The following is a 57671-nucleotide window of genomic DNA, read 5'->3' on the forward strand; positions in this document are numbered from 1 at the left end:
ATTTGGAGGGAATAAAAGCAGATAAGCATCACTGAGAATGAATAGCTTATATTCTTAAGAAAGAATATCAAAATCGCTCAAATAAGTCATATTTGAGCGATTTTGTAAGTGCAGTGCTTTTTTCATTCATTATTTATTCGCCAAAATCACCGCTCTTTTTGGGGCAGGATAGCCTTCAATCGTTTTGCTGTGATCTTGTGGATCAAGGAAATCAATCAGGCTTTCGTTTTCTAGCCATTCGGTTTTACGTTGTTCTTCAAGGCGGGTTACAGCCACATCAACACAACGCACATTGTGAAATCCACTCTTTTCTAGCCATAAAATCAAAGCATTGACAGAAGGAATAAAATAGACGTTTTTCATTTTTGCGTAACGATCTTGCGGTACAAGTACGGTGTTTTCATCACCATCAATGACTAACGTTTCAAGTACTAATTCCCCACCTGCCCTTAGCTGATTTTTCAATTGAGCGAAATGCTCAAAAGGGGATTTGCGATGATACAACACCCCCATTGAAAACACGGTATCAAATACCCCTAAAGGTTGCATTTGTTCAATACCAAGGGGAATTAAATTGGCTCGGCGATCATTATTTAACAATTTACGCACCGCCTCAAATTGGCATAAAAAGAGTTCTGTTGGATCAATGCCTACCACCATTTTGGCACCTTCGCCTAGCATTCGCCACATATGATAGCCACTGCCACAGCCCACATCTAAAATTAAGCGATCTTTTAATGGTGTAAGATGAGGTAGTACGCGATCCCATTTGAAATCAGAACGCCATTCGCAATCAATATGAATACCAAAAAGGTGATAAGGCCCTTTGCGCCAAGGCATTAATTGCTTAAGATGATACACAATGCGCTGACGTTCACCTGCATTTAGTTCAATCTCACTTTCAGATTGCACCGCATTTTTTAAATTAATTTGGTTGGCGTGTAAATTAGGTAGAAAGTCCACAATTTTTGCCCACTTGGTGTAATCGCCGTGGGTTTGTTTTTCCCATTGTTTAAGTTGAGCGGGGAGCGTTTCAAGCCAAGCTGAAAGTGGGCTTGTGGCAATTTGTTGATAAAAAGGACGAAAATCGATCATAATTTATAAACGGAACATTCCAAAAGAAAAGGTTAAAATTTGAGAAAGGTCATATTTTACCTGATTTGGTACTGTTATTCTATTTCCCTTTTCGTTAGACTAGCCAACAGAAAAACAAGCAAACAAGATTAATATGGAAACCGTAGAATTATTAGTTAATGTAACGCCGAGTGAAACGCGTATTGCCCTTGTAGATACAGGAATTTTGAAAGAAGTGCATATAGAACGGCAAGCTAAACGTGGCATTGTTGGCAATATTTATAAAGGTCGTGTAACCCGAGTATTGCCGGGAATGCAATCGGCTTTTGTGGATATTGGTTTGGAAAAGGCAGCCTTTTTGCACGCCTCTGACATTGTTTCACACACAGAATGTGTGGATGAAAACGAGAAAAAACAGTTTATCGTGAAAGATATTGCAGAGCTAGTGCGTGAAGGGCAAGATATTGTGGTGCAGGTGGTGAAAGATCCTCTTGGCACAAAAGGAGCAAGACTGACTACAGATATTACTCTGCCTTCTCGCTACCTCGTGTTTATGCCAGAAAACAGCCACGTTGGCGTGTCGCAACGTATTGAAAGTGAAGAGGAACGTGCGCGATTAAAAGATTTAGTATTGCCTTTTTGTGATGAATTAGGTGGTTTTATTATCCGTACCGCGGCGGAAGGCGCAAAGGAAGAAGAACTCTTACAAGATGCAGAATTTTTAAAACGCTTATGGCGTAAAGTAATGGAACGCCGTGCAAAATATCCAACACGTTCAATGCTTTATGGCGAACTTGCGCTTCCGCAACGTATTTTGCGCGATTTTATCGGCGTCGATCTAGAAAAAATCCGCATTGATTCTAATCTTTGTTTCAATGAAGTGAAAGAATTTACCGAAGAATTTATCCCGAGTTTAACAGAAAAATTAGTACTTCATTCTGGCAATCAACCACTATTTGATGTGTATGGAGTAGAAAATGCCATTCATACCGCATTAGATAAGCGCGTTAATTTGAAATCGGGCGGTTATCTTATCATTGAGCAAACGGAAGCAATGACCACCATTGATATTAATACGGGGGCATTCGTAGGGCATCGTAACCTTGAAGAAACGATTTTTAATACCAATATTGAAGCAACCAAAGCGATCGCCCAACAGCTTCAACTGCGCAATCTGGGGGGCATTATCATCATTGATTTTATTGATATGCAGTCAGAAGAGCATCAAACTCGTGTATTGGAATCGTTGCAAGAAGCCTTAGCGAAAGATCGCGTCAAAACCAGTGTAAATGGTTTTACTCAGCTCGGTTTAGTGGAAATGACACGCAAACGAACTCGTGAGAGCCTAGAACACGTTTTATGTGATGAATGTCCCGAATGTAGCGGACGTGGACGAGTGAAAACCGTAGAAACCATTTGTTACGAAATTATGCGTGAAATTATCCGCGTGCATCATCTTTTTGATAGCGAAAAATTTGTCGTATATGCCTCAAGAGCGGTTGCAGATTATTTAATCAATGAAGAAAGCCACGGATTAATTGCAGAATTAGAAGTCTTTTTGGGTAAACAAATTCAAATTAAGACCGAGGTTTTTTACCATCAGGAACAATTTGATGTTGTGGTAATGTAAAACTTCACTAAAAAGCACCGCACTTTGCTTATGAAGTGGGTCTGAATATTAGAATTTTTTTCAACACAATGGCGCTCAGTTTTGTCCGCCCTATCTTTATAAGAGAAAACAATGCTAAACAAAGTAACCCAATCCCTACTTACGCCAAGCCAGTTGGCGACGCAAGATTTAATAAATGTCTTTAACCTTATGGATCACCGCAATATTGATTATGCCGATTTATATTTCCAACTTAGCCAAGATGAAAGCTGGGTGTTAGAAGACGGTATTATTAAAGAAGGCGGTTTTCATATTGATCGCGGGGTAGGCGTGCGTGCAGTAAGTGGCGAGAAAACAGGTTTTGCCTATGCCGATCAAATTAACTTAGCAAGTTTACAACAATGTGCCAACGCAGTGAAAGGCATCGCTCAGCCTATGCAGCAAAGTTTTATTTTGCCACAGCCGTTTATGCCAGTTTCTGCAGTGCAGCGTTATGCAGCGATTAATCCACTGGAAAGCCTAAGCAAAGAAAAGAAAATTGAATTATTGCATCTGGTGGATCGCACTGCGCGTTCGGCTGATCAGCGCGTCACCAAAGTTTCCGCTAGTTTAAGTGCCATTTATGAAGAAGTGCTTATTGCCGCAACAGATAGCACATTAGCAGCGGATATTCGCCCTTTAGTGCGTTTGTCTATTTCTGTATTAGTTGAAGAAAATGGCAAGCGTGAACGTGGTAGTGCAGGTTGTGGGGGGCGTTTTGGGTTAGATTGGTTTTTTGAGATAGATAACGGCGAAATGCGTGCAGTGGCCTTTGCAAAAGAGGCAGTCCGTCAAGCCTTAGTCAATCTTAACGCCATTCCAGCCCCCGCTGGATTGATGCCCGTTGTGCTTGGCGCTGGTTGGCCCGGTGTGCTATTGCACGAAGCGGTCGGACACGGTTTAGAAGGCGATTTCAATCGAAAAGAAAGCTCTTTGTTTACTGGAAAAATTGGTGAATTAGTCACTTCCCCACTTTGCACCATTGTTGATGATGGTACATTGCCCAATCGCCGAGGTTCGCTGACCATTGATGATGAGGGGGTGCCGAGCAAATGTAACGTATTGATTAAAGAGGGAATTTTGCAAGGCTATATGCAAGATAAAATGAATGCGCGTTTAATGGGCGTTGCCCCTACGGGCAATGGTCGCCGTGAAAGTTATGCCCATTTACCTATGCCAAGAATGACCAACACTTATATGCTAGCTGGTAAAAGTAAATTTGATGATCTTATAGCTTCCGTAGATCGTGGGATTTTTGCACCGCACTTTGGTGGAGGGCAAGTGGATATCACTTCAGGAAAATTTGTGTTCTCAACTTCAGAAGCTTATTTGATCGAAAATGGCAAAATTACGAAACCCGTAAAAGGGGCAACCCTAATTGGTAGTGGTATTGATGTGATGCAAAATATTTCAATGGTCGCCGACAGCGTAGAAATTGACCACGGCATTGGCGTATGTGGAAAAGAGGGGCAAAGTGTTCCTGTTGGGGTTGGTCAGCCCGCATTAAAAATCGAACAAATTACGGTGGGGGGAACGAACTAACGCCTTTGTGGTAAAAAACCTAGCAATAATGCTAGGTTTTTTTATTGACTATTTATTAACGTTAAATGCTTCTAAGGCTCTTAATGAATAAGTATAAGCTGCACCCGCGTTAAGGGCGATGGCGGTGGCTAATGCTGCAGCAACTTCTTCTTCCGTCGCACCTGCTTTGACTGCTTCATCTGCGTGTACTGCAATGCAACTTTCGCAACGTGTGGTAACAGCAACAGCAAGGGCGATGAGTTCACGTGTTTTAGCATCTAATGCTGAGGCTTCCATTGCACTTGATAATGCACCGTATGCCTGTAACATTTTCGGATATTTTTTACCAAGTTCGCCGAAAGATTGCTTAACGTGGGTCTTTTCTTGTTTCCAGTCTTTAAACATTGTTTACTCCTATTTAATCAAATCATCTCTGTTTAGTTTGTATTATTATGAGATGATTTATTCGGTCTATCTTGTAAAATCATCTCAATTTGTGGTTAAAAAGTCTAACAAAATACTTTATGATGATTGCTTAATAATAGTGAGGTAAAAATATTGGATATTTTAGATCATTTAATTGAGTTGGCGCAGATTAAAGGGGAAATTCATACCCATTGTTTATTTCAAGGTGAGTGGCAATCAGTTCAGCCAAGTGCGGCACAAAATATGGGCGTTTTCCATATTATCGTGCAGGGCGAATGTGAAGTGATTGTAAATAAAGAAAAAATTTTCCTAAAAGCCGGGGATATTTTCTTTTTACCGGAGGGTGATTTGCACTATATTCAAAGCCGACAATTTGCAGAAAAGACACCAGCGTCAATTGAAAAGCGTGAAAATGGCTTATTTCAAAGGGCAAGTAATGGCTTAGATAAAAGTGATTTTGAAATGTTCTGTGGGGCGTTTTATTATGATAAACAGTCTATTTTATTCAAAATTCTGCCGCATATTTTGCATTTTTCGATATATCAAACACCAATTGAACAACTTATGGCATTATTCCGTTTTGAGGCAGAAGGGGAAACACAATTTGCTGGCAGATCGATTATTAATGCCCTTTCATCCGTGCTGTTTTCTTACATTTTACGCGATTATGTTGAAAAACACGAAAGCAAAATGGGGCTACTTGCGGTATTGCAAGATAAACGTTTATCCGTCGCGGTGCGTGCAATTTTGCAGCAGCCTGAGCAGAATTGGAATATGGGAAATCTTGCGAAAATTGCGAATATGTCGCGCGCCAATTTTATTCGCGTTTTTCAAAAGAAAATGGCGATTACGCCGGGAAAATTTCTGGCTCAAGTTCGTATGCAACAGGCATCAATGTTACTCAAAACGACGCAGAAAAACATTCTGACTATTGCTTTAGAGATAGGCTATCAGTCAGAGGCTTATTTTAGTCGCGTCTTCAAGCAATATTATGGCATTTCGCCAAATCAATATCGTAAACAAGGAGAAACGAATGGCTGATCCACATATTCAATCATCGATGGATTGGTGTGATTATTTTACGGTCATCATTTATCGTTGCGGTTTTGTCTTAGCAGCAATAATGACGGCACTGTTACCTTATTTTCCAGAAATTGCCTATTTAGGCTTACTCTGTGCGGCGTTATGTTGTGCCTCATCATTGCATATCTATCTGAAAAATATCCGTTTTCTATTGCAATTTGCCACTTGGACAGCATTGTTATGCCATTTAGTTGGAATGCCACAATTAGCAATAGGCGGCGCGTTGCTGACACTGGGTGGGTTGTCATTTAAAGAGTATTTTTGTTTTCGTATTTTTGGATTAAATTTGCAACCTCTCTTTCTCGCTTTATTGTGGCTTGCGGAAGTCTTAAATTATTCCTTACTTCTCAATGGGTTATCAGTGATTTCTGCATTACTTTTTGCACTGCTTGCCATTCAAAAATGGCGAATGCCATTACATTTTGATATTGGGGATAAGACTAAATATCAAATTTAATCGTCGGCAACATCAAAGCAGCGAGAAATTTTATTTGCCAAGAGATGATTGTCTTGTCTGATTTCGCATTATAGAATTGAGAAACCTCATTCTTGCTTTTATAAAAGCAGGATTTTATTGATATTTTTATGAATAGGATAAAACCGTGATTTCACCTGAAAGCCAAGTGCTAGAACGCCATCTTTCTTTATTTGAAAATCGAAATGTATTATTTACTGGGGCGTTGAATGATGATTTTCCACAACAATTATGCAACAGCGCAAAATCGGTACATTGTTGGACGTGGTATTTTGATTATGCAAAAGACAAAAGTGCGGTGGATTTTTCCGTCGATTTTATACCGACTGCGGATCTTATTGTTTATTACTGGACAAAAAACAAACAAGAAAATCAGTTGCAATTAATGCAGCTTTTATCACAATGCTCACCTGAGCAAGAAGTATTGATTATTGGTGAAAACCGTAGCGGTGTGCGTTCAGCGGAAAAAATGCTTTCTCCGTTTGGTGAAATTGGCAAGATTGATAGTGCAAGACGTTGTGGGCTTTATCATTTTTGTTTGAAAAAACCACCGCACTTTGATTTAGCGAAATATTGGAAATCCTACCAGCACGCTCAATTGGGCGATCTGACCATTTTCAGTTTACCCGGGGTGTTTAGTGCAACGGAGTTAGATGTGGGAACGGCGTTATTGATTTCTACATTAGATCACCCAATTAAAGGTCGTGTGCTAGATATGGGCTGTGGAGCAGGGGTAATCGGGAGCTATATTAAGCAGCATAATCCAACGGTTGCACTGACAATGACGGACATTCACGCTTTAGCGGTTGCTTCAGCCCAGCGGACTTTCTTAGAAAATAATTTGCAGGCAGAGATTTTTGCAAGTGATGTCTTTTCTCAAATTGAAGGAAAATTTGATTTGATCATTTCTAATCCGCCTTTCCACGATGGGGTGGATACCGCATTTCGTGCCGTGTCAGAACTTATTTCACAAGCTAAATGGCATTTAAACGAAGGGGGAGAGCTGCGTATTGTGGCAAATGCTTTCTTACCTTATGCGGATTTATTGGATCAGCATTTTGGTTCGCATCAAGTGTTAGCCAAAACGAATAAATTTAAAGTTTATTCTGTTTATTATTAAGATAAAGTGCGGTAGAAAAATTTTAAATTTTCTACCGCACTTTGGTTTTGTGAGTGATTCCTTGCGCTACGTTTCTTTTTTCAGTAAGAACACGCCATAGTCAGCAAAATGAACATAGGCTTGGCTGATGGTGGGATCAAAACTATCTGGCTGGCAATTAATGAGTAACGGTTTCTCGCCCCATTGTGCGACAATTTCCCAGTGATTGCCCATATACACCGCACTTTGAATTTCACAGCGTTGTGTTGCCTCTCCTTGTTGCGAAAGACGTACCGCTTCAGGGCGAATACCGACTAAGCATTCCCCGTCTGCTAAACCGAAAGATTGCACATTGGGTAAGGAAAATGCATATTGATTGACGGTGATTGTGCCGTTTTCAAGTTTTCCGTCAAAAATGCTACTTTCCCCCATAAAATTCGCTAAAAATAATGAGTTAGGGTGTTGATAAAGTTCTTTCGCAGACGCTTTTTGCATAATTTTCCCCTTGTGCATTACGATCACTTCATCAGACACCGCAAAAGCTTCGCTTTGATCGTGAGTCACATAAAGGGAGGTAATGCCAAGGCGTTGTTGTAGTTCGCGGATTTTTTCACGCATACTACGGCGTAAATTCGCATCAAGATTGCTCAGTGGTTCATCAAATAATAGCACTTTCGGCTTTAATACGAGGGCGCGAGCTAAGGCAACGCGTTGCTGCTGACCGCCCGAGATTTGATCCACATAACGATCTTCAAAGCCGGCTAAATCGACCAATTCCAACGCTTCTTTAACACGTTGTTTGCGCTCAGCCGATCCAACGCCTTGCATACGCAAACCGTAGCCCACATTATCGCCAATAGACATATGCGGGAACAGCGCATAGGATTGAAACACGATACAAATATCACGATTTTGAATGGAAGATTTGGTTACATCTTCGCCATCAATAAAAATCTGCCCTGAGGTTGGGCTTTCCAACCCCGCGACAAGGCGCAGCACAGTGGTTTTGCCGCAGCCAGAAGGCCCAAGTAAGGTAACCATTGAGCCTTGTTTTATGGAAAGATTAAGATCATCGATCACCACCGCGTTACCAAAGGATTTGGTGACATTTTTTAATACTAAAAAATCATTATTCTTCATTTTGACAACCTAATTAATTCATTTTTTTCGCTTTAGAACGTGCAATGCGTGTATCGCCCACTAACCAATCAAATAACAAGATAATCGCCATCATTACTACGATTAAAATTGAGCCATAAGCAATGGCCACACCGTATTCACCATCTTCTACACGGTTCAAAATATAAGAGGTCGCCACTCTTGTATCTGCGGTCACTAAAAATACGATCGCACTGACTGTGGTCATTGCTCGTACGAAACTCGTTACTAATGCAGATAATAAGGCGGGTTTAAGTAACGGAAAGACAATATACCAAATGGTTTTTAATGAGCTTCCTTTTAAGGAAAGTGATGCTTCATCAAGGGATTTATCAAGCTGTCCTAAACCTGCCACAGCGGCGCGCATACCTACAGGCATATTACGCATAACCATTGATAGTACAATGATAATGCTCGTTCCTGTAAGGTAAATTGGGGCATTGTTAAAGGCAAGAATATAGGAAACCCCTGCCACGGTTCCGGGAACGGCAAAACAAAGTAAGGTTAAAAACTCAAGGGTTTTCTTACCTTTAAAATCACGGCGTACCGTAATGTAGGCAATCAGCAAACCAAAAATTGCGGTGATTGGGGCTGCGGTGGCGGCAAAAATCACTGTATGAATAAGTGATGGCCAAGCACCGTCACTAAAGCCTTGTCCAAACAAGGTGAGATAGTGTTTAAAGGTGAAGGTGTAATCCACTCCCCAGTTCATTGTGAAACTGCCGTAGAAAATACTGCCGTATAACACTGCATTAAACAGTACCCAGAAAGCAAGGGTAAAAATAATGAAAAATTTCATCGCACTCGGTAAATCTTGCACATCGCCACGATAAGATTTACCCGAAACCGTAACGTATGAACGATTACCTATCCACAAATATTGGATAATAAAAATACCTAAGGAAAAAATTAATAAGAGACTTCCTAAAGTACTCGCTGAAGCATAATCTAACTGTGAACCTGCAATATAGAAATAAATTTGTGAAGAAATCACATCAAAACTACCGCCTAATACAAGTGGGGTACTAAAATCAGCCAAGGATTGGATCGCGACCACTAAAAACGCATTGGCGAGTGCAGGTTTGAGTAGAGGAAAAATAATATTAAAAAAGGCTTGGTAGCGATTCGAGCGTAGCGTGTAAGCTGCCTCTTCAATAGAGGGATGAATAGATTTTAGCGCGCCTTCTAAAATCATAAATGCCATAGGTGTCAGCGCGAGGGTGTGAGCAATGATAATCCCGGTAAACCCATATAACCAGTTGCTACTAAAGCCAAAATATTCTACCAAAAATTCAGTCACATAACCTGAACGCCCAAGCATTAAGGTTACGCCTAACCCTACCACGAAAGGCGGGGTAACAATAGGTAAAATGGAGAAAATTTTTCCGATGACTGCGGTGCGTTTCGCAATACGTGTCGTATAAAGAGCGAAAATTAAACCAAATAATGTCGCTAAAATCCCCACCGTGATTGCCACACTGAGCGAGTTACCGATAATCCGAATAATATAAGGTTTTTCGATAATGCTGATCACTTGACTTGGCACAAAGTCCCCATTGTCATAAAACATTGAGACAAAAATTGCCAAAGTTGGATAAACAATAAAAAAGAAAATCAGCAAGACAATGCTAATTAGCGAGGCGATGATAAATTTATCCCCTTGCATCACCTTCATTTTTGCTAAACCCTGCGTTGCAAGAGCAATCAGGCTTAGAATTAGAATAAAAATAGCATAGCCGAGATTGAATTTTTCTATGGTGGCAGAAATAAATACGAACAGGAAAATCACTAAAACTGCTATAAATTCGGCAATGCCCTGTTGCCGTTCGCCTTTTCCTTTGAAAACAGCTGAAAAGATGGGTACGAATGCTAATGATGCAAACCAAAACCAACTTAAATTAAAGCTTGCCCAGCCCATTGCTTCATAAATTTCATCCGCAGTAGATTCTGCTAAGCCATAATACAACGCCATCGAAGGCAAGCAGATAAAACCCAACAGCGCTAGCAAAATCCAAAATAGGCTACAATTAAACATCTGTGACAGCTTTTTCATAACATCTCCGTGAAACACCTATTACTTCGCCAATTTTACTTCATTTACCCATCTGTCAATGAGATGACGACGTGTTTCGTTTGAACCAAATTTATCAAAATTATAATCGATCAAATTCAAATCAGCAGGTTTAAGTGCATAAGGTGAAGGTTCTGCATTAATGTTTGTCGCAACGTGATGAGATTGGGCTTCTTTCCAAGATAATTCTTGCGCCTCTTTTGACATTACCCAATCAGCAAATCGTTGTGCATTTTTTAGGTTACGTGCATTTTTGATAATACTTACACCCCCTAACTCATAGCCCGTTCCTTCGCAAGGTACGATCAGTTCAATTGGCGCACCTTGTTGTTTTTCAAAAGAATAATTTTGTAAAAAACCAATACCAATCGCGGTTTCACCTCTTGCCGTATTGCGTGAAGGGGCTGTCCCTGCTTTTGGATATTGTGAAATATTTTGATGGATTTGTTTGAGGTAATCAAAGGCTTTATCTTCTCCCCAAAGCTGTGTAAAAGTCGCTATTGCCGTATAAGCCGTGCCAGAGCTTTGTGGATCAGCAATTTGCACTTCATTTTTTAGGCGAGGATCTAATAGGTCTTTCCAACACTTTGGTATTTCTGTGATGCCTAGTTTTTTCAAACGTTCTGTATTAACGCCAAAACCTAAAACCCCCATATAAATAATAGAACTTTTTCCATTCCCAAGTTTTTGGAATTGTGTCATTACTTCATTGCGTTTTGGAAAATCATAAGACGCAATTAAGCCCAACTCTCCCGCTTGGAGGTGTGTATCAAAAGGGCCACCAACCCAAACATCGGCTTGAGGATTATTTTTTTCAGCCTCCATTTTGGCAAGCGTGCTACCAGAGCTATTGCGAATAAAAGAAGTTTTTACCTTATATTTCTGCGCAAATCCTTGCACCGCTTTTTCGCATACAATATTTTGTGCGCTACAATAAACCACTAAGCGCCCCTCAGCAAAAGCCCGATTAGAAAGACTTAATCCTGCTAGTAATAGACTAGACAAAATTAGATTGGACGTTACTTTTTTCATTACCCACCTCACTATGCTAAGGCTAAATTACTGCGCTAATTTCACTTCATTCACCCATTTGTTAATTAGGCGTTTGCGTTCTTCGGAGGCACCGTATTTTTCAAAATCATAATTGATTAAATTAAGTTTAGTTGGATCAAACGCCGTAGGGGATTGTTCTGCGGTGATATTCGTGAGGGTTTGGAAAGCACGCCCTTTTTTCCAGGCTAATTCTTGACCTTCTTTCGACAAGGCCCAATCCACAAATAATTTGGCGTTATCCAAGTTGCGCGCACCTTTTAAGATACTCACACCGCCTAGTTCGTAACCTGTTCCTTCGCAAGGGACAACTAATTCAATTGGCGCACCTTGTTGTTTTTCAAGGGCATAGTCGTGTAAGAATCCTATCCCTACGGTGGTTTCGCCTCTTGCCGTATTGCGTGAAGGTGTGATGCCCGATTTGGTATATTGGGAGATGTTCGGATGAAGTTGTTTAAAGAAATTGAAAGTTTGATCTTCTCCCCATAATTGTACAAAGGTCGCAATTGCTGTGTAAGCTGTACCTGAGCTTTGTGGGTCAGCTACTTGAATTTCACCTTTTAAGCGAGGATCGGTCAAGTCTTTCCAGCATTTAGGGACATCTTTGATGCCTAATTTTTTCAAGCGTTCAGTATTCACACCAAAACCTAAAATACCCATATAAATCGCAGAGGTATAATTGCCTTTGACTTTCGCTGGATCTTGGAATTTTGGCATAATTTGTTCAACATTAGGTGAACGATAGGCTTCCAATAAACCAAGTTCTCCTGCTTGAGATTGCGGATCAAGGGTACCACCGTACCATACGTCAGCTTGAGGATTTTTCTTCTCGGCTTCAATTTTGGCAAAGGTGCTGCCTGAACCATTACGGATAAAAGAGGTTTTAACATCATATTTTTGACCGAAGGCTTGGGTTTCAGCCTCACACATTTCATTCGTTGCGCTACAATATACCACTAATCGTCCCTTGGCTTGTGCTTGCACACTGAATATTAAGGCTGACGTGGCAAGTGCGGTGGAAATTGCGAGAGAAATTGCTTTACCTTTCATTGTCGTACTCCTTATGGTTTGTCGAGAAAATCAGCTATCTTATTGATTAATCTTAATTAAATGCGGTTAATCCTATCTGAATGGGATAAAAAATGCTGTGAGCAATATCACAAAATAGAAGATTTCTTTCGTTTTATTTTATTAAAAGGGGGAAACTATTATCAAAAAGTGAATTTTTTCTTTATAATTCGCAAATTACTCATTCGTTTAATTGAATCCTATTATGTCAGATCAAGATTGCATTATTATTGCTATTGCAGGGGCTTCCGCATCAGGAAAAAGCCTTATTGCTTCGACCATTCATAAAGAGCTTCGTGATGAACTCAGTTGCGAAGACATCGGCATCATTTCCGAAGATAGCTACTACAAAGATCAAACCCACCTTGCTTTTGAAGAGCGCATTAAAACCAATTACGACCACCCAAATTCAATGGATCGTGATTTATTATTGCAACATTTGCGCGCATTAAAAGCAGGCAAGGCGGTAGATATTCCCGTTTATAGCTATGTGGAACACACGCGTACTGGTGAGACCACCCATTTCAAACCAAAGAAAGTGATTATTTTAGAAGGGATTTTGTTGCTCACAGATGAACGCATTCGCCAAGAGGCGAGCATTTCTGTGTTTGTCGATGCACCATTGGATATTTGCTTTATCCGCCGTTTAAAACGCGATATGGAAGAACGTGGTCGTTCTTTACAATCGGTAGTGGATCAATACCGAGCAACGGTTCGTCCAATGTTCTTGCAATTTATCGAACCGTCGAAACAATATGCGGATATTGTTGTTCCTCGTGGTGGGAAAAACCGTATTGCAATCAATATGTTAAAAGCACAGATTTTGCATCTACTGAAAGGCAAATAGGGGATAACAATGAGATTATGTGATACTGACATTGAACGTTATTTAGATCAAGGTATTATCAGCTTAACGCCACGCCCAGATAATGACAAAATCAATGGTGCAACCGTTGATGTACGCTTAGGTAATTCTTTCCGTGTATTTCGTGAGCATACAGCGCCTTATATTGATTTAAGTGGCAAAAAAGAAGAGGTTTCTGCCCAGCTTGAAGCGGTGATGAGTGATGAAATTCTCATTGATGACGGTGAGGCATTCTTTCTTCACCCGGGGGAACTTGCCCTTGCTACCACTTTTGAAGCCGTATCTTTGCCCGCAAATATTATCGGTTGGCTAGATGGACGCTCTTCCCTTGCTCGCCTAGGGTTGATGGTTCACGTTACAGCACATCGCATTGATCCGGGTTGGAATGGGCGAATCGTGTTGGAATTTTATAATTCAGGTAAATTACCTTTAGCACTGCGTCCAAAAATGGTGATTGGCGCATTAAGTTTTGAAGTGCTAAGTGGTGAGGCAGCCCGTCCTTATAATCGCCGTCAAGATGCGAAATATAAGGATCAGCAAAATGCGGTAGCCAGCCGTATTGATAAGGATAAATAAGCAATGAAAAAGAAAATAATATGGCTAATCGCACTGTTGTGTGTTGGGCTATGTTTTCTTTTTTGGCAGAAATCACGTTTAACCGCACAACTTTCTGCACAGCTTGCGCAACATCATATCCAAGTGACGAAAGTAGAAAGTCAGCTTTTCCCTACTCAATTATCCTTACATCAAGTTAAGTTTCAACAAAAAGCGCGGTGGTTTTTTTTCGAAAAAATTGTGCTTGAATTCAATCCTATCACCTTGCTTAGTGGTCAGCTTACGCTGAATGAGCTTCAGTTGCATAATGGCAAAATGGCAGGTTCTCAATGGCAAGGGCTAAATGTTAGTCTAACCCCCAGCGCACTTGCTTGGCAGGATATTTCCCATTTATTCAATGCGTTATCACAAAATGCCTCATTGAATTTAACCTCTCCTTTGCAAATGGCGTTTAGCGCACAGGCAACACGAAATGAAAGTCAACTCCATTTACAAGGAAACTTGCAACTTTCCAATAATGGCTTAACTTTTCAGCAAATTGCCGGGCTGTGGCAGTTTGAACAGCCACTTTATGGCGATGTGAATACAGTGGTATTGCAATTATCACAAGGGAATTTACACAGTGAAACCCAAAACCAAACTCAGCATTACCAACTTGATTTTACGGATCTTAGCATTAATCAAATACCATTTTCGCAGGGAAAAATTCTGCTGGAATTTCAACCGCACTTTATAAATGGCAACCTTGCCTTGTTATCACAAGGGAATATGAACTTCCAATTTAATCAAGAATCACAACGTTTGCAGTTTTCCGCACAGAATATCGCCATAGAACAATGGCTAGCATTGTTGAAATTACCCGTATTGGCAACAGGGCAAGCTCAATTAAAAGGAGAAATGGAACTGGTTGCACAGAAAATCAAAAAAGGGCAGGCGAGTTTACAGATTACCAATGGCAAAGCGAAAAATGTCAATCTGTTAGCCATCGTGGCACAACGTTTGCCGATTAATTATGATACAGAACGCTTGCAAAATATGGATTCGCCTTTTGAACTGTTGAGTACCCAATTAATCTGGGATCAGCAAACAATGCAATGGCAAAATTTACAATTACACGATGCTTATTTTCAACTGGCAGGCGAAGGGACAGTGGATCAAGTCAGCCAGCAATGCGATTTTCGCGTTAATCTCAATTTGCGTGAGAAAAAATATCAACAGATCCAACTGCCGTTACATTTCTTTGGTGATTGCTATTCGCCACAATATCACATTGAGTCCACGCAAGGATTAAAAAAACAACTTAAAGCGCTATTGAAACAACATTTTTCCCATTGAGAAAAAACCAAACTTCTATGCTAAAATAGCCCCCTTTTTTGCTAACCCCAATTAACAATGTTATCTCCCAAAATTGTTCGCCGTGTAAAATTATGGCGCGTTATTTGTATGGCGTTTTCCGCGTTTATTTTCAACACCACCGAGTTTATCCCAGTGGCACTATTATCGGATATCGCGAAAAGTTTCCAAATGCCCGTCAGCCAAACTGGGCTGATGATCACCATTTATGCGTGGATTGTTTCCCTGCTTTCCTTGCCCTTTATGTTACTAACCGCAAAGCTAGAACGGCGTAGCTTGCTGATTAAACTATTTATTCTGTTTATCTTGAGCCACATACTGTCCTGTGTGGCGTGGAATTTTCACGTATTGCTGATTTCTCGCATTGGCATTGCAATCTCTCATTCTGTGTTCTGGGCAATTACCGCCTCGCTTACAGTACGCCTTGCACCGAAAGATAAAAAAGCACAAGCGCTCGGTTTGTTAGCAATGGGCAGTGCATTAGCAATGGTGTTAGGTTTACCTTTAGGGCGTATTATTGGACAATGGCTGGGTTGGCGAACCACCTTTGGCGTGATTGGTGTGGTGGCATTTATCGTATTGATTTTTCTCTATAAATTATTACCGCACTTAGTGAGTAAAAATGCCGGTTCATTGAAAAGTGTTCCGATTTTATTTAAACGTCCACTCTTAGTCGGATTATTTGTTCTTACCGCCATTGTGATTTCAGCTCATTTCACCGCATATAGCTATGTTGAACCTTTTATGATCCAAGAAGTGACTATTGCGCCAACAGAAACGACCCTGATTTTATTGCTGTTTGGTTGTGCTGGAATGATCGCAAGTTTTTTATTTGGTCGCTTTCATCGCTTTGGACCGGCAAAATTTTTACTTATTGCAATGATAAGTCTAAGCCTTTCCTTGTTTTTATTGCTATTATTAAAACAGCATTCTGCGTTTACCTATCCATTAATTTTATTATGGGGAACAGGTATTGCAGGGATTGGATTAAGTTTACAGATCCGTATTTTACAACTTGCTCCCGATGCAACAGATGTCGCAATGGCAATATTTTCAGGGATTTATAATATCGGCATTGGTGGCGGCGCATTATTAGGGAATCAAGTGATGCAACATTTGGGATTATCTTATATCGGTGTGGTTGGCGGAATACTGGCATTATTTAGTATGCTGTTATTTTTATTTATTCATTTACGTTATCGTTATTTGCCAATCCAGATAACGCAATAATTAAGTGCGGTGGAAAAATAGCTCATTTTTCTGTAGGTAATAAAAAAGGCGATGGTTGATCGCCTTTTATTTTAACTATTTCTTTGATTTCTTTATAAATTTCATCAAACGTTTACGCTTACGCAACTGATTTGGAGTCAATTTATTGCGTTTCCCTGCAAATGGGTTACTGCCTTCTTGGAATAGTAAGCGAATTGGTGAGCCAATGATTTTTAGACTGCGACGATAATAGTTTGATAAATAACGTTTATAGCTATCTGGCAGGCGATCAATTTGGTTACCGTGTACCACAATAATTGGCGGATTATAGCCACCCGGATGAGCGTATTTTAATTTGATTCGGCGACCACTCATCATCGGCGGTTGATGTTCATCAGTTGCCATTTGTAGGATACGAGTGAGCATTGAGGTGGTCATTTTTTGCGTGGCACAAGCATAAGCCTCTTTAATGGAATCAAAGAGATTGCCCACACCGCTACCGTGTAATGCGGAAATAAAGTGAACTCTTGCAAAATCAATAAAATCTAGGCGACGATCTAATTCTGACTTTACACGATCTTTAACCTCTTGATCTAAACCGTCCCACTTGTTTACCACGATGACTAAAGAACGCCCCGCATTTAAGATGAAGCCGAGCAAGGAAAGATCTTGGTCGGAAATCCCTTCACGCGCATCAATGGTGAGTAGTACCACATTGGCTTCTTGAATTGCTTGTAAGGTTTTGATTACAGAGAATTTTTCTACCGTTAAATGCACCTTGCCCCGTTTACGTACCCCAGCGGTGTCGATGATCGTGTAATGCTGACCATCACGTTCCATCGGAATAGAAATGCTATCTCGTGTTGTACCGGGGAGATCGTAAACCACGACGCGATCTTCACCTAAAATACGGTTCGTGAGGGTGGATTTACCCACGTTAGGACGCCCTACAATAGCAATTTTGATATTTTGCTCTTGTTCGCTTTCTTCTTCCTCAAGGGCTTCATCTAAAAGCTGGCTATCTTCTTCGTTGTTGAAATCAAACTCGTGATCCCATTCATCATCTTGGTTTTCTTGGTTATTTTTCACCGCACTTTGGTTTTGCGCTGCTTCTTTTTCCGCATTCTGTTCAGCAAGGGGGGCAAGCACTTGTTCCATTAACGCGTTTACGCCACGCCCTTGTGAAGCGGCGATTTGTACAATTTCGCCTAACCCAAGCTGATAAAATTCAGCACAATGTGAATCGGCATCAATACCGTCAGTTTTATTGGCAACCAGCACGGTGGTTTTATTTTGACGTTGGCGTAAATATTGGGCGATGCCAATATCGGCAGAAGTTAGTCCAGCACGTGCATCAACAAGAAACAATACAATGTCAGCTTCTTCAATGGCAAGTAAGGATTGCTCAGCCATTTTTTCTTCAACACCTTCTTCAGTACCGTCAATACCGCCCGTATCGATCACGATAAAATCATAACCAGCAATATTGGCTTGACCATATTTACGATCGCGTGTTAACCCCGGGAAGTCGGCAACAAGGGCATCACGAGTACGTGTTAGGCGATTAAATAAGGTGGATTTCCCCACATTTGGGCGACCCACAAGGGCAACAACAGGAGTTGTCATAAAAACCTCTATCTTCGTTAGGGCAAATTTTCACGGCAAAAACAAAGTGCGGTGAAAAAATAACAAGTTTTTCGCAAAATTGGCTAATTATAGCGGATTTTACCCTGAATGAGAAATGGCTTATTGGATAGGTTAAAGGCTAACTAGAAGGAAGTATTTTTAGCAAAATGTTAAAATTTTTTGTGATCGCTGTCATAATTTCTTAACAAATATTTTACTAAATCGATTAAATCAGCATAGAATGACGACCCAGTTAAGTCATAAAATTAATTATTGATGGAGTAGTTTGTATGGCTCTTTTTTTGAGTATTTTTCCTATTGTTTTATTAATTTATTTAATGGTAAAACGTAATGCGTTGCCATCTTATGTTGCTTTGCCGTGGATTGCAGTAGTGGTATTAATTATTCAATTTATTTTCTTCGGTACAGATATTGCCATTGTGAGTGCCAATGTTACCGCGGCATTGGTGGCGGTTCAAACGCCAATTACGGTGATTTTCGGGGCGATTTTATTTAATCGTTTTTCTGAAACCTCAGGGGTAACGAATACATTACGCAAATGGTTGGGAAACATTAATCCAAATCCTGTTGCACAAATTATGATTATCGGTTGGGCATTTGCGTTTATGATTGAAGGAGCGAGTGGCTTCGGAACACCCGCTGCAATTGCCGCACCGATTTTAGTGGGATTAGGTTTTCCGCCATTAAAAGTGGCGATGTTAGCCTTAATTATGAACTCGGTTCCCGTTTCTTTTGGGGCGGTAGGTACGCCAACTTGGTTTGGATTTGGGCCTTTACACCTTAATGAAGGACAAATTTTAGAAATTGGTTCAATGTCAGCATTAATTCATTCGTTTGCGGCATTAATTATTCCATTAATGGCATTACGTTTAATTGTCGGCTGGAGTGAAATTCGTAAAAATCTTGTCTTTATTTATATCAGTATTTTTGCTTGTGTGGTGCCTTATTTCTTATTAGCACAAGTAAATTATGAATTTCCATCATTAGTGGGTGGGGCAATTGGCTTGTTGGTGTCTGTATTCGTGGCGAATAAAGGCATCGGTTTAGCAAAAGTGGAAAATAACCTTGACGACAATGCAGTAAGTATGGGGCAAGTGGTAAAAGCCTTATTGCCAACCGGGTTACTCATTGCGATTTTGATTGTAACACGTTTGCAACAATTACCATTCAAAGCAATGATGAACGATGCGACAACTTGGCTTAGCGTGCAATTAGGCTCATTAGGTTTATTTGAAATTAGCCACGGCTTGATTTTCAGCTTAAAACACATTTTTGGCACATCAGTTAATGCAAGCTATAAATTGCTTTATGTGCCAGCATTAATTCCATTTGTGGTAACCGTATTAATTTCTATCCCATTATTTTCATTGTCGGCAAGTAAAACCAAAGAGATTTTTATGGGAAGCTTAAGACAAACTCGCAATCCATTTTTAGCACTCGTTGGGGCATTAATTATGGTGAATTTAATGCTTGTGGGTGGCGATAATTCAATGGTGAAAATTATCGGTCGAAGTTTCGCTGAAGCCACAGGGGAATACTGGACATTATTTGCTTCTTACTTAGGCGCGGTAGGGGCATTCTTCTCTGGCTCAAATACGGTTTCTAACCTGACCTTTGGTAGTGTTCAACTTTCCACAGCAGAAATTACGGGCTTGTCAGCCACCCTTGTGCTTGCCTTACAATCTGTGGGCGGCGCAATGGGGAATATGGTATGTATCAATAATATCGTTGCGGTAAGCTCAGTATTAAATATTGATAAACAAGAAGGCACGATCATTAAGAAAACCATTATACCAATGATTGTTTATGGTATCATTGCCGCACTTGTTGCATTATTTATTATTCCACTTTTCTTTAACGTTTAGTGCGAATTATTACAAATCAGGCAGAGGCAACTTTGCCTGATTTCTTCATTTCTATTTGATTATGTTGGAGTAATTTATGAACGTAAATTTTTACGTTACTTGTATCGCTGATGTTGTGAAAGCCGGCGTTGCAAAAAATACAGTATTATTACTAGAAAAATTGGGCTGTCATATTGTTTTCCTTGAAAAACAAGGTTGCTGTGGACAGCCTGCGATTAACAGTGGTTATACCAAACAAGCCTTAGCAGGAATGAAAAACTTGGTAGAGACCTTTGAAGTGAATGATTACCCTATCGTTGCCCCAGCTGGATCTTGTGTTTACGCAATTAAAAATTATCCTGAATATTTTAACCGTTTTGGTGAGGTTGAGTGGGCTGAACGCGCGCAGAAAGTGTCTGATCGTTTTTATGATTTAACGGATTTTATCGTTAATAAATTAGGCGTAACCAATGTGGGTGCAAGATTAACAGGAAAAGCAGTTTATCACCCCTCTTGTAGTTTAAGCCGTAAATTAGGCATTGTGGACGAACCTTTAACCTTATTACAAAATGTGAAAGGGCTAGAATTATTGCCAATTCATAATCAAAGCACTTGTTGTGGTTTTGGTGGAACGTTTTCCGTCAAAATGGCAGAAATTTCTGGTGAAATGGTTACAGAAAAAGTGGCGCATATTACTGAGGTTGAGCCAGACTATTTAATCGGTGCAGATGTGAGTTGTTTGCTCAATATAGGCGGACGTTTAAGTCGTGAAGGCAAAAAGGTGAAAGTGATGCACATTGCTGAAGTATTAATGCAGGAGGAAAAATAAGATGTCATTAAAAACCAGTAATCTTGCATTTAAAAAACGTGTGGATAATGAAATTCACAACGACATTATGCGAAAAGCCATTGTTATGGCGCAAGAACGTATTGGCACAAATCGCCAAAAAATGGTGGACGAACTGGGTCATTGGGAAGAATGGCGTGATGAAGCAAAACATATTCGTAACCACGTTTTAGCTAATCTTGATGCTTATTTATATCAATTAAGCGAAAAAGTGAGCGAAAATGGTGGAAAAGTGTATTTTGCTGAAACGGCAGAAGACGCGACCAATTATATCCGTCAAGTTGCCCTTGAGAAAAATGCCAAGAAAATTGTCAAATCCAAATCAATGGTTACCGAAGAAATCGGTATGAATGAAGTGCTTGAAGCCGAAGGCATTAAAGTGGTGGAAACAGATTTAGGCGAATATATCCTACAAATCGCTGGAGATCGTCCTTCTCATATTGTGGTGCCAGCCATTCACAAAGATCGCCACCAAATCCGTAAAGATTTACACGAAAAATTAGGCTATGACGGGCCAGAAACGCCAGAAGCAATGACCTTATTTATTCGTGAAAAAATCCGCCAAGATTTCTTAGAGGCGGACATCGGTGTGAGTGGGTGTAACTTTGCCGTGCCAGAAACGGGCAGCCTTTGCTTGGTCACCAACGAAGGAAACTTGCGTCTTACCACCACGGTACCGAAAACGCACATTGCCGTGATGGGAATGGAACGTATTGCGCCTACCTTTGAGGAAGTGGATGTTTTAATTACAATGCTTGCCAGAAGTGCAGTCGGTGCAAAACTAACCGGCTATAACACTTGGCTAACAGGTCCGCGTCTTACGGGGGAAACAGATGGCCCTGAAGAATTCCACTTAGTTATCGTGGATAATGGCCGTTCAAAAATTCTTGAAAGTGAATTTAAAGAGGTATTACGTTGTATCCGTTGTGGAGCCTGTTTAAATACTTGCCCAGCATATCGCCAAATTGGTGGACACGGTTATGGCTCAATTTATCCGGGACCAATCGGATCAGTCATTTCCCCATTACTAGGCGGTTATGAAGATTTTAAAGAACTGCCATACGCCTGCTCGTTATGCACAGCTTGTAATTCCGTTTGCCCAGTGAAAATTCCATTGGCACAGCTTATCCTAAAACACCGTGAGCATATTGCTCAAAGTGGTATGACGCCTGCAGCAGAGCGTTTATCTATCTTTGGCTTCAATTTTGCAAATTCCCACCCAACGTTATGGAAAGTGGGCGTGAATGTTGGGGCGAAAGTTGCCAGTAAGTTCATCAAAAATGGTAAAGCACCGCTTGAATTTGGGGCATTAGCAGAATGGACAAAAGCACGCGATCTACCAAGTGCAGATGGCGAAAGTTTCCGTGAATGGTTTAACAAAAGAGAGGCAAAATAATGGACGTACAAAATAGAGAAAACTTTCTGAACAAACTTGCGGAAAAAATGGGGCGTCCACGCCAGCTTGTGCCAGAACCAATGCCTGCACCGCTGAATGATTATGCCACTACACGTTTAACTGATCTTAACCCGCAAGCTTTATGCCAAGCATTTATCGAATCAGCAAAAGCGATGATGGTTGATGTGATTGAAACAAATGAAGCAGAAATACAAAGTGCGGTGCTTTCTGTGTGTGAAAAATATGGTGGTGGGCCAGTTATTCTCACGGGAGATGAGCGTTTAGCGCAACTTGGTATTACTCAAGCGGTACAAGCACATTACGACACTACGGTCTGGCTACCACAAAATGGCGAAGAAAACCTAAAACACGCAGAACAAGCGAATATCGGTATTGCTTATGCAGAATATGGCTTAGCTGAGTCAGGGGGAATCGTGTTATTTTCAGGTAAAGATAAAGGCCGTTCAGTAAGTTTATTGCCTGAAAAATCCATTGTGGTAGTACGTAAAAGCCTTGTTTTACCTCGCGTCGCACAACTTGCTAAAATTCTGCACGACAAAGCTGTGTTAGGCGAAAGAATGCCTTCTTGTGTGAATATCATTTCAGGCCCAAGTTCCACAGCAGATATTGAGTTAGTAAAAGTGGTGGGCGTTCACGGACCGACTACCAAAGTGTATGTAGTGATTGATGATCTTGCTTAGCACTTAGTTATTTAACTTATACTGTATTAAAAGTCGAATGGATTTTCATTCGGCTTTTTTGTGTAACGTTAGTTTGAACTTTTGCGAAGACTGACTTAATAAAACTAGGCTAAAGTAAAGGGAATAGCAAGGTTTACGATAAAAAGTGCGGTGGAAAATTTGTAAAAAAAACACCGCACTTTTTTACTTAAGAATAATGGAATTAATGTGTACTCGTACTGGTTGTGGTACGGCTAGCACGTTTGCGTTCCATTTCAGTCAGTAATTTTTTACGAATACGTACTGAAGTTGGCGTTACTTCCACTAATTCATCATCATCAATAAACTCAATGGCTTGCTCAAGAGAGAAACGTACTGGTGTGGTTAAGGCGATCGCATCATCTTTTCCTGAAGCACGCATATTGGTGAGTTTCTTCCCTTGTAAGCAGTTTACTGTGAGATCGTTTGAGCGGCTGTGAATACCAATAATTTGACCTTCATACACTTCCACACCGTGATCGATCATCAGTTTACCACGCTCTTGTAAGCCCCATAGTGCATAAGCAAGAGCTTTTCCTGTACCATTTGAAATCAATACACCATTTTTACGCTGACCGATTTCACCAGCTTTTACGTCATCATAATGGCTGAATGTGGAATAGAGTAGCCCTGTTCCTGAGGTCATCGTCATAAATTCATTACGGAAACCAATTAAACCACGGCTTGGGATAATATATTCTAAACGGGTACGTCCTTTGCCGTCTGGGATCATATCTTTCACTTCACCTTTACGGATACCTAAGGCTTCCATTACCGCACCTTGATGTTGTTCTTCAATATCAATGGTAACTTGCTCGAATGGCTCTTGTTTACGACCGTCTTCTTCTTTAAAGATAACTTTTGGACGAGATACCGCAAGCTCATAGCCTTCACGGCGCATATTTTCAATTAACACAGAAAGGTGCAATTCACCACGCCCTGAAACACGGAATTCATCAGGGTTTTGGGTCTCTTCTACACGCAATGCTACATTATGTACAAGCTCTTTGTTTAAGCGTTCTAAGATTTGGCGAGAGGTAACAAATTTCCCTTCTTTTCCACAGAATGGCGAGGTGTTTACGCAGAAGAACATTGTTACCGTCGGCTCATCAACACTTAATGCTGGTAAGGCTTCTACATTGTTCACATCGCAAATGGTGTCGGAAATATTGAGTTCACCTAATCCTGTAATTGCTACAATATCGCCCGCTTGCGCAAGATCTTCTTCATAGCGTTGTAAGCCTAAATGCCCTAATACTTGACCAATTTTGCCATTACGTGTTTTACCTTCACTGTCAATAATGGTCACTGCTTGATTTGGTTTGACTTTACCACGTTTGATACGCCCAATGCCGATTACGCCCACATAGTTGCTATAATCAAGCTGTGAAATTTGCATTTGGAATGGGGCATCAAGCTCCACTTTTGGTGGTTCAACGTGTTCTACAATGGCTTCAAATAATGGCGTCATATCTTCTGCCAGCTCTTCGTGTTCTAAGCCCGCTACGCCATTTAATGCTGAGGCGTAAATAATTGGAAAGTCAAGTTGTTCATCGGTTGCCCCAAGATTGACGAAAAGATCGAAGACTTGATCCACCACCCAATCAGGGCGCGCACCCGGTCTATCTACCTTATTAATCACCACAATGGGTTTTAACCCGTGAGCAAAGGCTTTTTGGGTAACAAAGCGCGTTTGTGGCATCGGGCCGTCAAAGGCATCAACAACGAGTAATACGCTATCCACCATAGAAAGCACGCGTTCTACTTCACCGCCAAAATCAGCGTGTCCCGGGGTATCAACAATATTTATACGGTAATCGTTCCAGTTAATTGCGGTATTTTTTGCAAGAATGGTAATGCCACGTTCTTTCTCAAGATCGTTGGAGTCCATTACACGCTCATCTGCGTCCGCACGGCTTGCTTCAAGGGTGCCTGATTGTTGTAATAATTTATCAACAAGGGTCGTTTTTCCGTGGTCAACGTGAGCAATAATTGCGATGTTACGCAATTTGTTAATATCAATGGTATCTGTCATTTGAAAAGTCTTTTGTTATCAATAATGATGTTTGAATAATGTGCAATCTGATTCGCAAGATTGCACGAAAAGGTTGCAGATTATACAACGTTTTGTCGGCTTGAGCTATGAATAATTAGAAATAAGTGGTGTGCTGTCTTTTGGAGAGCATTTTATAAAGTGCGGTGTAAAAATGCCGAATTTTTTCCCCGCACTTGAGTAAAATTAAAATCTCGCTCGCCCCTTGAATTTTGCAAGTGATGTGATATTTTAGCCAGCGTGCATTGCACACCCATTATCTCAACTCTAGCAATCATATTTATGAGGATTATCACTATGTCAAATGAAGCGGCCGTTGCCAATGTGTTTAAATTAATTGAAGAAAATGACATTAAATTCGTTCTTCTGCGTTTTACGGATATAAAAGGAAAAGAGCACGGCGTATCTTTACCAGTTAGTCTCATTGATGAAGACTTATTTGAGGATGGTAAAATGTTTGACGGCTCCTCGGTAGAAGGCTGGAAAGCGATTAATAAAGCGGATATGTTATTAATGCCAATTGCTGAAACCGCCGTAGTTGATCCTTTCGCACAAATTCCAACCTTATCCCTTCGTTGCAGTATTTATGAACCCACCACAATGCAAAGCTATGATCGTGATCCACGTTCTATTGCAATCCGTGCAGAAAATTATATGCGTTCAACAGGTATTGCAGACGATGTTTTTTTCGGCCCAGAACCAGAGTTTTTCTTATTTGATGATGTGCGTTTTGGCTCAGCAATGAATGGTAATTCTTATGTTGTAGATGATATTGAGGGCGCTTGGAATACGAATAAAGCCTATGAGGGGGGCAACAATGGTTATCGTCCTCTAACTAAAGGCGGTTACTGTGCCGTTGCGCCAAATGATACCGCGCACGATATTCGCTCTGAAATGTGCTTGATTTTAGAAGAAATGGGATTAGTCGTTGAAGCACATCACCACGAAGTGGCGACCGCAGGACAAAATGAAATCGCGACCAAATTTAACTCACTTACCCTAAAAGCGGATGAAACCCAAATTTATAAATATGTCGTACAAAATGTCGCATTAGAACACGGCAAAACCGCCTGTTTTATGCCAAAACCAATCACAGGCGATAACGGATCTGGTATGCACTGTAATATGTCTTTAAGTAAAGACGGCAAAAATATTTTCCAAGGCGACAAATATGCAGGGCTTTCTGAAACCGCGCTTTACTACATTGGTGGCATTATTAAACACGCTAAAGCATTAAATGCCTTTACTAACCCTTCAACCAACTCATATAAACGTTTAGTACCGGGTTTTGAAGCGCCTGTATTATTGGCTTATTCAGCAAGTAATCGTTCAGCTTCAATTCGTATTCCGGCGGTAACTAGCCCGAAAGCAATTCGTATTGAAGCTCGTTTCCCAGATCCAATGGCGAACCCATACTTAGCTTTCTCAGCATTATTAATGGCTGGATTAGACGGTATTGTGAATAAAATTCACCCTGGCGATGCAATGGATAAAAACCTTTATGATCTTCCACCAGAAGAATTAAAAGAAATTCCAGCGGTTGCAGGTTCGTTAGAAGAAGCATTAAACGCCCTCGAACAAGATTATGGCTTCTTAACCCAAGGTGGCGTATTCAGTAAAGAATTTGTGGATGCCTTTATTGCAATGAAACGTAAAGAAGTAGAACGTTTAAATATGACTCCACACCCAGTGGAATTTGAAATGTATTATGCTTAACTCTAAATAAAAGAAAGAGCGGTTGAAAAATCGCTCTTTTTTAGCTTTAGTTCCTAATTAGATTAAGCCGTTACACCTAAATGACCTATTTTTACCCCTAAAAATCCTAGCGCTACGGGATCAAGGTATTCGCCTAAAAATTTGAATAATTCGTTTAATTCGGTGAAAGTGCGATTAATGTTTACTTGATCTTCTACTTTGCGTGTAAATTCATAGGTGATATGTTCACCTTCAATATGGGCATCAAGTGTGATATAAATTTTCTCAAAAAAATGACTGTGGGCGCCTTCTTCACCGGGATCGCTAATGCGTACGTTCCATTCGTTGCTAAATAAACATTCTGTTCTGATTGACATAATGACTTCCTCTATTTGCTATTTTTGTTAAGAAAAACCCGATTATAAAATCTCTGTTGCCAAAAACTTGATAATCGGGCTTTTCAACATATTTCCCTTGATGTTTTGCCTTACGCTGATAGCTGCCTTTGCCTTTTCGTTTCTTTTCAATGCGTTGGCGAAATAATTTATCGGATAATAATGCCTGAATGGCGTTATCTCGAATTGTCCCTTTGTTATGCTGATAGGTGGTGCAACCTTGCACGTCAGCAACGGGCGCAAAAGATTTTTTCTTTTTCATCATTGCCTCTTAATAAATAAAATGGGTAAAAATAATGCCCGCTCAATGATTATGGCGGAGCGGGCATTATTATAGCGAAGAAATTATAAAATTGCTAAAACACTTTCTGGTGGGCGACCAATCTTTGCTTTTTCTCCATTGACTACAATCGGGCGTTCAAGCAAGGCGGAATGCTGTGCGATTGCTTCAAGTAACTGCGTTTCCGTAACGGTGTGTGAATCCAAATGCAATGTGCGGTATAACTCATCCTTCGTCCTCATCATTTCTCGCACACTGTTTAGCTGTAACTTTTGTGCTAATTGTTGCAAGAAATCAACGGAATATTGCTTTTCTAAATAAAGCTCAATTTCAGGCTCAATGCCGCGCTGTTGTAATAATGCAAGGGTTTCGCGACTTTTTGAACAACGTGGGTTGTGATAAATTTTGACGGTCATAGAAAATTCCTTTTATTAGGGGCTGTTGAGAATTCATTTGGGGCTGTATTAGATTAGCACACTTTTTGCTGTCGCTCTTATCAAGGAAAGCATTCTTGATTTTGGACGCCACTGCAATTGTGCTAATTTTAAACGATAACTCAAATGTACAATAAATTATCAACAGCCCCTAATATAAATCCCCCTGATTTTACCTTATAATCGGCACAAATTCTCACTGAAAGGAGGCTTTATGTTAGAAATGTTGAAAAATTGGTACAAACGCCGATTTAGTGATCCGCAGGCGATGGCGTTACTTGCCATTTTGCTGTTTGGTTTTATCGCTATTTATTTTTTTAGTGATTTACTTGCGCCGTTGTTGGTGGCGATCGTATTGGCTTATTTGCTGGAAATGCCTATTCGCGTGTTAAATGAGAAACTCAAATTCCCTCGCTTACTGGCAACCCTTCTTGTGCTTGGTGGCTTTATTAGCATTGTGCTGATTATTGCGTTGGTGCTCATTCCAACCTTAGTGAATCAAACGATTAATTTATTCAGTGAATTGCCACATATGTTTAATTCCCTTAACGATTGGCTACTTTCTTTGCCTGAACATTATCCTGAAGTAGTGGATTATCAAATGATCGACAGCTTTTTCACCAGTGTGAAAAGCAAAATTTTAGGCTTTGGCGAATCGGCGCTCAAACTTTCAATTTCTTCTATTATCAGCCTTGTGAGCTTGGGCATCTATGCTTTCCTTGTGCCATTAATGGTATTTTTCTTATTAAAGGATAAACAAGAATTACTCACTTATATCAGCGGATTTTTACCTCGTAATCGCAAACTGGCTGATGAAGTGTGGCAAGAAATGCAAAAACAAATTGCCAATTATATTCGTGGCAAAATTATTGAAATTCTTGTCGTTGGTGTGATTACTTATGCAATCTTCCTCTTTTTTGATCTGCGTTATGCCTTATTGCTTGCTGTTACCGTGGGGCTTTCTGTCCTTGTGCCTTATGTGGGGGCGGTGTTAGTGAGTATTCCGGTAGCTTTAGTGGCGATGTCGCAATTTGGTATTACGCCGACTTTTTGGTCATTAATCGCTGCTTATGTGGTAAGTCAAATTTTAGATGGAAACCTGCTTGTGCCATTTTTATTTTCTGAAGCGGTAAACCTCAATCCACTGACTATCATTGTTGCCGTACTTATTTTTGGTGGATTATGGGGCTTCTGGGGCGTGTTTTTTGCGATCCCCCTTGCTACTTTAGTCAAAGCAGTGGTGCATTCTTGGCCTTCTGATGAAAGTGCGGGACAAAGTTAAGCGAATTTTCCCCTTAAAACAAAAGTGCGGTGAAAATTTTTAACTTTTTATTTGCATACTTATGCAAAAAATATTAATATTATTTCAACTTTGAATGTAGAGCTAACAACAAAAATGACCATTAGTGTAAAAAATCTCAATTTTTTCTACGGTTCATCACAAGCCCTGTTTGACATTAATTTAACGGCGGAAGATGGTGATACCGTGGTTTTATTAGGGCCAAGTGGTGCAGGAAAAAGTACGCTGATTCGTACTTTAAACCTACTAGAAGTGCCAAAATCAGGCGAACTCGTTATTGCCAATAATAAATTTGATCTTTCTGCGGCAAGGGCAAACCCAAAACAAATGCGTCAATTACGCCAAGATGTGGGAATGGTATTTCAGCAGTACAATTTGTGGCCACATTTAAGCGTGATTGAAAATTTGATTGAAGCCCCCGTAAAAGTGCTAGGTTTGGATAAAGAAACCGCGAAAAAACAAGCGCTTGAATTGCTTGCCCGTTTACGCTTGGAAGAATTTGCTGAGCGCTTTCCCTTACACCTTTCTGGCGGGCAACAACAGCGTGTGGCGATTGCACGCGCATTAATGATGAAACCACAGGTTTTATTATTTGATGAACCTACGGCAGCGCTAGATCCTGAAATCACCGCGCAAGTGGTGTCAATTATTCAGGAACTGCAACAAACAGGCATTACTCAAGTGATCGTAACGCACGAAGTTTCTGTGGCACAGAAAGTTGCAACCAAAGTGGTGTATATGGAAGAAGGTCATATCATTGAAATGGGCGATGCAAGCTGTTTCATCCAACCGAAAACGGAACAATTTAAACAATACTTATCTCATTCACATTAAGGAATTACACAATGAAAAAATTACTTTTAGCTACACTTTTAGCAAGTTCAGCCGCAATGGTGCAAGCACAAGATATTACCTTTGCAATGGAACCGAGCTATCCACCCTTTGAATTAACTAATGAAAAAGGCGAAATTGTGGGCTTTGATGTCGATATTGCTAACGCAATTTGTAAAGAAATTGAAGCCACTTGCCATTTTAAAAGCCAAGCTTTTGATGCATTAATTCCAAGTTTAATTAAAGGGCGTGGGTTTGATGCAGCAATTTCCGCCATTGATATTACGGAAGCACGCGCTAAGCAAGTGGCATTTAGCCAGCCTTACTATGAAAGCTCTGCAAGCTTTATCGCGGTGAAAGGGAAAGCAGATTTAGCCACAGCGAAAACCGTTGGCGTGCAAAATGGGACAACTTATCAACAATATGCTAATGCTGAGGCAAAACAATACACAACAAAATCTTATGCAAGTTTGCAAGATGCAATTCTAGACTTAAAAAATGGACGTATTGATTTGATCTTTGGTGATACCGATGTATTACGTGATATGTTCGAGAAAAATCCAGAATTAACTTTTGTGGGCGAGCGTGTTACGGATAAGCGTTACTTTAACAATGGTTTAGGTATCGCCGTAAATAAATCTAACACTACTTTAGTGGAAAGTTTAAACAAAGGTATTGAAGCCATTAAAGCAAACGGTGAATACCAAAAAATTTACGACAAATGGATGACTAAATAATCGCTATGTTTGTGGATTATCTTCCTTTAATGTACACCGCAACCCTAATGACCTTAGGGTTAGCGGTGTGTTCTTTATTCTTCGGGCTGATTTTATCACTCATTTTTGTTAGCTTAGAAATGAGCAAATGGCAATCTGTGCGTAAACCGAGTGCTATTGTGATCACGTTATTGCGCGGCTTACCTGAAATTCTCGTGGTGTTCTTAATTTATTTTGGTATTCCCGAAGTTTTGGAATTAATCACAGGAAAATATTTAGAACTTAGCCCGTTCTTTTGTGGCGTGCTTGCACTTTCTATCATTTTTGCTGCTTATGCTTCACAGTCTCTGCGTGGGGCAATTAAAGCAATTCCATTAGGACAATGGGAATCGGGCGCTGCCCTTGGTTTAAGCCGTGGTTACACTTTTTTGCATATCATTATGCCACAAGTTTGGCGACACGCCTTACCGGGGTTGAGTAATCAATGGTTAGTGCTATTGAAAGATACTGCCTTAGTTTCATTAATTGGGGTACACGATTTAATGCGTCAAGCTGAATTGATCAACACAAGAACACACGAACCGTTCACTTGGTATGGCTTTGCCGCATTGATGTATTTAGTGATTACACTAATCAGCCAAATGCTAATCCGCAAGCTTGAATGGCGCTTCACCCGTTTTGAAAGAGGAGTGGAATAATGATTCACGATTATTTCATCACCATCGCACAAGGCATTCCAACAAGCTTATTGCTCACCATTTCGGCCCTCTTTTTGGCGTTTATTTTAGCCATTGCATTGACCTTTATTCTTGCTATGGAAAATAAACTATTAAAAAGTGCGGTAAATATTTTCCTCACTTTATTCACCGGCACACCGCTATTAGTGCAATTTTTCTTAATTTATTACGGCCCCGGACAGTTCCAATGGATCGTAGAAAGCCCAGCTTGGACGCTATTGTCTAATGCGTGGTTTTGTGCAATGCTCACCCTTGCTTTAAATAGTGCTGCTTATTCCACACAGTTATTTTATGGCGCAGTCAAAGCGATCTCCAAAGGGCAGTGGGAAAGTTGTGCAGCACTTGGATTAACTCGTTGGCAAACCCTCAAAATTTTAATTCCTTATGCCTTAAAACGTGCTTTACCCTCTTACAGCAATGAAATCATTTTGGTGTTTAAAGGCACGTCTCTTGCGTCAACCATTACCATTTTGGATATTATGGGCTATGCAAGACAACTGTACGGCACAGAATATGATGCACTCACTATTTATGGAATTGCAGGTGTTATCTACCTTGCCATCACAGGCATTGCGACATTATTATTACGCAAGTTAGAAAACAAAGTGCTGATGTTTGAAAGATTAGAAGTGGAGCGTTCTTAGCGTGGAAATATTGCCAATGCATAACATTTCTCACTAGAAGAACATTTTAAAATCTCCCGTATCTGTTTTACTTTTGAATAAAAATTTTGTGGAGATAAATAATTTTATCTCAACAAAGTTTTTTGGGGAAAGGGATAAAAAGATTTTTTATTCCCTTGAGTTTTTTGAAAATTATTTGAAAGTAATACAGTTAGAAAAAAATCGCCCTAAAGTATAGGGCGATTTTTTGCGTCTAAACTACAATCAGATAAATTATAAACTTTCAGTGAAAGTACGAGTAATTACATCACGTTGTTGTTCTGGTGTTAATGAATTAAAACGTACTGCATAACCAGAAACACGGATTGTTAATTGTGGGTATTTTTCAGGGTTTTTAACCGCATCTTCTAATGTTTCACGACGTAAAACGTTTACGTTTAAATGCTGACCGCCTTCTACTTTTACAGTTGGAGCAACATCAACAGGTAATTCACGATATTCGATTTGACCTAATTCGCTAACTGCTACGATTTGATCTTCTGTGAAATCACCTTTTGCACATAAACAACGTGCTTCACCTTTTTCACTGTCTAATAGCCAAAATGAGTTTAAAAGATTGTCATTGGCAGCTTGAGTGATTTGAATACCTTTAATCATAAGAACTCCTAAATTTGTTTGTTAATTAATCATAAGTTGGTAGGGATTTTATCAAAAAATTTGACCAATTCAATTATTTTGATATGGATCAGATTGAATTTACCAAACAAAAATAGTGAAATTGATATACATCAAAAATAAAATGAAATCATTATTTTAAATTTAACATTTAATTAACATTTATTTAAAGAATGGTTAAATAATTAAATCAAAATAGAGGCTGTTAATTTGGGGGGAGGTTATTTATAATCTCATTCTAAGTTTAACGCTGAGGAAAACAAAATGAAAACGTGGAAAGATGTGATTGGTGGCGAGAAAAGCCAGCCTTATTTTCAGCAAATTTTACAGCAAATCCAGCGTGAAAAAGCGGTGGGTAAAATTGTGTATCCACCAACGAATGAGATTTTCAATGCTTTCAAATTAACCGAATTTGATCAAGTGAAAGTGGTGATTTTAGGGCAAGACCCTTACCACGGTCCAAATCAAGCGCACGGGCTATCTTTTTCGGTGAAGCCCGGTGTTGCGCCTCCCCCTTCGTTAGTGAATATTTATAAAGAATTAGCCAATGATGTGGGCTTTCAAATTCCTCAGCACGGCTATTTAGTCAGCTGGGCGCAACAAGGCGTGCTATTATTGAACACGGTTTTAACGGTGGAACAAGGCAAAGCCCATTCCCATTCAAACTTTGGTTGGGAAACCTTTACTGATCGTGTTATTTCAGCCTTGAATGAACAGCGAGAAAATCTTGTGTTTCTCTTATGGGGCAGTCACGCACAGAAAAAGGGGCAGTTTATTGATCGACAAAAGCACTGTGTTCTCACAGCACCCCATCCCTCACCTTTATCGGCACATCGTGGTTTTTTTGGCTGTAAGCATTTTTCTCAAGCGAATGCCTATTTACAACAACATCAATTATCGCCAATTGAATGGCAGCTCCCCTTAATGGTTTAGCATATTTATAAGGATTTCATTATGTTAGCAATTATCTCTCCCGCTAAAACCCTTGATTTTGAAAGTGCGGTAGAAAAATTTGACGTTTCTCAGCCTGATTTAACGCAATATAGCGAACAGCTTATTGATATTTGTCGCCAGCTTGCGCCAAATGAGGTGGCGTCTTTAATGTCAATTAGCGATAAATTAGCCGCATTAAATGTGGCTCGTTTTGCCCAATGGGATAAGGTTCACCACGAACAAAACTCACGCCCGGCGATTTTTGCTTTCAAAGGCGATGTGTACACGGGGTTAGATGCAGAACATTTATCTCGTGAGGATATTTTATTCGCGCAACAGCATTTGAGAATGTTGTCAGGCTTATATGGTTTGTTACGCCCTTTAGATTTAATGCAGCCTTACCGTTTAGAAATGGGAACGAAATTAGCCAACCCGAAAGGCAAAGATTTATATCATTTTTGGGGCAATATTATCACGACGACGCTACAGCACGCGTTAGATCAACAAGGGGATAATGTGTTGATTAATCTTGCTTCGGATGAGTACTATAAATCCGTCAAAGAAAGTGAATTGAATGCACATATTGTGAAACCAGTTTTTTTAGACAATAAAAATGGGAAATATAAAGTCATCAGCTTTTATGCGAAAAAAGCGCGCGGTTTGATGTGTCGCTACCTTATTCAAAATCGGCTCACCCAAGTAGAACAATTAAAAGCGTTCGATCTCGCAGGTTACTGGTTTGATGCCACTTCATCAACAGAAAAGGAATTCGTGTTTAAACGCGATTTGAGTGAATAAAATGAAAGCGCTAATTCAATGGATTAAGGAAAAGAGAAGTGCGGTAAAAAAAATGGGTATTTTTTTCACTGCACTGAGTATCACGGCGTGTAGCATTTCCCCGCAGCTTGCTGTGTCAGAAGCGATTAATCACGGAGGGCAAACTTATTATCTTGCTTCGCAGCAGGATCTCGGTACGATTGCGCGCTATGTTTACGTCCCAAAAGACGAAACTGCCGAGCAATGGCACAGTGCCATTGAGCTGTTGCAAGACCGCAATAAGGATAAGCTTTCTTTAGCCGATCGCATTGCCTTGCGTAAACGTGTTTATCGTAATACTGGCGTGCAACATTTTGATATTTACACAAGAAAAAATGAACTTTTTGCTTTTGTGATTTATGATCCTAGCGCACAAAATCCAGATTGGCAGGTAAATGTGGCGCGGGGTAAAAACATTCCATTTTGTGGGTTTGTACAATATCAATATTCTGTAAAAATTGCCAAGGATCGCAAATTGATGAATATGGCGCATCGCAGAGTAATTCGTTATTTGAAAAAATATATTGTTGATAAAGAAATGCAAAAATTAAACCGTACCCCTTTCGCTTGGAGCTGCAATAGTTAATGCAAGAAGTCTATTCCAAACAGGTGAAGCGGGCAGCAAACTGTGCGATTTTCACCGCGTTGCTATTAATTTTAGTGAAAGGCTTCGCGTGGTGGAAAACGGATTCTGTCAGTATGCTGGCTTCTATTACAGATTCTACGCTAGATTTATTAGCCTCTTTTATGAATATGCTGATCTTGCGTTTTGCTTTAATGCCAGCAGATCATAATCATTCTTTTGGACACGGCAAAGCAGAATCTCTCGCCTCACTTATTCAAAGTGCGTTTATTTCAGGCAGTGCGATTTTCCTTTTGTTACAAGGTATTTACCGTTTAACCTCAGCACAGCCGTTAAATCAAACCGCTCTCGGTATTATGGTAACGCTGTTTTCCATTGTGGCAACATTGTTACTGGTACTTTATCAAAGCCATATTATAAAACAAACGGATAGCCCCGCGATTAAGGCGGATCGCCTGCACTATCAAACAGATTTACTAATGAATATGGCGATTTTATGTTCTTTAGGCTTGAGCTTATGGGGCGTACTGTGGGCGGATGCAGTGTTTGCTATTTTTATTGCGTTATATATTTTATTGAATGCAGCAAAAATGTTTTACAATGCCATTCAGTTGTTGCTCGATCAAGCTTTACCCCCAGTAGAAATTGAGCAAATTGAACAGGTTATCCAATCACAACCGAATATTTTAGGCTTTCACGATTTGCGTACTCGCCGCTCAGGGGCGATTCGTTTTATTCAATTCCATTTAGAATTAGATGATCATCTTTCTTTTGTGGAAGCGCATCAAATTACCGATCATCTTGAACAACGTTTACGCCAATGTTTTCCACAGGTGGATATTGTGATTCATCACGAACCGACCAGTGTGGTACAAATAGAACAGGCGCAAGCTGATAGCTTACAGCAAAATAATTAGACCTAAATCAAAATGTGATAGAATTCACGAAATTTTTCTAGAGCGGATTTGGTGAATAGTGTAAGCTACGCACAGTTTTTATATTATTAACTTTGAATAAAGGTATTGACTATTATGATTAAAAAAATTGCCGTATTAACCAGTGGTGGTGATGCACCGGGAATGAATGCTGCGATCCGTGGCGTCGTTCGTTCAGCCTTAGGAGAAGGTTTAGAAGTGTATGGTATCTATGATGGTTACCACGGGTTGTATAACAATAAAATTAAGCAATTAACGCGTTATAGCGTATCCGATGTGATTAACCGCGGGGGAACTTTCTTAGGATCAGCACGTTTCCCTGAATTTAAGAAACCTGAAGTGCGGGCAAAATGTGCGGAAATTTTACGCTCACACGGTATTGATGCCTTAGTCGTGATTGGGGGAGATGGTTCCTATATGGGAGCAAAATTACTCACCGAAGAACACGGTTTCCCTTGTGTTGGTATCCCGGGGACGATTGATAATGATGTGGCAGGAACAGACTACACCATTGGTTATCAAACTGCATTAGAAACGGCGGTAACAGCGATTGACCGCTTGCGTGATACTTCAAGCTCTCACCAACGTATTTCAATCGTAGAAATTATGGGTAGACATTGTAGTGATCTGACTATTTCGGCAGGGATTGCTGGTGGTTGTGAATATATTGTGGCTTCTGAGGTGGAATTTAACCGTGAAGAGCTTATTCAACAAATTGAGCGCAGTATCATCAAAGGGAAACGTCACGCGATTATTGCAATTACAGAATTAATCTGTGATGTGAATGAACTTGCCAAAGAAATTGAAGCACGCGTTAAACACGAAACGCGTGCAACAGTATTAGGTCATATCCAACGTGGTGGTACACCTTGTGCGTTTGACCGTATTTTAGCTTCTCGTATGGGTGTTTATGCGGTAGATCTGTTATTACAAGGTAAAGGCGGTTACTGCGTAGGTATTCAAAATGAGCAGCTTGTGCATCACGATATTATTGATGCAATCAATAATATGCGCCGTGAATTTAAAGCGGACTGGTTGAAAATGGCGGCACGTTTGGATTAATTTCCTCAATTTTATTCATATAAAAAGAGCCAATTTTTATTGGCTCTTTTGCGTTTTGAAATAATAAAATTATTCTGCTCTCGGGCAAATTTCCCCCTCGACAAAGAAATAGGCAATTTCACGGGCAGCGCTTTCAGGGCTATCAGAACCGTGTACGCAGTTTTGTCGTTGGCTAAGTGCAAATTGCTTACGTATTGTCCCTTCTTCTGCTTTTTCTGGATCTGTTGCCCCCATTAAAGTGCGGTAATTTTTAATCGCATTTTCTTTTTCTAGTACGGAAACTACCACAGGGGCGGAAGTCATATAATCGACTAAATCAGTAAAAAATGGTTTGCCTTGATGCTCTGCGTAAAACCCTTCTGCTTGTGTTTGGGTTAAATGTACCATTTTCATTGCAATGATGCGGAAACCTTCACTTTCTAAACGGTTAAGAATTTTACCAATTAAGTTACGTTCTACCGCATCCGGTTTAATGATAGATAATGTCCGTTCCATCTTTCCTCCTATGAATTTGCTTTGTTTAAGAGTAAATGAGCGAGTGTTTGCACACCAATGCCTGTTGCCCCCGCAGCCCATAAATCACTGGCTGATTTACGATAAGTGGCAGAGCAATCAATATGCAACCAATGTTGTTGATAATTCTTCACGAAATAGGATAAAAACGCCGTTGCCGTGCTTGCACCAGCGCCCACTGGCAGGGTACCGATATTGGCAATTTGCGCAAATGATGATGAAATTTGATGACGGTGGAATTCTTCAAAAGGCAAACGCCAGAATGGCTCATTGCTGATTTGTGCCGCGTTAAAGAGGTCGGCAACAAGTTCGTTATCCATTGAAAGCACCGAGTGGTAATCATTTCCTACGGCGATTTTTGCCGCTCCCGTTAAGGTGGCACAATCAATAATAAATTGCGGATTTTGTTTATCGGCATCGATTAAACCATCGGCTAGTACTAAACGCCCTTCGGCATCGGTATTTAGCACTTCGGCAGTGATGCCATTACGATAAGTGATAATATCTCCTAATTTCATCGCTTCGGCACTTACCATATTTTCGGCACAGCAGAGATAGAGTTTCACCCGTTGGTTTAACCCTCCTGCAATCGCCATACCTAATGCGCCCGTCACTAACGCTGCACCGCCCATATCCGTACGCATTGTGGACATTGAATCACTCGGTTTTAAGCTATATCCGCCACTGTCAAATGTGATGCCTTTCCCCACTAAACAGGCTAAAACGGGGGCATTCGGATCTTGGCTTGGATTAAAATCCAGTTGTAGCATCGCAGGCTTATGGCTAGACGCTTTGCCTACATTCCAAATGCCTTGATAATTTTTCTCTAATAAGGCTTCCGCAGAAATAATCTCAAAACTTACCGCACTTTCACAGGCGTATTCCGCAGCAAGTTCGGCAATAAATTGTGCAGATCGCTCAGCCAATTTTTTTGGGGTGATCACATCAGAGGGTAAATTAATGATTTCTCTAACAAAATCACCGCACTGAATACGGGCAAATAGTTCTGCTTGCGGTTCGTCATCTAAATGAGGAAATTCAATAGCGTAATCTTGCTTTGCGGAATAAAAACCTTGATAAAATGCCCAACAGTTTTCTAGATCCCAATCTTCACCGACTAATTCTACCTCTTTAATACCTTGATTACGTAATTTGCGCGCAGCTTTCTGAATTAAAGTGCGGTCAGAATTTGGGGAGTTTTGTTTGATATGAACCGTGCCTTCATCATTGGAAAAACTCAGCAACGCATTTTCGCCCCAGACTGGGCTGGCAGGTTGTGTTGAAAGGTGAATTAACATAATGATTATCCTCATCCAAATTAGATTTAGTTATCCTAATACAAGTGTGAGAAAAATCAAAATGTTAAATCTCTCCTCGCTCACTTTTTTAGCGAGGGGAGGGGCAGCAAAAACTTAACCGATCGGTTTTGTTTTATAGAAAGAAATCATTGCGATTGGGGCTATTACGGTGAACCAAATTGACCATTGCAGTGGCATACCTAAATACACGCATAGCACGCCGAGGAAGGTGGCTGCGATAGCAAGTACGAAACCAATTACGCTGTAATTCGTATCTTTATCTAAATACCAGCGTAAGAAGGCTAACGCAATAAGATAAATCGCAGTGCAAATGCTTAGGGCGGTCATCGCAAATAGCGGTGAAATAGAATGGGCATTGCTTGCGTGTTCAACAACCTCTGCCATCGTGCCAAATTCTTTTACGGCGTCGGCTAACAGTTCAAGACCTGAGCCTAATGCAGTGAGCGCGATAAAAATCAATAAATGTCCATAGCCATAAACTAACGCATTATTTAAGGTACGTTCATTATGTAAAAATTCACCCCAAGGCATTTTGAAATAAAGCCACCATAAAGAAAACATTAGGGCAGAGATACCCAAACCGAGCGGGAATGCTTCAGTAAGCATTGCTTCATTGCTATGGAATAATGGCGTAATGGCGTTGGTGGCGCCTAAAATACCTTCACCTAATACGATGATAACCAATAATCCGTAACGTTCAGCAATATGGTGTGGGTGCCAAGCAGTTTTATTTGCACTTTCCGCCCAAGCTGGCACGCAAAGTTCTAATAATGCCAAGAATGGAAAGAGATTATTGAATAAATAAGGAAAATTCAATGCACTAATAGTCCAGCAAATTTGGGTGAAAATAATCCCGAAGGCATAACGCAAGCAGGTTGTTCGACGTTCAGGATCACTTTTGGCTGCACGAAACCATTGATATGCCATCGCGACCCGCATCACAATATAGCCGATTAAGATCATCGTAAAATCATTATGTTCAAAGACATTATTGATGCCAATGGCAAGAATAATTGCACCGAACATTTGTACCATTGTAACAATACGATAACTAAAATCATCATTGTCATAAGCAGAGGCAAACCAAGTAAAGTTCATCCAAGCCCACCACACACAGAAAAACGACGTGGCAAAATGGATTAAGCCTTCACTGAAATGATGTGCAGCTAGGGCGTGGTGTAAACCACTTGCGGTAGCCGCAATGGCGATCACGAAAACTAAATCAAAATAAAGCTCAAGCGTGGTGGCGACACGATGGACTTCGTGGTGATCGCGGGCTTTCATTAATTTATGAATCATTTAATACTCCAGATTAAAACGAGGAATTCGGTTGATTTAAAAACGCAATTTCTTCCGCTGTCGATGGGCGATTTAAAATCTCATTACGATGTGGATAACGATTAAATTTATCAATAATGGCTTTGTGGCGTAACTCAAAATCCAGCGTGTATTCATCATTTAGCGAACGAAATAAATCAACTGCTTGTTGGTGAATAAAGGCTGATTCACTATGCATATAGGGCATAATCATAAATTTACGCCATACTGTTGGCAGGCGAGTAAAATCAGCTTGTTTAATCGCTTCTTGGGCTAACGCTAATGCCATCGGATCTTGTGCAAATGCCGCAGGGGTATTGCGGTATAGGTTACGAGAAAATTGATCTAATACAATAATTTCTGCTAAGCGTCCTTCAATGCTTTCGCGCCAGCTTGCGCATTCACCTTGTGCTGCGGCTTTTAAAGTGCGGTCAAATTTTTCACGAATTTTATTATCAAAGTCTTCACTTTTTACAAACCAAAAAGGTTGATTTTCCTCGCTGAACCAAAAATCCAGCACCGCTTGTGGTGTCGCAATATTCATAAAATGTCCTTAATTGAAATAAAAAAATGAAGTGAATTTCACGGCGGCAGATTTTACCATAGTTTATTAAAATTTGTGCATTAGACTAAATTTCTAGAAAAAACTTGGTGAATGCCCTTGATAGGAGTATAATTTGCCCGTTTTTTGACTTATTTATTAACTAATATTAGAGGAATTAATGGCTAAAGAAGATTGCATTGAAATGCAAGGCACAATTTTAGAAACCTTGCCAAACACAATGTTCCGTGTGGAATTAGAAAATGGGCACATAGTTACTGCACATATTTCAGGAAAAATGCGTAAAAATTATATTCGTATTTTAACAGGCGATAAAGTTACTGTAGAAATGACGCCGTATGATTTAAGCAAAGGACGTATTATTTTCCGTAGTCGCTAATTTTTATTCTTCTTATTTATTGAGATTTGCCCTAAGTGATGCTTAGGGCAAATTTTTATCTATTTTTTATAATGTGATCGCAATTATCACGCTATTTACCGATAAAGAGCATAAAAATGAGAAATATCAAACATTTCGCACAACGCTATGTGGATTGGGTGATCCGTCTTGGGCGCGTGCGGTTTTCCCTGCTTGGTGTGCTGGTGCTAGCTGTACTGGCACTCTGTACACAAATGCTATTAAGCCTTTTTGTTGTAGGAACGGTTTATTGGGCAGATGTCGTGCGTTCTGTGGTATTTGGCTTGATTTCTGCCCCTTTTGTGATCTATTTCTTCACGCTGTTAGTGGAAAAGCTGGAAAAATCTCGCCTTGAATTAGCCAAATTAGTGGAAAATTTACGCCGTGAAGTCTCGGAAAGAATGGTAGCAGAAAAGAAACTATCCATTGCGCTTAATGATCTTGAACAAAATAGCCGAAATAAAACCGCATTAATGACAACCATTAGCCACGAATTACGCACCCCACTAAATGGCATTATTGGGTTGAGCCGTATTTTATTAGACGGTAATTTAACCGCCGAGCAGCAAAATTATCTCAAAACAATCAATATGAGTGCGGTGTCTTTAGGGCATATTTTTAGCGATATTATCGATCTGGAAAAAATTGATGCGCATAAAATAGAATTGAACCGCAAAGAAACGGATTTTTATGCCTTTCTTAATGATATTGCCAATTTCGCCACCTTAATGGCGGAGCAAAATCACCTAAAATTTGAATTAGACTATGAATCTGATTTACCGCAATGGCTGATGTTAGATAACGCAAGATTGAGTCAAATTTTATGGAATTTAATTAATAATGCGGTGAAGTTTACACAAAAAGGCGTGATCAAGCTCAAAGTTACACGAATTGCTGAACAACAATTTGCTTTCGCGATTTCTGATACAGGTATTGGCATTGCAGAAAGCGAATTAGCCAATATTTTTGCAATGTATTATCGTGTGCAATCCAACCAATATCAGCACGCGGGCAGTGGCATTGGTCTAGCCGTTTCCAAAACCATTGCCAATTTAATGGGGGGCGATCTCAGCGTGCAAAGTGCGGTGGGAAAAGGCTCAATTTTTACCTTAACTATCCAAGCTAAACCTGTCAGTAAACCGTTAGACTATCAGCAATATTTGCCAAGCCAACTGCGTATTTTGCTCATTGAAGATATTGAGGTCAATGTAATTGTCGCAAAATCTGTTTTGGAAAAATTAGGCTATGAGGTAGATGTCGCGATGAGGGGGCAGCAAGCCATTGAAAAATTTGAACAAAATAGCTATGACTTGTTGCTCATTGATATTCAACTGCCTGATATGTCGGGTTTTGAAATCGCTCAGTATTTACGTCAGCAATATGAAAATGATCATTATGAGTATTTACCGCCACTGATCGCCCTTACCGCCAACGTAATGCACGATAAACAAGAATATCTCCAACAAGGAATGGACGATATTTTACGCAAGCCCCTTTCTTTAGAGGCACTGACGCAATGTTTATATCAGTTTTTTAATCAGGATATTTCGCCTATCCCAGCAACCACGAAACAATACGATATTGCGCAAGATGAGATCTTAGATCTGGCTACATTACAGGAACTTGTCGTCTTATTAGGCGTAAAAACGGTAAAAAATAACACCGCACTTTTCCAACAAATGATGCCTGATTATGTGAAAGAGTTGTTCTCTGCTTATGAAATGTACAAACTTCAACCTGAATATCAAAAAGAAGTGGCAAATATTGCCCATAAAATAAAGGGGGCAGCAGGCGCCGTGGGGTTAAAACGTATCCAACATATTATGGAACAAGCACAACATAATGAATTTGCTGATTGGGAAAATAACATTGCGGATTGGTTAGAGACATTTTCACAATATTGGCAAAAAGATCTTGATAAATTAATGGATTGGTTAAATTCTTACAATAATTAGCCTTGTTTTGCGCTATCGATCTAGCAATGCTTAAAGGATTTAGCTAAAATCTATATCGTTCAAATTTAATACTAACGAAGAGGAAGAAACCGATGAATTTTCCAAATATTGCCAAACAAGTTATTGAGAAGTTGGGCGGTAAAGAAAATATCAGTGCGCTTGCACATTGTGCAACTCGCTTACGTATTGTAGTCAAAGATGAAGGCAAAATTGATAAAGAGGCGATCGAAAATATTGATGGCGTAAAAGGTCAATTTTCTGTTTCAGGACAATATCAGATTATTTTTGGTTCGGGGACCGTAAATAAAGTACACGATGAAATGGCAGCATTATTAAACATCGGGGATATGACGAAAAATGAGGTTGCAAAACAAGCTTCAGACAATAACCAAGGGCTAATTATGCGTCTGGTGAAAGGCTTAGCAGATATTTTTGTGCCAATTATCCCTGCCATTGTAGCGGGCGGTTTATTAATGGGGATCCACAGTATGCTTACTGCACAAGGATTCTTCTGGGATGTGCCACAAGCCCTGCGCGATTCTGGGCAGCCTATCACGGGGTATTCCGTTGTCGATCACTTTAGTAATCTTTCCGATCTTGTTGATTTTATTAATACTATTGCCAATGCGCCTTTCGTCTTCTTGCCCGTGTTGCTGGGCTTTTCGGCCACTCGCAAATTTGGTGGAAACCCGTTCTTAGGGGCTGCATTGGGGATGTTATTGGTTCACCCAGCACTGGCAGATGGTTGGAACTATGCTCTGACCGCCGCGCAAGGCAAAATCACGCACTGGAATGTATTTGGTTTAGAAATTGAAAAAGTCGGCTATCAAGGCACGGTAATTCCAACCTTAATTTCGGCGTGGGTTCTTGCTACCTTAGAGAAAACTTTCCGTAAATTTGTGCCGTCTTATCTAGATAATCTTATTACGCCAATGTTCTCGTTATTTATCGCGGGGTTATTAGCCTTTACCGTGATTGGCCCAATCGGACGTGAAGCGGGGGATTTAATCACCATTGGTTTAACTTGGTTATATGACAAACTTGGCTTTATCGGCGGCGGTATTTTTGGGACATTCTATGCACCAATCGTCATTACAGGTATGCATCAAACCTTTATTGCAGTAGAAACTCAGCTCCTTTCTAATATGTCATTATCAGGTGGTACTTTCATTTTCCCAATTGCTGCAATGTCAAATATCGCACAAGGGGCGGCTTGTTTAGGCGTAGCCTTTGCATTGAAAGATCCAAAAGTACGTGGTTTAGCCGTGCCTTCAGGGATTTCCGCCTTATTAGGCATCACCGAGCCAGCAATGTTTGGGGTAAACTTACGCTATCGTCAAGCCTTCTTAGCGGCAATGATTGGTTCTGGATTATCAAGTGCATTTATTGCGTTCTTCAATGTGAAAGCACAAGCGCTGGGCGCGGCAGGCTTCTTAGGTATTCCGTCGATTAAACCAGACAGCCTTGCAATGTATAGCGTGGGAATGGTTATTTCTTTCGCGGTGGCTTTCACGCTTTCTGTGATTTTAGTAAAACGTGCGCAAGCTAAAGGATAATCGCAAGCTAAAAGATAATATTGCATAAAACTTCGTAAAAAAGCACCGCACTTTGATCTGCACCCTAAACAGGAATACAATATTCTGCGTTTGAGGTGCAGATTTTTATTTTCAATGAGGCAAAAAATGAAGACGCAAATTGATAAATTAGCTTGGTTATATATTAAAGACAATCAAGTATTAATGGCGCGTTCCAAAGGAAAAGAAAAATTTTATCTACCCGGTGGGAAAAGAGAGCAAGGTGAAACGGATCAACAAGCGTTGTTGCGGGAAATTAAAGAAGAGTTGGGTATTACCTTAATTGAATCTAGTCTTGAAAGAATTGGTGAATTTTCAGCTCAAGCAGATGGCAAAAACAGTGATTGCATCGTAACACTCCGTTGCTATAAAGCCGATTTCATCGGCGATTATCGCCCTGAAAGTGAAATTGCTGAACTGGCTTGGCTGGATTACCAAAGCAAAGAAAAATGCTCTTTAGCGACACAAAAAGTATTGGAATATTTAAGACAGCAAGGTACGTTAGAATAAACGCACCAAAAAATAACCGCACTTTGAAAGTGCGGTTATTTCTTCCGTTTTTTACGATTAATTAGCGTTTGAACATATTGCCAAGGCCGCCTAAACCGCCCATTCCGCCCATCATTCCTTTCATTCCACGCATCATTTTTGCCATTCCACCTTTACGCATTTTTTTCATCATACGTTGCATTTCGTCAAATTGTTTCAGCAATTTATTCACGTCTTGTACTTGTGTGCCAGAGCCTAAGGCGATACGGCGGCGGCGTGAACCTTTGATGATTTCAGGTTTAGCGCGCTCTTTTAAGGTCATTGAATTGATGATGGCTTCCATTTTAATAAACATTTTGTCATCAACTTGATTTTTGATGTGATCAGGCAGGTTTTTCGCACCCGGTAATTTTTCCAGCATTGTCATCATTCCGCCCATTTTTTTCATTTCAATAAGCTGATCACGGAAATCTTCCAATGTGAAATCATCGCCTTTTTGGAATTTTTTTGCCATTTTTTCCGCTTTTTCTTGATCCACTGAGCGTTGTAGATCTTCAATTAGCGAAAGTACGTCCCCCATTCCTAAAATGCGTGAAGCAACACGATCAGGGTGGAAAGGCTCAAGGGCGTCAGTTTTTTCCCCAACCCCTAAGAATTTAATCGGTTTGCCGGTGATTTGGCGAATAGAAAGTGCCGCACCGCCGCGCGCATCACCGTCCACTTTGGTCAGAATCACCCCAGTAAGCGGTAGCGCTTCATTAAAGGCTTTTGCAGTATTCGCGGCATCTTGTCCGGTCATTGCGTCGACGGTGAAAAGGGTTTCCACTGGGTTAAGTGCGGTGTGAATTTTTTGGATTTCTTCCATCATTTCACTATCAACGTGCAAACGACCCGCGGTATCCACAATCAACACATCGTAGAATTTGAGTTTAGCATCAGCAAGGGCGGCTTGCACAATTTCTACGGGGTTTTGTTGGCTATTAGACGGGAAGAAATCTACCCCAACGGCTTGCGCAAGGGTTTCAAGTTGTTTGATCGCGGCTGGGCGATACACGTCCGCCGAGACCACCATCACTTTTTTCTTCTGACGTTCACGTAAGAATTTGGCGAGCTTACCCACGCTCGTGGTTTTCCCCGCCCCTTGCAAACCTGCCATTAAAATTACCGCAGGCGGTTGGGTCGCAAGGTTGAGGCTCTCATTGGCTTCACCCATTGCTTTTTCAAGCTCAGATTGCACAATTTTGAGAAATTCTTGTCCCGGCGTTAAGCTACGATTGACTTCTTCACCGATAGCACGTTCTTTGACTTTATTAATAAATTCACGCACGACGGGTAAAGCAACGTCTGCTTCAAGCAATGCCATACGCACTTCACGCAGGGTATCTTTAATATTATCTTCGGTTAAACGTCCTTTCCCCGTAATGTTACGCAGGGTTTTCGAGAGACGATCAGAAAGGTTTTCAAACATCGTTTTTCCTAAATTTGAGTGGAATGAAATGAAATAAATTGTGCCAATTATACTGAAATCCCACAGATTTTCATCATTTGCAAGAAATTTATAGCGATTTTAGTGCGGCAAGGCTAGAATAAAAATAATTCTTGATTTGGCTTTAAGGTGAGTAAAAATGTGGTTTGCCATATTTTCGATTTTTTTATACATAATCAGTATTTTGTTCATTACCCCAATGTTATTAAAAGCACACTCGGGAGAACAAACGAAAAAACCGAATAAAACATTGTTTTTTTGCACCGCACTTTTGGCAGTTGTGGCACATTGCATTAGTCTTGTCCCCCTGTTTTCTCATTTAGCGAATGCCCAACAATTTACCCTGATGGATATTAGTTCTCTGCTAAGTGTAATTGTGGCTGCTTTGGCAACCTTTGCGCTTGGTTTTCGAGTGAATACCCTGTGGTTCTTATTACCCATTGTGTATTGTTTGGCGATAATTAATTTGATTTTACAGACATTTTTACCTATCGCACTTGTGCAACATTTAATCCATAATGTGGGCTTATTTTTACATATCGGTTTAGCCTTATTGGCTTATGCGGTATGTTTTATTGCGACCTTATATGCCGTTCAATTGTGGTGGATTGATAGAAACTTAAAAAGTAAAAAGTTAGCATTATCGCCTATTATTCCGCCATTAATGACGGTAGAACGGCATTTTTTCCGTTTGATGTTAAGTGGTGAGTTCTTACTGACTTTAACGTTAATCTCTGGCGCAGTGTATTTACCCGACTTTTTTGGTATGCAAAATGTACAAAAAGCGATTTTTTCTTTTTTAGCGTGGGTTGTGTTAGCCATTGCCTTAATTGGGCATTGGAAATGGCACTGGCGTGGAAAAAAGGTGATTATTTATAGCATTTCGGGTATGATTTTGCTCTCAATTGCTTATTTTGGCAGTCGTGTTGCGTTTGGGCTGGGGCTTTAATTTGAGTGCCCAAGAACGATGGTTTGATAAAAGGATTTGATTTTGGATAGTATCCCCCTTAGTACATTATTTATCACGTTAATTATTTTACTGATTTTATCCGCCTATTTTTCTAGCTCAGAAACGGGCTTACTTTCTGCCAATCGTTATCGAATGCGGTTCCTTGCTGAAAAGGGACATAAAGGCGCAAAAAAGGCAGAAAAATTACTCAAGAAAACCGATATTCTGCTTAGCCTTATTTTAATTTGTAATAACCTCGTTAATATTTCCGCTTCCGCGATTGCAACCATTATTGGAATGCGTTTGTATGGCGATATGGGGGTGGCGATTGCCACTGGGGCATTAACTTTCGCAATGCTGATTTTCGCTGAAATTTTCCCCAAAACCATTGCAGCACTTTACCCCGAAAAAGTGGCATTTTTATCAAGTCATATTCTTACGCCATTGCTGAAAATTTTTAGCCCAATCGTGTTCTTAATGAACCTGATTATTCGTGGCTTGATGAAATTATTCCGTGTTAAAAATGAACAAAAAGTCAGTTCATTAAGCACGGAAGAGCTACGTGCTATTGTGAATCAATCAGGGCATTTCATTCCTTCCGCTCACCAAGAAATGTTGCTTTCTATTTTGGATTTAGAAAAAGTGACGGTGGACGATATTATGGTGCCACGCAACGATATTGGCGGGATCAACATTGACGATGATTGGAAAGCCATTATGCGTCAGCTTAATCACTCGGCACACAGTAAAATCGTGCTATACAAAGAAAGTATGGACGAAAATGTGCTAGGTATTTTACGTGTGCGTGAAGCGTATCGTTTAATGTTAGATAAAAATGAATTTAGTAAAGAGACATTAATTCGAGCAGTTGATGAGGCCTATTTTATCCCTGAAGGCACCCCATTAAATGCACAATTAGTCAACTTCCGTAATAAAAAAGAACGTATAGGTTTAGTGGTTGATGAGTATGGCGACATCAAAGGCTTGGTGACATTGGAAGATATTTTGGAAGAAATTGTGGGTGAATTTACCACTTCTACCGCCCCTTCCATTGATGAAGAAGTTACCCAGCAATCAGATGGCTCAATGATTATTGAAGGATCAGCAAATATCAGGGATTTAAATAAATTATTTGACTGGCATTTGGATACCGATGAAGCCCGAACCTTCAATGGACTTATTTTAGAGCATTTAGAAGAAATTCCTGATGAAGGAACAGAATGTGAAATTAACGGCTTAAAAATCACGATTTTAGAAGTCGCAGATAATATGGTGAAACAAGCGAGAGTAGAAAAGATTTCATCAGCAACACAGCCAAACTAAACGCGTTTTCTTATCATAAAAGCAGAAAGACGAAAGGTGAATTGCCTTTCGTCTTTTTCTTTTGCCTTGCATTTACTTTTTGTTTTTGAATGTTATCTAATTTATTTATAAAAGTGCGGTGTTTTTTTTATGAGTTTTTTCTTATTTTTAAAGGTTTTATTGTTGGTAGATAAAAATTTGCTTTTTCCCATTTCTGACGATTGACTAAAGATGCAAAAAAAAACGATAATAATTCTCAATATTTTAATGATGTGTAATAAAGGAAGTTCATTATGAAGAAAGCAAAATTTGTTCTTTTACCTCTCGCAACACTTGTGGCAACGGCGGTGCAAGCGGAAACCTTAGGTGTGATTGATGTTGTTACTGAAAATACCGGAGCGAAAAGCAAAACCAATGTCGTTACCCTAAAACAAATGGAGCGTAGTACGGAAACGGATTTACGTGGTTTGTTATTTAATGAGCCTGCGATTAATTTTGGTGGTGGAAATGGCGGAACATCGCAATGGGTAACAATTCGTGGAATGGGGCAAGATCAAATTGACTTCAAAGTGGACAATACTTATTCAGATACCCAATCTTTCCACCACGAAGGTCGCTTCTTATTGGATCCAGCCTTAATTAAACGTATTGATGTGCAAAAAGGCGCGGGTTCTGCCAGTGCTGGGATTGGTGCAACCAGTGGCTCAATTATTGCAACAACCGTTGATGCGCAAGATTTATTAAGAGAAGGGCAAGATTTTGGGTTTAAACTTACTGGCGGTGTGCGTAGTAATAAAGGCTATACGCAAGGCGCGAGTGTATATGGCAAAGTAGGGGCATTTGATGCGTTAGTTTCAGGTAACTGGAATCACAAAGAAAACTATAAAGGCGGTAAAGATTATAAAAATCTTAATGGTTCAGATACCGTACAAAACAGCGCACTAGGTGAGCGTGGCTTATTGGCTAAATTAGGTTGGGATATCACTGAAAATCAACGTGTGGTACTAAGCCATCGCCAAGAACGTTACTATGGTGTGCGTGCATTGCGTGAAGAATTTGATTTTTCTAATTCTTATGTTTCTACTGCTCGCTTATCTCAAGAACAACGTGATAAGGGTTATCGTTTAAGTTCAGTTTATGCAGGAAAAGACAGACGTGGTAACGATTCTTATTATGTACTTGACCAAAACGGCAACTATGTGGTGAATGAAGAGAATAATAACCCACGTTACCGTACCACTACGCAAGATACCACCAATTTGGAGTGGACAGGTAAGAATATGGGCTTTGTTACCGAAGCGAAAGCCAATGTTTATCATACAAAACGTGTACGTGAAGAAGGAAGCAGTAAAACCCAAATTCTTACTACGGGAGCTAACTTAAATTTAGACAGCGCCATTGGTGAAAATCACCTAGTGAAATACGGCGTAAATTATCGTAAACAAGTAGGAAAACCAAATCAACTTGCCGCAGGTGCGCATAATCAACGCAAAGACGATCTCGGCGTGTATGTAGAAGGCATTTGGGGAATGGGGCCTGTCATCTTAACAACAGGGGCGCGTTATGATTACTTTAACTTTAAAGCGTCAAATGGCTCTAAGGCAAGCAAAGGGCATTTTAACCCAAGTGCGGGCTTAATTTGGCAAGTTTCTGATGATTTAAGCTTGAACACCAGCTTGAACTATGCAACCCGTAGCCCTCGTTTATATGAGGTAATGATTGCTGGTTCTGGCACAATTGGGATTGATAGCAATATCCGTGCAGAAAAAGCCCGTAATGCAGAAATTGGTTTCAATTATGATTTAAATGATCGTATTTCACTAAGTGGAAGTTACTTCTGGCAAAAAGTAAAAGATGCGATGTCATTGAAAAATAATGTTATTTATAATGGCGCATTATTGCGTAACCAAGGTTATGAACTATCCGCTGCTTATAAACACGCGGGCTTAACACTACGCGCAGGTGTGGCAGAAAGTAAACCTGAAGTCTATGGTAATGTGGCGGATAATACAGTATTTGCTGTGGCAACAGGGCGTACTTGGACAACCGAAGTGTCGTACAAATTCGCTAATCCAAACTTAATTATCGGTTGGAAAGGACGTTTTGTTGAAGGCGAAACAGGAACACCTAGCCGTGGTTCAGGTGGAAGCGCAAGTGTGAAACAACCGGGTTATGGCGTAAATGATCTTTATGCGAGCTGGGAAGCCAATGAAAATCTCACGATTAACGTTGCAGTAGATAATGTATTCAACAAAAACTACAAAAGCCATAGCCAGCGTGCAGGGGTAAATAGTTTAACGGGCTCTGGACGCGACTTTAGAATGAATGTAAATTACACATTCTAATCTGTTTAACAAGTGCGGTGATTTTTCACCGCATTTTTTATTCGCACTTTGACCGAAAATTTTTAATTTGTTACAATTTGCAACCTAATTGAAATTCATTCTCAATAACAATTAAGGGCAGTTTGCCTCAGTTTTATTTAACGTCAGCGTTAAGGATTTCCCAATGCCACAATTATTCGCATTTTTACAACATTATATTGATTACATTATTTTAGGGTTACTCGGCTTAATGAGCTTTATGATGGTATGGTTCGTCATTGAACGTTTTATCTTTTTGAGCCGTGTGAATGTTTCACACTACACCAATATTCACGAATTAGACATCGATCTCAACCGTAATCTCACTATTATTTCCACTATTGGATCGAATGCCCCTTATGTCGGCTTGCTTGGCACAGTTATCGGTATTCTATTAACCTTCTATGAATTGGGAAATTCAGGGGGAGATATTGATGCTGCTGCCATTATGCTTAATCTTTCTCTTGCCCTCAAAGCCACTGCCGTAGGGATTTTAGTTGCCATTCCATCAATGGTGTTTTACAACGGTTTACAACGCAAAGTAGAAGTGAATCGCTTGAAATGGAAAGCCTTAAACGGACAAAAAAATCTAGGGGCATAATGTGAAAAAGTTTGATGAAATCAATATTATCCCTTTCATTGACATTATGTTAGTGTTGCTGGCGATTGTATTAATTACCGCGTCTTTTATTTCTCAAGGAAAAATCCAAGTCAATGTGCCAAAAGCAAGCAGTACCGTCGCATTTAAGTCGGACGATTTGGCTAAATTATTAACGGTTACCGAAACAGGGGAAATCTTTTTTAACGATAAACCTACGGATCTCGCTCAAATGGAAAAAGAAGTCGCAAGTTGGGCGAAAGATCAAAAAGTTACCCTAAAAGTCGATGCGAAAGCAACCTTCCAAGATTTTGTTAGCCTCACGGATTTAATGGCGAAGAATAACATCAAAAATGTTGCCATTGTAACAATGAAAGAGAAAGGCAACTAAATGGTAAATAAACATCGTTCTTGGTTTGGTTTTTTCTTTTCTTTGCTGTTCCACGTAACGCTCATTGGGGCAATTCTTTATGCAATACGAGATGATGGCACGGCAAATGGTTATCAGGCAGAAATCATTGATAATAGCATTTCAATGGAAATGCTAATGGGAATGACCGTGGAAGAGCCTGAAGTGACACCAGAGCCACAGCCAATAGAGCCGGAACCAGAAGTGAAAGAAAGCGTGCCTGATCCTATTGTGAAACCAGAACCGCCAAAGCCTGAAAAACCAAAGGAAAAAGAGGTTAAAAAAGAAAAGCCAAAAAAAATCCCAAAAGAGAAGCCAAAGCAAAAACCAAAAGAAAAACCGTTGGCAAATAAAGAATTAGAAAAAGGCGATCGTAATATTAATTCAGCGGCGAAGATCACCTCCAATGCAACGAGCCTAGGCAAAGCAACGGTAACTAATCCGAATTTAGTTGGGAAAGGAACAAGTTCAGATGAAGCCAAAGCCTACCTTAGTGCCATAAGGAAGGAAATTGAGCGTCAGAAACGTTATCCGCAACGCGCCAAAATGATGAGAAAGCAAGGAATCGTTACTGTTAGTTTCATCATCGCAAATGATGGTTCATTGAATAATGTGCAATTAGCAAAATCATCAGGGAATAATGATCTGGATAATGCCGCCCTTGATGCCGTAAAACGCGCGCGTTCTGTTGGACCAAAACCCGCGGGCGTTAGTTCCTCACTGACTGTGCCATTACGATTTAGTATTCAGTAAAACCATTCTTAAGTGCGGTGAAAAAATTCCCTGTTTTTACACCGCACTTCTCTTTATAATGCTCGCTCCCTACTTTATTAGAGAGAAGATAATGAAAAAATTAACCCAACTTTTTACTTTTACCTTAACCCTTGGCATATCAATGTTTGCCTCTGCAACAGAAAATGAACAGGCGAAGCCTTATACCTCCGCATTTCGTATTAGTGCAGAAGAAATGCACGATATTGCGAATCCAAATAAGCTTGCGTGGCGCATTTTCTATACAGAACCCTCTAAAGGTGAAAATGCACACTGGTTTGATGCCGTCAAACAAGGTAATTTAGCTGAAATTAAAGCGATGGTTGAAAAAGGGCAAGATCTTGAGGTAAAAGATACAGGAAGTCTTGGGCAAACTGCGCTTGGTTGGGCTGCATTTATTGGTTATGAAGATATTGTAGAATATTTGATCTCACAAGGTGCAAGCCTTTTTGCTACTGATTCAGGTGATGTTTATAACGTGCTGAAATCAGCTGTATTAGGCAAAAATACCCATATAGTGAAAAAAATCTATGGGAATTTAAGTCCCGTAGATTTAAACGATCAAAGCATTGAAAGTGATGGGGAAACCTTGCTGATGGTTGCAGCCAGCAATAACCGCTTGGAAACAGTAAAATTCCTTATTTCTCAGGGAGCAAATGTGAATTTAGTGACCACCACAAAAGAGCCATCAATGTTTTCTTATAACCAAAGTGCCTTGTCTTATGCCTGTGAGCGTAATTTACCTGAAATGCAAAAACTGCTTATTCAAAATGGCGCAATTAATCATAAAACAGGCAAACCTAGTTGTAACTAGTTAATAAGATTAAATAAAAAGCTAAGTGCGGTGTAAAAACTTCCTATTTTTACACCGCACTTTTGTTTATTCTGATTTTTTATTAGTTAGCATAAACGCCAGCTTTTGTCTGGCTGAATTTGTAAATGCAATGCGTGATGTTTCAGTAAGGTAGAACGATGCCCTACACTAATTATAGTGGTATTTGGCAATATGCTATCTAATAATTGATACATTGCTTCTTCCAATCCTTCGTCCATACTTGCGGTGGCTTCGTCAAGGAAGGCAACCTGTGGTTTATGTAAAAATAAACGCGCAAAAGCAAGGCGTTGTTGTTCGCCGAGAGAAAGTACACGCGTCCAATCTTTTTGTTGTTCAAGTTTATCGCTTAAATGACCTAAATTGACCTGTTGCATAATTTGTTGAATATGGGATAAATCCGGTTCTTGAGGTGCAAGCGTAGGATAATAAAGCGCATCAATTAACCGACCTTGCGGTAAATACGGTTTTTGTGAGAGGAACAATGCCTGTGTTTGCGGGCAATATATTTTGCCTTCAGAATATGGCCAAAGTCCGGCTATGGTGCGTAATAGGGTTGTTTTTCCTGAGCCAGAAGGACCTTGAATAAGTAGGCGACTTCCTAAAGGGAGAGTGAGATTAAGTTTTTCAATCAGGCTTTGATTATCAGGGCGTTTAATCGTTAAATGTTGAAAAATCACTTCGCCATCGCTATTTTCTATTTCCACATTTGTGTTGTGATTAATAGAATGGAGCGCACTGTGGAAACCCGTTAAACGATCAAGTACTGCACGATAAGCGGTAAAGTCATCATAAGAATTTCGATAAAAAGAAAGGGCTTCTTGCACTTTACCGAACGCTTGTGAAGTTTGCATTAAATCCCCTAATTTAATTTGTCCACTAAAGTAACGTGTCGCTTGAATGATAAAAGGAAAAATAACGGAAACTTGCGATACCGCAAGATTAAATCCGGACAGTTTTAGCATTCGATAAACCAATTGCCAGATATTGCTAATAATGTTGTTAAATTGTTTAAATAAAATATGGCTTTCCATTTTTTCACCACGATAAAAGGCGATGCTTTCGGCATATTCTTTTAAACGAATGAGGGAATAGCGGTAGTTCGCGTTAAGCTTTTCATTGGCAAAGTTAAGTTTTATTAATGGTCGTCCAATTTTAAAAGCGATAAGACTCGTAATTAGCACATAAACAAAAACCAGAAAGACCATCATATGTGGGATTTCATAGCCTGCGATCACCATTGGACCGGATAAATCCCATAAAATTGCGGTAAAGGCAACCAGTGATACGGTTGAGGAAATGACGCCAGTGGCAAAGCCAAGCGAGCTGGTCACATAAGAGTCAATATCCTGCTGAATTCGCTGATCGGGGTTGTCTAGTTGGCTAGTGCCGTGCAAGGTTTTGTAATAGGCTTGGTTTGCTGTCCATTGGTTGAGATATTGTTGATTAAGCCAAGTTCGCCATTGAATTTTAAAACGTTGCGAAAGGTAATAGGTAAACAAGACGTTTAAAACGTGTACCGTCGCGAGCAAAGAAAAAATGATCATTTGTTGCCAAAATACGTTTGCATTCATTTCTTGTAAGGCGCTATACATTGCGTTATACCAGTTAGAAAAGAGAATATCTAACCGTACCGCAAGCAAATTAAAGAAAATAATCACCCAAAAATAACAGAGTGGTTTTAAATGCTGTTTCGGCGAAAGGTAAGTTTGGGTGATGAGCCAAAATTGTCTTGCCCAACGGGTTGTTTTCACCAAAATGGCTAAAATAATAGAAAATGCGATGCTTGTAATAACAAGACTTTGAATTATCCATAAAAATGAACTGAGTAATTCTTCTGACCAATTCATAATACCGTCCGAGTAAATATGTGAAAATAAAAGGTTAAATCGTCTTTGTTTAGAGTGCAGAATTAAAAATTTGTTCAAAGATTGTTAAAGAAATTTAGTCCGCACGCAAGAAAAATGTGATGTAGATTAAACTTTTAGACTTTAATCCATTCTTTCTGTTTAGAGGTTGCTATAATTTTTTTAGTTAAATGAAATTATCGAGGTTGTGATGAGTGATATTGCGGTGACGATTAGCATTTTAGCCCTTGTTGCGGTCGTCGGATTATGGATCGGGCATTTCAAAGTTCGTGGCGTTGGGTTAGGTATTGGAGGTGTTTTGTTTGGGGGAATTATTGTTGCCCATTTTACCAACCAATATGGCGTGCACTTAGATGCACATACGTTACATTTTATTCAAGAATTTGGGTTAATTCTTTTCGTTTATACAATTGGGATTCAAGTCGGTCCCGGTTTTTTTGCTTCATTGCGAGAATCTGGCTTAAAGCTCAATGGATTAGCCGTATTGATCGTGTTGCTTGGGGCAGCCAGTGTGGTTGTATTATATAAAGCGGCTGAGGTTCCACTTGATATTATTTTGGGGATCTATTCTGGCGCAGTTACAAATACGCCATCATTGGGGGCTGGGCAACAAATTCTTGCTGAATTGGGAATGAGCCATACCACAAGTAATATGGGGATGGCATATGCAGTGGCCTATCCTTTTGGGATTTGTGGGATTTTACTCACAATGTGGTTAGTGCGGTTATTTTTTAAGATAAAAGTAGAGGAAGAAGAGGCAAATTTCCAACGTGAAAGTGGGCAAGATAAAGACAGTTTACGCTCAATGAATATTCGGGTTACAAATCAGAATTTAAATGGCTTAACCTTAATTGAAATTCCCGGATTTGAAAGTGAGGATGTGGTTTGTTCTCGTTTAAAACGTGGCGAGAATGTGAGTGTGCCAAGTGCCGATACGGAAATTCTTCTTGATGATATTTTGCATTTAGTCGGTGATGTTCACGTCCTGCATAAAATGAAGTTAGTCATTGGTGAAGCCATTGATGTGCCACGTTCAACTCTGACAGGGGATTTACGCTCTGAACGTATCGTTGTAACAAATGAGAAAGTTCTAGGAAAGAAAATAAAATCACTTGGTATTCATCAAAAATATGGCGTGGTAATTTCTCGCTTAAACCGTGCAGGGGTAGAGCTAGTTCCTAGTGCGGATACTACACTTCAATTTGGGGACGTATTACATATTGTCGGACGAACAGATGTAATTGATAATGCCATTGCCCTTATTGGGAATGCACAACAAAAATTGCAACAGGTACAAATGCTGCCAGTGTTTATTGGTATTGGTTTAGGCGTGCTGGTGGGGTCAATTCCTTTTTATATTCCGGGGCTTTCTGTGGCGTTAAAACTTGGGCTTGCAGGTGGGCCACTTGTTGTTGCCTTGATTTTGGCAAGAATAGGCAGCATTGGAAAACTTTACTGGTTTATGCCACCAAGTGCAAACCTTGCCTTAAGAGAAATTGGTATTGTGCTGTTTTTAGCGGTAGTCGGGCTGAAATCAGGCGGTAATTTTGTGGATACCCTAGTGAACGGCTCAGGGCTTGAATGGATGGGGTATGGCATTATCATCACATTTTTCCCATTAATGGCGGTAGGGCTATTTGCTCGCTTATATCTAAAACTGAATTACTTGTCTTTATGCGGTTTGCTTGCAGGCTCAATGACGGATCCGCCAGCGCTAGCCTTTGCCAATGCGATTAAAGAAGATAGTGGGGTCGCGGCGCTTTCTTATGCAACGGTCTATCCTTTAGTAAT

General features: G+C 40.1%; 54 protein-coding genes (1 of these 54 running past the window's edge). 36 read left to right on the top strand and 18 right to left on the bottom strand.

Going from position 1 to position 57671, the window contains the following annotated elements:
* Positions 1 to 129: 129 nt before the first annotated feature.
* Positions 130 to 1095 (bottom strand): tRNA 5-methoxyuridine(34)/uridine 5-oxyacetic acid(34) synthase CmoB, encoded by a 966-nt coding sequence (gene cmoB, locus L5B90_RS07525; RefSeq protein WP_265762568.1) that lies wholly within the window; start codon positions 1093 to 1095, stop codon positions 130 to 132.
* 133 nt (positions 1096 to 1228) lie between these two features.
* Here cmoB and rng point away from each other — a divergent pair, with 133 nt between their 5' ends.
* Positions 1229 to 2704, top strand: coding sequence for a ribonuclease G (gene rng, locus L5B90_RS07530; RefSeq protein WP_250349504.1), 1476 nt, complete (start codon positions 1229 to 1231; stop codon positions 2702 to 2704).
* A gap of 111 nt (positions 2705 to 2815) precedes the next feature.
* Positions 2816 to 4264 carry a metalloprotease TldD gene (gene tldD, locus L5B90_RS07535; RefSeq protein ID WP_265762569.1) on the top strand — a complete coding sequence of 483 codons (1449 nt, stop codon included), beginning with the start codon at positions 2816 to 2818 and terminating at the stop codon, positions 4262 to 4264.
* A 48-nt stretch (positions 4265 to 4312) separates the two neighbouring features.
* Here tldD and L5B90_RS07540 read toward each other — a convergent pair whose 3' ends face one another.
* Positions 4313 to 4648, bottom strand: coding sequence for a carboxymuconolactone decarboxylase family protein (locus L5B90_RS07540; protein ID WP_250349506.1), 336 nt, complete (start codon positions 4646 to 4648; stop codon positions 4313 to 4315).
* A 153-nt stretch (positions 4649 to 4801) separates the two neighbouring features.
* Between L5B90_RS07540 and L5B90_RS07545 the strand changes: the two genes are divergently transcribed.
* The 3 genes from L5B90_RS07545 (at position 4802) to rsmC (ending at position 7347) form a co-directional block, all read left to right on the top strand.
* Entirely contained in the window at positions 4802 to 5710 is a 909-nt protein-coding gene (locus tag L5B90_RS07545; protein ID WP_265762570.1) for an AraC family transcriptional regulator, read from the top strand.
* On the top strand, positions 5703 to 6209 hold the full coding sequence (locus L5B90_RS07550; RefSeq protein ID WP_265762571.1) for a DUF2301 domain-containing membrane protein: 507 nt from the start codon (positions 5703 to 5705) through the stop codon (positions 6207 to 6209). The genes L5B90_RS07545 and L5B90_RS07550 overlap by 8 nt, the downstream gene beginning before the upstream one ends.
* Before the next feature lie 145 nt (positions 6210 to 6354).
* Positions 6355 to 7347, top strand: a complete 993-nt coding sequence (rsmC, locus tag L5B90_RS07555) for a 16S rRNA (guanine(1207)-N(2))-methyltransferase RsmC (protein WP_250363565.1) — start codon at positions 6355 to 6357, stop codon at positions 7345 to 7347.
* A 66-nt stretch (positions 7348 to 7413) separates the two neighbouring features.
* On the opposite strand, the gene fbpC is transcribed toward rsmC, so the two are convergent.
* Genes fbpC through L5B90_RS07575 form a run of 4 tightly spaced genes read right to left on the bottom strand, consistent with a single transcriptional unit; the run spans position 7414 to position 12655 of the window.
* Positions 7414 to 8466, bottom strand: a complete 1053-nt coding sequence (fbpC, locus tag L5B90_RS07560; RefSeq protein ID WP_250363564.1) for a ferric ABC transporter ATP-binding protein — start codon at positions 8464 to 8466, stop codon at positions 7414 to 7416.
* A gap of 13 nt (positions 8467 to 8479) precedes the next feature.
* Positions 8480 to 10537, bottom strand: coding sequence for an ABC transporter permease (locus tag L5B90_RS07565; protein WP_265762572.1), 2058 nt, complete (start codon positions 10535 to 10537; stop codon positions 8480 to 8482).
* Positions 10538 to 10558: 21 nt separating this feature from the next.
* A complete protein-coding gene (locus L5B90_RS07570) occupies positions 10559 to 11587 on the bottom strand; it encodes an ABC transporter substrate-binding protein (RefSeq protein ID WP_265762573.1) in 1029 nt (342 codons plus the stop codon).
* Between the two features lie 27 nt (positions 11588 to 11614).
* Positions 11615 to 12655: an ABC transporter substrate-binding protein gene (locus L5B90_RS07575; protein ID WP_265762574.1), complete on the bottom strand. Its 1041-nt coding sequence runs from the start codon at positions 12653 to 12655 to the stop codon at positions 11615 to 11617.
* 223 nt (positions 12656 to 12878) lie between these two features.
* Here L5B90_RS07575 and udk point away from each other — a divergent pair, with 223 nt between their 5' ends.
* The 4 genes from udk to L5B90_RS07595 are packed head-to-tail and all read left to right on the top strand — an operon-like array spanning position 12879 to position 16676.
* Positions 12879 to 13520 carry a uridine kinase gene (udk, locus tag L5B90_RS07580; protein WP_250349513.1) on the top strand — a complete coding sequence of 214 codons (642 nt, stop codon included), beginning with the start codon at positions 12879 to 12881 and terminating at the stop codon, positions 13518 to 13520.
* A 9-nt stretch (positions 13521 to 13529) separates the two neighbouring features.
* Entirely contained in the window at positions 13530 to 14114 is a 585-nt protein-coding gene (gene dcd / locus L5B90_RS07585) for a dCTP deaminase (protein WP_265762575.1), read from the top strand.
* A 3-nt stretch (positions 14115 to 14117) separates the two neighbouring features.
* Positions 14118 to 15428, top strand: coding sequence for a hypothetical protein (locus L5B90_RS07590; RefSeq protein WP_250363558.1), 1311 nt, complete (start codon positions 14118 to 14120; stop codon positions 15426 to 15428).
* Between the two features lie 57 nt (positions 15429 to 15485).
* Entirely contained in the window at positions 15486 to 16676 is a 1191-nt protein-coding gene (locus L5B90_RS07595; protein ID WP_265762576.1) for a sugar transporter, read from the top strand.
* Between the two features lie 75 nt (positions 16677 to 16751).
* Here the strand turns inward: L5B90_RS07595 and der are convergent, their stop codons facing one another.
* A complete protein-coding gene (gene der / locus L5B90_RS07600; protein WP_265762577.1) occupies positions 16752 to 18281 on the bottom strand; it encodes a ribosome biogenesis GTPase Der in 1530 nt (509 codons plus the stop codon).
* A gap of 290 nt (positions 18282 to 18571) precedes the next feature.
* Here der and L5B90_RS07605 point away from each other — a divergent pair, with 290 nt between their 5' ends.
* The 4 genes from L5B90_RS07605 (at position 18572) to L5B90_RS07620 (ending at position 23090) form a co-directional block, all read left to right on the top strand.
* Positions 18572 to 20167 (top strand): lactate permease LctP family transporter, encoded by a 1596-nt coding sequence (locus L5B90_RS07605; protein ID WP_265762578.1) that lies wholly within the window; start codon positions 18572 to 18574, stop codon positions 20165 to 20167.
* 76 nt (positions 20168 to 20243) lie between these two features.
* Positions 20244 to 20975, top strand: coding sequence for a (Fe-S)-binding protein (locus tag L5B90_RS07610; RefSeq protein WP_265762579.1), 732 nt, complete (start codon positions 20244 to 20246; stop codon positions 20973 to 20975).
* Position 20976: 1 nt separating this feature from the next.
* Positions 20977 to 22389 carry a LutB/LldF family L-lactate oxidation iron-sulfur protein gene (locus tag L5B90_RS07615; protein ID WP_265762580.1) on the top strand — a complete coding sequence of 471 codons (1413 nt, stop codon included), beginning with the start codon at positions 20977 to 20979 and terminating at the stop codon, positions 22387 to 22389.
* The gene (locus tag L5B90_RS07620; RefSeq protein ID WP_250363555.1) at positions 22389 to 23090 is read left to right on the top strand and encodes a LutC/YkgG family protein; all 702 of its coding nucleotides are present in this window, start codon (positions 22389 to 22391) and stop codon (positions 23088 to 23090) included. The genes L5B90_RS07615 and L5B90_RS07620 overlap by 1 nt, the downstream gene beginning before the upstream one ends.
* A 202-nt stretch (positions 23091 to 23292) precedes the next feature.
* Here L5B90_RS07620 and typA read toward each other — a convergent pair whose 3' ends face one another.
* A complete protein-coding gene (gene typA / locus L5B90_RS07625; protein WP_250349522.1) occupies positions 23293 to 25143 on the bottom strand; it encodes a translational GTPase TypA in 1851 nt (616 codons plus the stop codon).
* Positions 25144 to 25458: 315 nt separating this feature from the next.
* Between typA and glnA the strand changes: the two genes are divergently transcribed.
* A complete protein-coding gene (gene glnA / locus L5B90_RS07630) occupies positions 25459 to 26877 on the top strand; it encodes a glutamate--ammonia ligase (RefSeq protein ID WP_250363554.1) in 1419 nt (472 codons plus the stop codon).
* 62 nt (positions 26878 to 26939) lie between these two features.
* Here the strand turns inward: glnA and L5B90_RS07635 are convergent, their stop codons facing one another.
* The 3 genes from L5B90_RS07635 to arsC all read right to left on the bottom strand — a co-directional run bounded on the left by L5B90_RS07635 (position 26940) and on the right by arsC (position 27947).
* Positions 26940 to 27233 (bottom strand): DUF5377 family protein, encoded by a 294-nt coding sequence (locus L5B90_RS07635; protein ID WP_250363553.1) that lies wholly within the window; start codon positions 27231 to 27233, stop codon positions 26940 to 26942.
* A complete protein-coding gene (locus L5B90_RS07640; RefSeq protein WP_265762582.1) occupies positions 27205 to 27516 on the bottom strand; it encodes an alternative ribosome-rescue factor A in 312 nt (103 codons plus the stop codon). Before L5B90_RS07640 ends, L5B90_RS07635 begins: the two co-directional genes overlap by 29 nt.
* An 80-nt stretch (positions 27517 to 27596) precedes the next feature.
* Complete coding sequence (gene arsC, locus L5B90_RS07645) at positions 27597 to 27947, bottom strand: arsenate reductase (glutaredoxin) (protein WP_265762583.1); 351 nt, start codon at positions 27945 to 27947, stop codon at positions 27597 to 27599.
* A gap of 232 nt (positions 27948 to 28179) precedes the next feature.
* Here arsC and L5B90_RS07650 point away from each other — a divergent pair, with 232 nt between their 5' ends.
* From L5B90_RS07650 to artM, 5 genes are all read left to right on the top strand, one after another.
* Positions 28180 to 29247, top strand: coding sequence for an AI-2E family transporter (locus tag L5B90_RS07650; protein WP_250363551.1), 1068 nt, complete (start codon positions 28180 to 28182; stop codon positions 29245 to 29247).
* Positions 29248 to 29361: 114 nt separating this feature from the next.
* Complete coding sequence (gene artP / locus L5B90_RS07655; RefSeq protein ID WP_265762584.1) at positions 29362 to 30099, top strand: arginine ABC transporter ATP-binding protein ArtP; 738 nt, start codon at positions 29362 to 29364, stop codon at positions 30097 to 30099.
* Between the two features lie 11 nt (positions 30100 to 30110).
* Entirely contained in the window at positions 30111 to 30833 is a 723-nt protein-coding gene (locus L5B90_RS07660; RefSeq protein ID WP_250363549.1) for a transporter substrate-binding domain-containing protein, read from the top strand.
* Between the two features lie 5 nt (positions 30834 to 30838).
* Positions 30839 to 31510 carry an arginine ABC transporter permease ArtQ gene (gene artQ, locus L5B90_RS07665; protein WP_250349530.1) on the top strand — a complete coding sequence of 224 codons (672 nt, stop codon included), beginning with the start codon at positions 30839 to 30841 and terminating at the stop codon, positions 31508 to 31510.
* Complete coding sequence (gene artM / locus L5B90_RS07670; protein WP_250363548.1) at positions 31510 to 32193, top strand: arginine ABC transporter permease ArtM; 684 nt, start codon at positions 31510 to 31512, stop codon at positions 32191 to 32193. Before artQ ends, artM begins: the two co-directional genes overlap by 1 nt.
* A gap of 252 nt (positions 32194 to 32445) precedes the next feature.
* Here the strand turns inward: artM and grcA are convergent, their stop codons facing one another.
* The gene (gene grcA / locus L5B90_RS07675) at positions 32446 to 32829 is read right to left on the bottom strand and encodes an autonomous glycyl radical cofactor GrcA (protein ID WP_103853427.1); all 384 of its coding nucleotides are present in this window, start codon (positions 32827 to 32829) and stop codon (positions 32446 to 32448) included.
* 282 nt (positions 32830 to 33111) lie between these two features.
* Here grcA and ung point away from each other — a divergent pair, with 282 nt between their 5' ends.
* The 5 genes from ung (at position 33112) to pfkA (ending at position 37176) form a co-directional block, all read left to right on the top strand.
* Entirely contained in the window at positions 33112 to 33780 is a 669-nt protein-coding gene (gene ung / locus L5B90_RS07680) for a uracil-DNA glycosylase (protein WP_250349532.1), read from the top strand.
* A gap of 21 nt (positions 33781 to 33801) precedes the next feature.
* The gene (gene yaaA / locus L5B90_RS07685) at positions 33802 to 34578 is read left to right on the top strand and encodes a peroxide stress protein YaaA (RefSeq protein WP_250363547.1); all 777 of its coding nucleotides are present in this window, start codon (positions 33802 to 33804) and stop codon (positions 34576 to 34578) included.
* 52 nt (positions 34579 to 34630) lie between these two features.
* Positions 34631 to 35182 carry a hypothetical protein gene (locus tag L5B90_RS07690; RefSeq protein ID WP_442778772.1) on the top strand — a complete coding sequence of 184 codons (552 nt, stop codon included), beginning with the start codon at positions 34631 to 34633 and terminating at the stop codon, positions 35180 to 35182.
* Complete coding sequence (locus L5B90_RS07695) at positions 35182 to 36096, top strand: cation diffusion facilitator family transporter (protein ID WP_265762585.1); 915 nt, start codon at positions 35182 to 35184, stop codon at positions 36094 to 36096. Before L5B90_RS07690 ends, L5B90_RS07695 begins: the two co-directional genes overlap by 1 nt.
* 114 nt (positions 36097 to 36210) lie before the next feature.
* Entirely contained in the window at positions 36211 to 37176 is a 966-nt protein-coding gene (gene pfkA / locus L5B90_RS07700) for a 6-phosphofructokinase (protein WP_250349536.1), read from the top strand.
* Between the two features lie 69 nt (positions 37177 to 37245).
* Here the strand turns inward: pfkA and ndk are convergent, their stop codons facing one another.
* The 4 genes from ndk to L5B90_RS07720 form a co-directional block, all read right to left on the bottom strand.
* Complete coding sequence (gene ndk / locus L5B90_RS07705; RefSeq protein ID WP_250349537.1) at positions 37246 to 37671, bottom strand: nucleoside-diphosphate kinase; 426 nt, start codon at positions 37669 to 37671, stop codon at positions 37246 to 37248.
* Between the two features lie 8 nt (positions 37672 to 37679).
* The gene (gene pepB / locus L5B90_RS07710; RefSeq protein ID WP_265762586.1) at positions 37680 to 38987 is read right to left on the bottom strand and encodes an aminopeptidase PepB; all 1308 of its coding nucleotides are present in this window, start codon (positions 38985 to 38987) and stop codon (positions 37680 to 37682) included.
* Between the two features lie 114 nt (positions 38988 to 39101).
* On the bottom strand, positions 39102 to 40307 hold the full coding sequence (locus L5B90_RS07715) for a low temperature requirement protein A (protein WP_265762587.1): 1206 nt from the start codon (positions 40305 to 40307) through the stop codon (positions 39102 to 39104).
* A gap of 13 nt (positions 40308 to 40320) precedes the next feature.
* Positions 40321 to 40869, bottom strand: a complete 549-nt coding sequence (locus tag L5B90_RS07720) for a DUF924 family protein (protein ID WP_250349540.1) — start codon at positions 40867 to 40869, stop codon at positions 40321 to 40323.
* A 178-nt stretch (positions 40870 to 41047) separates the two neighbouring features.
* Here L5B90_RS07720 and infA point away from each other — a divergent pair, with 178 nt between their 5' ends.
* The 4 genes from infA to L5B90_RS07740 all read left to right on the top strand — a co-directional run bounded on the left by infA (position 41048) and on the right by L5B90_RS07740 (position 45323).
* On the top strand, positions 41048 to 41266 hold the full coding sequence (gene infA / locus L5B90_RS07725; protein ID WP_250363543.1) for a translation initiation factor IF-1: 219 nt from the start codon (positions 41048 to 41050) through the stop codon (positions 41264 to 41266).
* 116 nt (positions 41267 to 41382) lie between these two features.
* Positions 41383 to 43239: an ATP-binding protein gene (locus tag L5B90_RS07730; RefSeq protein WP_265762588.1), complete on the top strand. Its 1857-nt coding sequence runs from the start codon at positions 41383 to 41385 to the stop codon at positions 43237 to 43239.
* A gap of 92 nt (positions 43240 to 43331) precedes the next feature.
* Positions 43332 to 44795, top strand: coding sequence for a sucrose-specific PTS transporter subunit IIBC (locus tag L5B90_RS07735; protein ID WP_250363541.1), 1464 nt, complete (start codon positions 43332 to 43334; stop codon positions 44793 to 44795).
* Between the two features lie 126 nt (positions 44796 to 44921).
* Positions 44922 to 45323: an NUDIX hydrolase gene (locus L5B90_RS07740; protein ID WP_250363540.1), complete on the top strand. Its 402-nt coding sequence runs from the start codon at positions 44922 to 44924 to the stop codon at positions 45321 to 45323.
* Positions 45324 to 45384: 61 nt separating this feature from the next.
* On the opposite strand, the gene ffh is transcribed toward L5B90_RS07740, so the two are convergent.
* Positions 45385 to 46770: a signal recognition particle protein gene (ffh, locus tag L5B90_RS07745; protein WP_265762589.1), complete on the bottom strand. Its 1386-nt coding sequence runs from the start codon at positions 46768 to 46770 to the stop codon at positions 45385 to 45387.
* A gap of 157 nt (positions 46771 to 46927) precedes the next feature.
* On the opposite strand from ffh, the gene L5B90_RS07750 reads away from it, so the two are divergent.
* The 7 genes from L5B90_RS07750 (at position 46928) to L5B90_RS07780 (ending at position 53994) form a co-directional block, all read left to right on the top strand.
* On the top strand, positions 46928 to 47737 hold the full coding sequence (locus tag L5B90_RS07750; protein WP_250349548.1) for a cytochrome C assembly family protein: 810 nt from the start codon (positions 46928 to 46930) through the stop codon (positions 47735 to 47737).
* Positions 47738 to 47779: 42 nt separating this feature from the next.
* A complete protein-coding gene (locus L5B90_RS07755; protein WP_250349549.1) occupies positions 47780 to 49060 on the top strand; it encodes an HlyC/CorC family transporter in 1281 nt (426 codons plus the stop codon).
* A gap of 272 nt (positions 49061 to 49332) precedes the next feature.
* Positions 49333 to 51384, top strand: coding sequence for a TonB-dependent siderophore receptor (locus L5B90_RS07760; protein WP_265762590.1), 2052 nt, complete (start codon positions 49333 to 49335; stop codon positions 51382 to 51384).
* Positions 51385 to 51547: 163 nt separating this feature from the next.
* Complete coding sequence (gene exbB, locus L5B90_RS07765; protein ID WP_250349551.1) at positions 51548 to 52003, top strand: TonB-system energizer ExbB; 456 nt, start codon at positions 51548 to 51550, stop codon at positions 52001 to 52003.
* Position 52004: 1 nt separating this feature from the next.
* On the top strand, positions 52005 to 52391 hold the full coding sequence (exbD, locus tag L5B90_RS07770) for a TonB system transport protein ExbD (protein WP_250349552.1): 387 nt from the start codon (positions 52005 to 52007) through the stop codon (positions 52389 to 52391).
* Complete coding sequence (locus tag L5B90_RS07775; protein WP_265762591.1) at positions 52392 to 53162, top strand: energy transducer TonB; 771 nt, start codon at positions 52392 to 52394, stop codon at positions 53160 to 53162.
* Positions 53163 to 53253: 91 nt separating this feature from the next.
* Positions 53254 to 53994 (top strand): ankyrin repeat domain-containing protein, encoded by a 741-nt coding sequence (locus L5B90_RS07780; RefSeq protein WP_265762592.1) that lies wholly within the window; start codon positions 53254 to 53256, stop codon positions 53992 to 53994.
* Positions 53995 to 54080: 86 nt separating this feature from the next.
* Here the strand turns inward: L5B90_RS07780 and L5B90_RS07785 are convergent, their stop codons facing one another.
* The gene (locus tag L5B90_RS07785) at positions 54081 to 55862 is read right to left on the bottom strand and encodes an ABC transporter ATP-binding protein/permease (protein ID WP_250349555.1); all 1782 of its coding nucleotides are present in this window, start codon (positions 55860 to 55862) and stop codon (positions 54081 to 54083) included.
* A 208-nt stretch (positions 55863 to 56070) separates the two neighbouring features.
* On the opposite strand from L5B90_RS07785, the gene L5B90_RS07790 reads away from it, so the two are divergent.
* Positions 56071 to 57671, top strand: the 5' portion of a protein-coding gene (locus L5B90_RS07790; RefSeq protein ID WP_250349556.1) for a putative transporter. The gene runs 58 nt beyond the window's last position; the window shows 1601 of its 1659 coding nt (coding positions 1–1601); the start codon lies at positions 56071 to 56073; the stop codon falls past the right edge of the window.

The organism is Avibacterium sp. 20-129 (genome assembly GCF_026226845.1).
In the GTDB taxonomy this organism is placed as follows: Bacteria; Pseudomonadota; Gammaproteobacteria; order Enterobacterales; family Pasteurellaceae; genus Avibacterium.

Bases quoted from the DNA above. Each gene is read 5' to 3' on its own strand.
- L5B90_RS07565 (WP_265762572.1), bottom strand. From the start codon at position 10,537: ATGAAAAAGCTGTCACAGATGTTTAATTGTAGCCTATTTTGGATTTTG.
- cmoB (WP_265762568.1), bottom strand. From the start codon at position 1,095: ATGATCGATTTTCGTCCTTTTTATCAACAAATTGCCACAAGCCCACTT.
- L5B90_RS07620 (WP_250363555.1), top strand. From the start codon at position 22,389: ATGGACGTACAAAATAGAGAAAACTTTCTGAACAAACTTGCGGAAAAA.
- pepB (WP_265762586.1), bottom strand. From the start codon at position 38,987: ATGTTAATTCACCTTTCAACACAACCTGCCAGCCCAGTCTGGGGCGAA.
- L5B90_RS07615 (WP_265762580.1), top strand. From the start codon at position 20,977: ATGTCATTAAAAACCAGTAATCTTGCATTTAAAAAACGTGTGGATAAT.
- ndk (WP_250349537.1), bottom strand. From the start codon at position 37,671: ATGGAACGGACATTATCTATCATTAAACCGGATGCGGTAGAACGTAAC.
- ung (WP_250349532.1), top strand. From the start codon at position 33,112: ATGAAAACGTGGAAAGATGTGATTGGTGGCGAGAAAAGCCAGCCTTAT.
- L5B90_RS07715 (WP_265762587.1), bottom strand. From the start codon at position 40,307: ATGATTCATAAATTAATGAAAGCCCGCGATCACCACGAAGTCCATCGT.
- L5B90_RS07595 (WP_265762576.1), top strand. From the start codon at position 15,486: ATGTTATCTCCCAAAATTGTTCGCCGTGTAAAATTATGGCGCGTTATT.
- L5B90_RS07550 (WP_265762571.1), top strand. From the start codon at position 5,703: ATGGCTGATCCACATATTCAATCATCGATGGATTGGTGTGATTATTTT.
- udk (WP_250349513.1), top strand. From the start codon at position 12,879: ATGTCAGATCAAGATTGCATTATTATTGCTATTGCAGGGGCTTCCGCA.
- pfkA (WP_250349536.1), top strand. From the start codon at position 36,211: ATGATTAAAAAAATTGCCGTATTAACCAGTGGTGGTGATGCACCGGGA.
- rng (WP_250349504.1), top strand. From the start codon at position 1,229: ATGGAAACCGTAGAATTATTAGTTAATGTAACGCCGAGTGAAACGCGT.
- artQ (WP_250349530.1), top strand. From the start codon at position 30,839: ATGTTTGTGGATTATCTTCCTTTAATGTACACCGCAACCCTAATGACC.
- L5B90_RS07660 (WP_250363549.1), top strand. From the start codon at position 30,111: ATGAAAAAATTACTTTTAGCTACACTTTTAGCAAGTTCAGCCGCAATG.
- grcA (WP_103853427.1), bottom strand. From the start codon at position 32,829: ATGATTAAAGGTATTCAAATCACTCAAGCTGCCAATGACAATCTTTTA.
- typA (WP_250349522.1), bottom strand. From the start codon at position 25,143: ATGACAGATACCATTGATATTAACAAATTGCGTAACATCGCAATTATT.
- L5B90_RS07775 (WP_265762591.1), top strand. From the start codon at position 52,392: ATGGTAAATAAACATCGTTCTTGGTTTGGTTTTTTCTTTTCTTTGCTG.
- L5B90_RS07785 (WP_250349555.1), bottom strand. From the start codon at position 55,862: ATGAATTGGTCAGAAGAATTACTCAGTTCATTTTTATGGATAATTCAA.
- L5B90_RS07575 (WP_265762574.1), bottom strand. From the start codon at position 12,655: ATGAAAGGTAAAGCAATTTCTCTCGCAATTTCCACCGCACTTGCCACG.
- L5B90_RS07735 (WP_250363541.1), top strand. From the start codon at position 43,332: ATGAATTTTCCAAATATTGCCAAACAAGTTATTGAGAAGTTGGGCGGT.
- L5B90_RS07750 (WP_250349548.1), top strand. From the start codon at position 46,928: ATGTGGTTTGCCATATTTTCGATTTTTTTATACATAATCAGTATTTTG.
- L5B90_RS07610 (WP_265762579.1), top strand. From the start codon at position 20,244: ATGAACGTAAATTTTTACGTTACTTGTATCGCTGATGTTGTGAAAGCC.
- L5B90_RS07570 (WP_265762573.1), bottom strand. From the start codon at position 11,587: ATGAAAAAAGTAACGTCCAATCTAATTTTGTCTAGTCTATTACTAGCA.
- L5B90_RS07740 (WP_250363540.1), top strand. From the start codon at position 44,922: ATGAAGACGCAAATTGATAAATTAGCTTGGTTATATATTAAAGACAAT.
- exbB (WP_250349551.1), top strand. From the start codon at position 51,548: ATGCCACAATTATTCGCATTTTTACAACATTATATTGATTACATTATT.
- L5B90_RS07730 (WP_265762588.1), top strand. From the start codon at position 41,383: ATGAGAAATATCAAACATTTCGCACAACGCTATGTGGATTGGGTGATC.
- L5B90_RS07780 (WP_265762592.1), top strand. From the start codon at position 53,254: ATGAAAAAATTAACCCAACTTTTTACTTTTACCTTAACCCTTGGCATA.
- L5B90_RS07695 (WP_265762585.1), top strand. From the start codon at position 35,182: ATGCAAGAAGTCTATTCCAAACAGGTGAAGCGGGCAGCAAACTGTGCG.
- dcd (WP_265762575.1), top strand. From the start codon at position 13,530: ATGAGATTATGTGATACTGACATTGAACGTTATTTAGATCAAGGTATT.
- arsC (WP_265762583.1), bottom strand. From the start codon at position 27,947: ATGACCGTCAAAATTTATCACAACCCACGTTGTTCAAAAAGTCGCGAA.
- L5B90_RS07690 (WP_442778772.1), top strand. From the start codon at position 34,631: ATGGGTATTTTTTTCACTGCACTGAGTATCACGGCGTGTAGCATTTCC.
- yaaA (WP_250363547.1), top strand. From the start codon at position 33,802: ATGTTAGCAATTATCTCTCCCGCTAAAACCCTTGATTTTGAAAGTGCG.
- infA (WP_250363543.1), top strand. From the start codon at position 41,048: ATGGCTAAAGAAGATTGCATTGAAATGCAAGGCACAATTTTAGAAACC.
- L5B90_RS07635 (WP_250363553.1), bottom strand. From the start codon at position 27,233: ATGTCAATCAGAACAGAATGTTTATTTAGCAACGAATGGAACGTACGC.
- L5B90_RS07590 (WP_250363558.1), top strand. From the start codon at position 14,118: ATGAAAAAGAAAATAATATGGCTAATCGCACTGTTGTGTGTTGGGCTA.
- fbpC (WP_250363564.1), bottom strand. From the start codon at position 8,466: ATGAAGAATAATGATTTTTTAGTATTAAAAAATGTCACCAAATCCTTT.
- L5B90_RS07720 (WP_250349540.1), bottom strand. From the start codon at position 40,869: ATGAATATTGCGACACCACAAGCGGTGCTGGATTTTTGGTTCAGCGAG.
- L5B90_RS07605 (WP_265762578.1), top strand. From the start codon at position 18,572: ATGGCTCTTTTTTTGAGTATTTTTCCTATTGTTTTATTAATTTATTTA.
- ffh (WP_265762589.1), bottom strand. From the start codon at position 46,770: ATGTTTGAAAACCTTTCTGATCGTCTCTCGAAAACCCTGCGTAACATT.
- glnA (WP_250363554.1), top strand. From the start codon at position 25,459: ATGTCAAATGAAGCGGCCGTTGCCAATGTGTTTAAATTAATTGAAGAA.
- L5B90_RS07760 (WP_265762590.1), top strand. From the start codon at position 49,333: ATGAAGAAAGCAAAATTTGTTCTTTTACCTCTCGCAACACTTGTGGCA.
- L5B90_RS07640 (WP_265762582.1), bottom strand. From the start codon at position 27,516: ATGATGAAAAAGAAAAAATCTTTTGCGCCCGTTGCTGACGTGCAAGGT.
- der (WP_265762577.1), bottom strand. From the start codon at position 18,281: ATGACAACTCCTGTTGTTGCCCTTGTGGGTCGCCCAAATGTGGGGAAA.
- artM (WP_250363548.1), top strand. From the start codon at position 31,510: ATGATTCACGATTATTTCATCACCATCGCACAAGGCATTCCAACAAGC.
- tldD (WP_265762569.1), top strand. From the start codon at position 2,816: ATGCTAAACAAAGTAACCCAATCCCTACTTACGCCAAGCCAGTTGGCG.
- artP (WP_265762584.1), top strand. From the start codon at position 29,362: ATGACCATTAGTGTAAAAAATCTCAATTTTTTCTACGGTTCATCACAA.
- L5B90_RS07540 (WP_250349506.1), bottom strand. From the start codon at position 4,648: ATGTTTAAAGACTGGAAACAAGAAAAGACCCACGTTAAGCAATCTTTC.
- L5B90_RS07650 (WP_250363551.1), top strand. From the start codon at position 28,180: ATGTTAGAAATGTTGAAAAATTGGTACAAACGCCGATTTAGTGATCCG.